At 62.0% G+C, this 46849-nt stretch carries 40 protein-coding genes; 25 read left to right on the top strand and 15 right to left on the bottom strand.

Annotation, left to right across the window (positions count from 1 at the left end; genetic code table 11):
- Positions 1-535: 535 nt before the first annotated feature.
- The 5 genes from Q6D67_RS17380 to Q6D67_RS17360 all read right to left on the bottom strand — a co-directional run bounded on the left by Q6D67_RS17380 (position 536) and on the right by Q6D67_RS17360 (position 8070).
- Positions 536-3637 (bottom strand): efflux RND transporter permease subunit, encoded by a 3102-nt coding sequence (locus Q6D67_RS17380; protein ID WP_304706941.1) that lies wholly within the window; start codon positions 3635-3637, stop codon positions 536-538.
- A gap of 15 nt (positions 3638-3652) precedes the next feature.
- Positions 3653-4636, bottom strand: a complete 984-nt coding sequence (locus Q6D67_RS17375) for an efflux RND transporter periplasmic adaptor subunit (RefSeq protein ID WP_304706940.1) — start codon at positions 4634-4636, stop codon at positions 3653-3655.
- Positions 4633-6003: a TolC family protein gene (locus tag Q6D67_RS17370; protein WP_304706939.1), complete on the bottom strand. Its 1371-nt coding sequence runs from the start codon at positions 6001-6003 to the stop codon at positions 4633-4635. Before Q6D67_RS17370 ends, Q6D67_RS17375 begins: the two co-directional genes overlap by 4 nt.
- Before the next feature lie 764 nt (positions 6004-6767).
- Entirely contained in the window at positions 6768-7205 is a 438-nt protein-coding gene (gene hpaR, locus Q6D67_RS17365; protein WP_304706938.1) for a homoprotocatechuate degradation operon regulator HpaR, read from the bottom strand.
- Complete coding sequence (locus Q6D67_RS17360) at positions 7192-8070, bottom strand: fumarylacetoacetate hydrolase family protein (protein ID WP_304706937.1); 879 nt, start codon at positions 8068-8070, stop codon at positions 7192-7194. The genes hpaR and Q6D67_RS17360 overlap by 14 nt, the downstream gene beginning before the upstream one ends.
- Positions 8071-8268: 198 nt before the next feature.
- On the opposite strand from Q6D67_RS17360, the gene hpaE reads away from it, so the two are divergent.
- From hpaE to Q6D67_RS17300, 12 genes are all read left to right on the top strand, one after another.
- Positions 8269-9786 carry a 5-carboxymethyl-2-hydroxymuconate semialdehyde dehydrogenase gene (hpaE, locus tag Q6D67_RS17355; protein WP_304706936.1) on the top strand — a complete coding sequence of 506 codons (1518 nt, stop codon included), beginning with the start codon at positions 8269-8271 and terminating at the stop codon, positions 9784-9786.
- Between the two features lie 2 nt (positions 9787-9788).
- Positions 9789-10103: a hypothetical protein gene (locus Q6D67_RS17350; protein ID WP_304706935.1), complete on the top strand. Its 315-nt coding sequence runs from the start codon at positions 9789-9791 to the stop codon at positions 10101-10103.
- Positions 10100-10930, top strand: coding sequence for a hypothetical protein (locus Q6D67_RS17345; RefSeq protein ID WP_304706934.1), 831 nt, complete (start codon positions 10100-10102; stop codon positions 10928-10930). The genes Q6D67_RS17350 and Q6D67_RS17345 overlap by 4 nt, the downstream gene beginning before the upstream one ends.
- Entirely contained in the window at positions 10930-11298 is a 369-nt protein-coding gene (locus tag Q6D67_RS17340; protein WP_304706933.1) for a 5-carboxymethyl-2-hydroxymuconate Delta-isomerase, read from the top strand. Before Q6D67_RS17345 ends, Q6D67_RS17340 begins: the two co-directional genes overlap by 1 nt.
- A 2-nt stretch (positions 11299-11300) precedes the next feature.
- On the top strand, positions 11301-12104 hold the full coding sequence (hpaH, locus tag Q6D67_RS17335; protein ID WP_304706932.1) for a 2-oxo-hept-4-ene-1,7-dioate hydratase: 804 nt from the start codon (positions 11301-11303) through the stop codon (positions 12102-12104).
- Between the two features lie 14 nt (positions 12105-12118).
- Positions 12119-12922 (top strand): aldolase/citrate lyase family protein, encoded by an 804-nt coding sequence (locus tag Q6D67_RS17330; protein ID WP_304706931.1) that lies wholly within the window; start codon positions 12119-12121, stop codon positions 12920-12922.
- Between the two features lie 93 nt (positions 12923-13015).
- A complete protein-coding gene (locus tag Q6D67_RS17325) occupies positions 13016-13201 on the top strand; it encodes an NF038104 family lipoprotein (protein WP_304706930.1) in 186 nt (61 codons plus the stop codon).
- A 62-nt stretch (positions 13202-13263) separates the two neighbouring features.
- Positions 13264-13851 carry a CorA family divalent cation transporter gene (locus Q6D67_RS17320; RefSeq protein ID WP_304706929.1) on the top strand — a complete coding sequence of 196 codons (588 nt, stop codon included), beginning with the start codon at positions 13264-13266 and terminating at the stop codon, positions 13849-13851.
- On the top strand, positions 13806-13967 hold the full coding sequence (locus tag Q6D67_RS17315) for a CorA family divalent cation transporter (RefSeq protein ID WP_304706928.1): 162 nt from the start codon (positions 13806-13808) through the stop codon (positions 13965-13967). The genes Q6D67_RS17320 and Q6D67_RS17315 overlap by 46 nt, the downstream gene beginning before the upstream one ends.
- A gap of 44 nt (positions 13968-14011) precedes the next feature.
- Positions 14012-15046: a lysylphosphatidylglycerol synthase transmembrane domain-containing protein gene (locus Q6D67_RS17310; RefSeq protein WP_304706927.1), complete on the top strand. Its 1035-nt coding sequence runs from the start codon at positions 14012-14014 to the stop codon at positions 15044-15046.
- On the top strand, positions 15039-17306 hold the full coding sequence (locus Q6D67_RS17305) for a glycosyltransferase (RefSeq protein ID WP_304706926.1): 2268 nt from the start codon (positions 15039-15041) through the stop codon (positions 17304-17306). The genes Q6D67_RS17310 and Q6D67_RS17305 overlap by 8 nt, the downstream gene beginning before the upstream one ends.
- Before the next feature lie 56 nt (positions 17307-17362).
- A complete protein-coding gene (locus Q6D67_RS17300) occupies positions 17363-18286 on the top strand; it encodes a DMT family transporter (RefSeq protein WP_304706925.1) in 924 nt (307 codons plus the stop codon).
- 110 nt (positions 18287-18396) lie between these two features.
- Here Q6D67_RS17300 and Q6D67_RS17295 read toward each other — a convergent pair whose 3' ends face one another.
- A complete protein-coding gene (locus Q6D67_RS17295) occupies positions 18397-20064 on the bottom strand; it encodes a PQQ-dependent sugar dehydrogenase (protein WP_304706924.1) in 1668 nt (555 codons plus the stop codon).
- Positions 20065-20341: 277 nt separating this feature from the next.
- On the opposite strand from Q6D67_RS17295, the gene Q6D67_RS17290 reads away from it, so the two are divergent.
- Positions 20342-23320: an AsmA family protein gene (locus tag Q6D67_RS17290; protein WP_304706923.1), complete on the top strand. Its 2979-nt coding sequence runs from the start codon at positions 20342-20344 to the stop codon at positions 23318-23320.
- Positions 23321-23363: 43 nt separating this feature from the next.
- The gene (locus Q6D67_RS17285) at positions 23364-24071 is read left to right on the top strand and encodes a phosphatase PAP2 family protein (RefSeq protein ID WP_304706922.1); all 708 of its coding nucleotides are present in this window, start codon (positions 23364-23366) and stop codon (positions 24069-24071) included.
- A 37-nt stretch (positions 24072-24108) separates the two neighbouring features.
- On the opposite strand, the gene Q6D67_RS17280 is transcribed toward Q6D67_RS17285, so the two are convergent.
- Entirely contained in the window at positions 24109-25245 is a 1137-nt protein-coding gene (locus Q6D67_RS17280) for an endonuclease/exonuclease/phosphatase family protein (RefSeq protein ID WP_304706921.1), read from the bottom strand.
- Between the two features lie 295 nt (positions 25246-25540).
- Between Q6D67_RS17280 and Q6D67_RS17275 the strand changes: the two genes are divergently transcribed.
- Positions 25541-25963, top strand: a complete 423-nt coding sequence (locus Q6D67_RS17275; protein WP_304706920.1) for a hypothetical protein — start codon at positions 25541-25543, stop codon at positions 25961-25963.
- A gap of 78 nt (positions 25964-26041) precedes the next feature.
- On the opposite strand, the gene Q6D67_RS17270 is transcribed toward Q6D67_RS17275, so the two are convergent.
- From Q6D67_RS17270 to Q6D67_RS17260, 3 genes are all read right to left on the bottom strand, one after another.
- Positions 26042-26893: a hypothetical protein gene (locus tag Q6D67_RS17270; RefSeq protein ID WP_304706919.1), complete on the bottom strand. Its 852-nt coding sequence runs from the start codon at positions 26891-26893 to the stop codon at positions 26042-26044.
- Between the two features lie 132 nt (positions 26894-27025).
- Positions 27026-27739, bottom strand: coding sequence for a DUF3108 domain-containing protein (locus Q6D67_RS17265; RefSeq protein WP_304706918.1), 714 nt, complete (start codon positions 27737-27739; stop codon positions 27026-27028).
- A gap of 79 nt (positions 27740-27818) precedes the next feature.
- A complete protein-coding gene (locus Q6D67_RS17260; RefSeq protein ID WP_304706917.1) occupies positions 27819-28976 on the bottom strand; it encodes a class I SAM-dependent RNA methyltransferase in 1158 nt (385 codons plus the stop codon).
- 119 nt (positions 28977-29095) lie between these two features.
- Between Q6D67_RS17260 and Q6D67_RS17255 the strand changes: the two genes are divergently transcribed.
- From Q6D67_RS17255 to Q6D67_RS17225, 7 genes are all read left to right on the top strand, one after another.
- On the top strand, positions 29096-29800 hold the full coding sequence (locus Q6D67_RS17255) for an AzlC family ABC transporter permease (protein WP_304706916.1): 705 nt from the start codon (positions 29096-29098) through the stop codon (positions 29798-29800).
- Positions 29797-30102 (top strand): AzlD domain-containing protein, encoded by a 306-nt coding sequence (locus Q6D67_RS17250; protein WP_304706915.1) that lies wholly within the window; start codon positions 29797-29799, stop codon positions 30100-30102. The genes Q6D67_RS17255 and Q6D67_RS17250 overlap by 4 nt, the downstream gene beginning before the upstream one ends.
- Positions 30103-30135: 33 nt before the next feature.
- Positions 30136-31641, top strand: coding sequence for a wax ester/triacylglycerol synthase family O-acyltransferase (locus Q6D67_RS17245; protein WP_304706914.1), 1506 nt, complete (start codon positions 30136-30138; stop codon positions 31639-31641).
- A 1-nt stretch (position 31642) separates the two neighbouring features.
- Entirely contained in the window at positions 31643-32656 is a 1014-nt protein-coding gene (locus tag Q6D67_RS17240) for an SDR family NAD(P)-dependent oxidoreductase (protein ID WP_304706913.1), read from the top strand.
- A 68-nt stretch (positions 32657-32724) separates the two neighbouring features.
- Positions 32725-33486: a triacylglycerol lipase gene (locus tag Q6D67_RS17235; RefSeq protein ID WP_304706912.1), complete on the top strand. Its 762-nt coding sequence runs from the start codon at positions 32725-32727 to the stop codon at positions 33484-33486.
- Positions 33487-33625: 139 nt separating this feature from the next.
- Entirely contained in the window at positions 33626-35320 is a 1695-nt protein-coding gene (locus Q6D67_RS17230) for an FAD-binding protein (protein ID WP_304706911.1), read from the top strand.
- On the top strand, positions 35317-36360 hold the full coding sequence (locus tag Q6D67_RS17225; RefSeq protein WP_304706910.1) for a Rieske 2Fe-2S domain-containing protein: 1044 nt from the start codon (positions 35317-35319) through the stop codon (positions 36358-36360). The genes Q6D67_RS17230 and Q6D67_RS17225 overlap by 4 nt, the downstream gene beginning before the upstream one ends.
- Here the strand turns inward: Q6D67_RS17225 and Q6D67_RS17220 are convergent.
- A complete protein-coding gene (locus Q6D67_RS17220; protein ID WP_304706909.1) occupies positions 36357-39263 on the bottom strand; it encodes an insulinase family protein in 2907 nt (968 codons plus the stop codon). The two genes, Q6D67_RS17225 and Q6D67_RS17220, sit on opposite strands and share 4 nt — an antisense overlap.
- Positions 39264-39514: 251 nt before the next feature.
- Here Q6D67_RS17220 and Q6D67_RS17215 point away from each other — a divergent pair, with 251 nt between their 5' ends.
- Together Q6D67_RS17215 and Q6D67_RS17210 are read left to right on the top strand one after the other, a co-directional pair.
- Positions 39515-40816 carry an alkyl sulfatase dimerization domain-containing protein gene (locus Q6D67_RS17215; RefSeq protein WP_304706908.1) on the top strand — a complete coding sequence of 434 codons (1302 nt, stop codon included), beginning with the start codon at positions 39515-39517 and terminating at the stop codon, positions 40814-40816.
- The gene (locus tag Q6D67_RS17210) at positions 40813-41628 is read left to right on the top strand and encodes an SDR family oxidoreductase (RefSeq protein ID WP_304706907.1); all 816 of its coding nucleotides are present in this window, start codon (positions 40813-40815) and stop codon (positions 41626-41628) included. Before Q6D67_RS17215 ends, Q6D67_RS17210 begins: the two co-directional genes overlap by 4 nt.
- A gap of 61 nt (positions 41629-41689) precedes the next feature.
- Here Q6D67_RS17210 and Q6D67_RS17205 read toward each other — a convergent pair whose 3' ends face one another.
- Positions 41690-42763: an MBL fold metallo-hydrolase gene (locus Q6D67_RS17205; RefSeq protein WP_304706906.1), complete on the bottom strand. Its 1074-nt coding sequence runs from the start codon at positions 42761-42763 to the stop codon at positions 41690-41692.
- A 117-nt stretch (positions 42764-42880) separates the two neighbouring features.
- Between Q6D67_RS17205 and Q6D67_RS17200 the strand changes: the two genes are divergently transcribed.
- Positions 42881-43264 carry a DUF6746 family protein gene (locus tag Q6D67_RS17200; RefSeq protein WP_304706905.1) on the top strand — a complete coding sequence of 128 codons (384 nt, stop codon included), beginning with the start codon at positions 42881-42883 and terminating at the stop codon, positions 43262-43264.
- Positions 43265-43297: 33 nt separating this feature from the next.
- On the opposite strand, the gene Q6D67_RS17195 is transcribed toward Q6D67_RS17200, so the two are convergent.
- Genes Q6D67_RS17195 through Q6D67_RS17185 form a run of 3 tightly spaced genes read right to left on the bottom strand, consistent with a single transcriptional unit; the run spans position 43298 to position 46449 of the window.
- On the bottom strand, positions 43298-45439 hold the full coding sequence (locus tag Q6D67_RS17195; protein ID WP_304706904.1) for a PQQ-binding-like beta-propeller repeat protein: 2142 nt from the start codon (positions 45437-45439) through the stop codon (positions 43298-43300).
- 8 nt (positions 45440-45447) lie between these two features.
- A complete protein-coding gene (locus Q6D67_RS17190) occupies positions 45448-45864 on the bottom strand; it encodes a PaaI family thioesterase (RefSeq protein WP_304706903.1) in 417 nt (138 codons plus the stop codon).
- Positions 45865-45903: 39 nt separating this feature from the next.
- The gene (locus Q6D67_RS17185; protein WP_304706902.1) at positions 45904-46449 is read right to left on the bottom strand and encodes a nuclear transport factor 2 family protein; all 546 of its coding nucleotides are present in this window, start codon (positions 46447-46449) and stop codon (positions 45904-45906) included.
- Positions 46450-46849 lie beyond the last annotated feature (400 nt).

Below are 46849 nucleotides of genomic sequence, written 5' to 3'. Positions count from 1 at the left end.
GGCACAACCAGAGGCCGCCTGAGGGATGAATCTGGAGACCGGAATTACACCACTTGACGGGACACTACCCGGGTATATCAGCGAACTGGCCGACGACTTACCATAGATTCTGGAATGACTACCTGGGTATCAACAAGGGTTGCGCCTTCGTGACCCGACAGTGCGATCGCGCAGGGGCCGAAACACGGCATCGGTGTCGATATCCACGGGGCGCGTTTATCCTTGGTCTCGGCGGGCACATGGACATGGTCATGACTCATTGGATCAAGCTCGTGTGGTGCGTGGTAGAAAAAGGACTATCCCCAGCTGTATAAGGGCTTTGGGCGTGGCCTGGTATTGCATCCATTTAGCTACGCCATATTCGATCACGCCGTGCTCTGGCAACCTTGGTAAAGCTTCTGGCTTTTGTTTACGCATCTTTCTTCACAATTTCCAGAAACTCCGCGAGGGATACTTCTGCCTCCTTCTTGGTCGGATAAGGCCCGATGTGGTGTTTGATATAGGCTTTGACTTCTTGCATGACAGTATCTCCGGATTAGTGGGGCTCATTTATATCGTCGGGCTTGTCGGCAAACCATTGATACAGCGCAGGTATAACCAATAGGGTAAGAATAGTGGCGGTCACCAAGCCGCCGACAACAACGGTGGCCAGTGGCCGCTGCACTTCGCTGCCGGTGCCGGTGGCGAACAGGAGCGGAAAAAGCCCCAGAGCGGTTGTGATGGCGGTCATAAATACCGCCCGCAGCCTGGCACAGGCCGCCCGCACACTCGCTTCGGCAATCGACACCCCATCCTTGACCAGTTCATTCAAATAGCTAACCAATACCAGCCCATTCTCCAGGGCGATACCAAAGAGGGCGATAAAGCCCACTGACGCAGGCACCGAGAGGCTCTGGCCGCTGAGCCACAGGGCAACGATACCGCCCACCAGCGCCAGCGGGATATTGAGCATGATCAACAGGGCGTTGCGCAGGGACCTGAAATTGACGAACAGCATCAGGAACACCAGGGCCAGGGTGATCGGCACCACGATCATCAGGCGCTTGTTGGCCTGTTGCTGGAGTTCGAACTGCCCGCCCCATTTCAGAAAATAGCCCGGCGGCAAATCCACTTGCTGCGCAATGGCGGCATCAGCCTCGGCCACGAAGGAGCCGATGTCCCGATCGCGAACATTGGTCTGGATGGTGATAAAGCGCTGATTGTTTTCACGGGTGATCTGGCGCGGTCCCACCACCTCCTTAATGGAGGCCAGTTCTTCCAGAGGTATGCGCTGCCCGGTGGCGTTCTTGATAATCAGCTGGGCGATGACATCGGCCCGATTGCGCGCGGCTTCCTCAAGGCGCAGGTAGATGTCAAAGCGGCGGATGCCCTCGAACACCTGTCCGGCCTCGCTGCCACCCACAGCGACGCTCAGGGTGCGCTGTACATCGCTGACATTGAGTCCGTAACGGGCGATTGCAGCCCGGTCCAGCGTTATGCGCAGTTGCGGTGTACCGCCGATCTGGTCACGCTGAACGTCCTGGGCACCGCGGACAGTGCGCATCACCTGTTCAATGGCTTGCGCCTTCTCCACGAGCACATCGAGGTCATCGCCAAACAACTTCGCAGCCAGTTCAGCCTTGGTGCCAGTCAGCAGTTCATCAACGGCCGCGGCAATGGGCTGGGTAAAGTTAAATTGGGCACCCGGGAAATTCGCAAACTTTTCGCTCATGGCCGCGTATAGGCCATCCAGTGTCTCTGCACTTTGCCACTCATCCTGGGGTTTAAGGGCGACGAAAATCTCCGCGTTGTTCACCGGGTCCGCGTGGGCGCCAACTTCGCCCCGGCCGATGCGCGACACCACCTGGGTGACTTCCGGAAACGCCGCAAGCAACTGGCGCTCGAATACATTGATGGTGGTCTCGGCTTTTTCCAGGGAGATGGAGGGCGCCATGGTGGCGCGGATCAGCAGATCTCCTTCATTGAAGCGCGGCACAAACTCCGAACCCAGACGTGGGGCAACGACGATGCCGATAAGCAGCACCACGGCAGCGAGAGACACCGCTATCCAACGCCGGGCAACCATGGCGTGAACCAGTGGCTGGTAGCCTTTGAGCAGGAAGCTGATGATGTCCTTGCGCGGTTTATCAGGGTCTGTCTTGGGACGTCTCATCAGCAGAGACGAGGCCACTGGCGCCACGATCAGGGCATAGAGCAGCGAACCGAGCATGGCCACCGCAACCGTATAGGCCAGCGGACGGAAAGTGGCACCTTCCACGCCCTGCAGGGTAAACAGTGGCAGAAACACGATGATGATAATACTGATCGCAAACAGAATAGGCCGCGCCACCGACTGACAGGCCCGCGCTACCACGTGCATGCGCGATTCGTCCGGCGAGGATTCGCGTAACATGCGGTCGATGTTCTCCACCACCACCACCGCGCCGTCCACCATCATGCCGATGGCAATGGCAATCCCACCCAGGGACATCAGGTTGGCGGAGATGTTGAAAAATTTCATGGCCAGAAAAGTGAAGCCGACGGAAAAAGGAATCGACAGCGCCACCACCAGGCTGGGCCTGAGGCCGCCCATAAACGCCAACAGCACCAGCGCCACCAGAACGATGCCCTGCAGCAGGGCGTTGATCACCGTGCTGACCGCTGCCTTGACCAGTGTCGCCTGGTCGTAATAGGGCTGCACCTCGATACCTGCGGGCAGGTTGTCGTTGATCGTGGCCAATTCCTGCTTGACCGCGGCAATCACCTGGGAGGTATTGCTGCCGATCAGCTTCAATACCATGCCCACAACGACTTCGCCTTCACCGTTCTTGGTGGTGAGGCCACGCCGGATTTCGCCGCCGATCTCCAGCTCAGCGAGCTGATGCAGATAAACCGGGGTGCCGTCGATGGTTTTTACCACGATGTTGCGCAGGGCCTCCAGATCCGTGGCCAGGCCCACCGAGCGCACGATGTACTCCTCATCGTTCTTGACAATGAACTGGGCGCCCGCATTGGCATTGTTGGCCTCGATGCGCTCCTTGATGGCGGGCAGAGACACGTCGTAGCGGATCAGCGCGTCGGGGTCGATACGCACCTGGAATTGCTTGACCTCACCGCCGATGGAGAGGACTTCGGTAACGCCTTTCACCGTTTGCAGGTTGAACTTGACGATCCAGTCCTGGGTTTCACGCAGCTCGGTGTTGCTGTATTGCCCGCTGGTGTCCTCCAGCACGTAGAACAGAATCTGGCCCAGCCCGGTGGTGATGGGGCCCATCACCGGCTCGCCGAAACCGTCGGGAATAGCCCCCCGCGCCACCTGTAGCCGTTCGCCCACCAATTGGCGGGCAAAGTAGATGTCAGTACCGTCCTCGAAATAGATGTTGACCACTGACAAACCGAAATTGGAGATCGAGCGCACGTGATCCAGCTGCGGCAGGCCATTCATGGCGCTCTCGACGGGGTAGGTGACGTATTTTTCCACCTCCTCAGGCGCAAGGCCTTCGGTTTCCACAAAGACCTGCACCAGCGCCGGAGAAATATCCGGGTAGGCGTCAACCGGCAGGGTGCGATAGGCAAAGTAACCGCCGGCAAGCATCGCCAGAGAAATCACGACCACCAACAGTCGGTTCTCCAGCGCAAAACGAATAAGAGTTTGCATACGGTTCTTCCGCGATTAGTGGTTGTGACCGGCTTCGAATTCGCTCTTCTGCAGCTGTGCCTTGAGCACGAATCCACCCGCGGCAACATACCGTTCGCCCGCTTCCAGCCCCGCCAGGATTTCCACGGAGTCGCGGTCTTCGCGCCCCAACCCGACTTTGCGGGGTTCCCAGCTTTCGTCATGCTGAACGAATATTGTGGGCTTGCCCTCAACATCGATGACGGCGGTTTTGGGGACCACTACCGCGGCAGGATATTCACCCAGGGTAATCCTGCCTTCAACGAACATGCCCGGTTTCCAGTTGTTGTCTGTATTGGCGAGGAAAACCCGCGCCAAGCCTGTGCGCGTACCTTCGTCCACCAGGGGAGCGACATAATCGAGACGGGCCCCCACCGGCGCAGGACCGTGGCTGGTGCTAATCCGCACGGGCTGTCCCGTTTTTGCCAGTGGCACCTGTTTGGGGTAGAGGGCGATATCCACCCACAGCGTGGACAGATCAGCAACAACGAAGGCAGTATCATCGGCCGCCAGATGTTCACCCAGGGTGACGTGGCGTTTGATGACGACACCGTCGATCAGGGATTTCAGCTCAAAGCGGGACAGTGTTTCCGAGCTTTCTGCGGTGGCGAGAATATCTCCAGCTTTTACCCGGTCCCCGGTTTTTGCCTGTACCTTGACGATTTTGGCCGAAAAGCGCGGCGTGATATGCGCCACGGCTTCCTCGTTCAGTTTCACTTCGCCTGGGAGTGATACCTGCTGGAGAATCACCCCAGCCTCGGCGGTGGCGATTTCACCACCAAAATCCCTTAAGAGACCGGCATTAAAGGTCAGTTCAGGCTCTTCAGTCTCTTCATGACTGGCTTGATCCGTGGTTTCTCCGGCATGGTCGCCTGCTCCGTCGGCGTGATCCTCCGCGGCGGCTGTCGCGATAGTGGCGCCGTAAGGTGACCATGCGACGATCAACAATCCACTAACTACATGGCGCAATAGCTTGTTCATTCTGATTCATCCTGTTGCAAAAAAGACGCGTGGTCAGCGGCGCCACCGAGCATGGGTAGGCGCAGTTCAGACCGGAGAGGATTGGCCGCATTCGGGGGATACAGTGATTCGCGTTCTCCCGTCAGCGGCTGGCCAGTCAAGGTCTCCAGGGTGATAAGGGTTTGGTGAAAGTCGGTGGCGGCCGTGACGGCCTCGGTTTCGAAGGACAGCAATTGGCGCCGGGCTTCTACCAGTTCCAGGTAGGAAAAGCGCCCATCGCCGTAGCCATCCTGAACCAGAGCCAGTGCCTGTTGCGCCTCGGGCAAAATCTGCTCTCGCAACACGGTCACCCGTTCCCGGGCCTGTTCCAGCTGGGCGAAGGCATTGCGCAGTTCAGTGAAGACTTTTACCCGTGTGGCCTTCTCCTCCAGGTCAAGTTTTGCAAGGTCTTGCCTTGCGGCGGTGATGTCGCCCTGATTGCGATCGAAGACGCCAAGGGGCATGGAGAACTGCACCACCAGGCCTGTATCCCCGGTTTCCTCAAACCTTCGAATACCGGCGCCTACCTCGATATCCTGCCGGCCCCGGGCGATGGCCAGGTCCAGCTCGGCTTGGCGCAACCTTGACAGCGTCATGAACCGTTGCAGCTGAGGGGCCTGTTCCAGTTGGAGCTGGATACTGCTGAAGTCAGGAACCGGGGCCAGGGCGAAGAGTTCGGCCTCCACGCCGCTGAAATCCGCCTCGGCCTGCCCCCACAAGCTCGCCAGGCGACGCTTGGCGTTAGCCAGGCCCACCTTGAGAGTACTCACCGCCAGTTTCGCTTGCATCAGGTCCGTGCGGGCACGGCTGAGCTCGGCCCGGCTGGCGCTACCGGCGTCAAACCGCTTCTGGGCGACAGCTTCCGCGGTGGTGGTGAAGTCGACGACTTGCTGGGCGAAGGCCAGCAGGCTCTGGGTTTGCACCACCTCCAGGTACCGGCTTGCCGCCGTGGAGAACACGTCCAGGCGGGCAAGTTCATAGTCGCGCTCAATGGATTGGCGACGCCATTGGCCGACATCCTGACGCAGCGGGCGTTTACCGCCCATTTCAATGACCTGGCTGAGTGCCAGGGTGGTTTCCATGGCGTCGATCCCGGAAAGCTCGCCGCTGCCGGCGAGATTCTCTACCTCGAGTGAAACCCGCGGGTTGGGCCGAAACCCCGCCTGCAGTGCCCGCGCCTCGGCCGCGCGGACATCGTAGGGATAGTGGGCCAGTTCAGGATTGTCACTGAGCACTCGGGCAAGCGCCTCGGGTAACGTCAATGTTGTGTAGTCGCGGTCCGCGGCAAAGATCAGCCCGGAAAAGCCAATGAGCACGCTGCCTATCAATAAGCGCGCTGTCCGGTGCATCAGGTTTGAGCCTGAATCCGGTCGATAACGGAATAGCATGAGCATGAATCACCTCACGAGAAGATTTTTGAAAAATCCTGGTGCCGGTCGGGGGACCGGAAAACGTGAGGTTATGCTTTAGGAGGGCGGAGAATACCAGCGATGGGTGGTGAGGGGTGGTCTGCCGTAGAGAACCGTGAAGCCTGATTGGGAGACCAGGCAGGCAAGGTGGGCATCTGCATCGACAGCAGCAAATGCGAGCCATGGCAATGGCAGGAATGGCAGTGGCTGGGGGGTGTGTTGTGCTCTGAGCCCGAAGATGGATCTACCGTGTAATTCGAATCATCCCCTGGAGCAATATCTGCCAGCTCCTGACTTTCGTGGTCTGAATGGACAGGCAATACGTCGGCAGCGATGGATAGTGATTGCACTACCATCAACACCGCAAACAGTATTAAGGTCCAGATTCTTGGCATGTGGCTAGCAGGTGACTCTCAGGGACTCGCTCCGGGAGCATAGCACAACTAAAGGCTCGATGATGTAAGGCCTGTTTCTTCGTGGGAATAGGAAACAGTTACCGGTGTGAAACGATTGTACCGTTGTCACAGTTGAGGCATCAATGGGCAGGCTGGCCGTCCAGCAGTACGCTTTGATCCAATCGGTCGAGGCTAATATTGGCGTGCGCAAGCGCGTCTTCGCCAAACTGCAGATCGGCAGCCTCAACGAGTTGTTCGCCCTGTGCCTGGGCTGCGCGCTAGCTGGTACGGTGATCTGGAGCCGGATGGTCAAGCCGCAGCGTCATCCTCCAGCTTTTCCACCAACTCGTCCAGCAACTCGTACAACAGCTCCAGTTTGCCGTAGCCGAATTTCTCGGTGATATGGCGGTAGCGCTCCTCGGACTGCGGAGCGATCTTCTCGAACAGCGCTATCCCCGCCGGCGTAAGAGAAACCAGGCTGCGGCGGAGATCAGCCTGCTCGGCGACTCGGACAATCAGATCCCGTCTTTCCAGGTTTTGCAGGATACGCGACAGACTGGGCATCAGCAGGGCACAGCGTTTGGCGATTTCGGTGGCGTCCAGTGCCCCGGACTCCACCAGCGCGCGCAGCACGCGCCACTGCTGGGCTGACAGGCCATGTTCGCGCAAATGTGGCGTGAACTTTCTCATCACCGCTTCCCGGGCCTTGAGCAGGGCCATCGGCAGGGAGCGATCAAACTGTCTCATGGGGTGCCTGTACTGTCGGGTCGTCGATCACGCCATTGTGCAACAAACCGATGCCGGGTGACTCCACTTCGACTTCATCGCCCGGTGCGAGGTACCTGGGCGGGTCGCAACGGGCGCCTGCACCCAGTGGGGTGCCTGTGGAGATGAGGTCGCCGGGCTTGAGGATAAAAAAGCGCGACAGGTAGCTGAGCAGAAAGTGAAACGGAAACATCAGGTTGGCGGTGGTGTCGTGCTGGCGCTGCTCGCCATTGACCCGCGTGTTCAGGATCAAGTCCTCGTAGCCCGCGAACCCGTCGGCCGTTACCATCCATGGGCCGATACTGCCGGAGTGTACGAAATTCTTGCCCTGAGTCACATTGAACTTGGCGTGCCGCACCCAGTCGCGGATGGTGCCCTCGTTCATCAGCGTCAGGCCGGCAATGTATCCGGTCGCTTCGTCTTCGGGGATGCGGTGACCGGTTTTGCCCACCACAATCACGATTTCGCCTTCGTAGTCCAGCTGCGCGGACTCCGGCGGACGCCACAGGGGCTGGCCGTGGCCGGTGAAAGAGTCCGGCGCGCGCAGGAACAGGCTGGGCCACTCCGGATCGGCGCTGTTGTCCCGATACTCGGCATTGCGATTGGCGTAGTTCACGCCGATACAGGCGATTTTCTCCGGCGTGCGCACCGGTGGCAGGTAGACAATCTCGTCCAGGCTGGCATCGGGGTCCAGCGCCGCGGCCGCGTCCATCATCCGGGCGAGTTGCCCTGTGCGGAGCGTCTGGTGCAGGTCGCCACCGAAGCGCGCCCCAAGGTCAATGACACCGCCGTCCGCGACCACTCCCCAGGTCTCAGCACCAGCGAGGCTGTAGGTCAGGAATCGCATAGTAACACCCCAAAAATATTTAACCAGTTAATGATATTCTACCAGCATCTTCCGGCGAAGTTGGCGTTATAGCGACAATTACGCCTACTATATTCAGGAAAAGAAACCTCGGTCGGCGTTTATTTGTCTCAAGATATTTAACATGTTACATTAAATGCGTTCGGTACCACGATTATTACCCAGCCAGCGAGGCCCCTCATGGCCGACTTTGAAGGCAATAAATCCGCCGCCTCCGGCTACCTGCGGCGCTTTCTCGACCAGGTGACCGGACACTACCTCAGCGGGGAAATGCGGGTACCACCTGGGGCGGAGACTTTCAGCAATGTTGCGCCCAGTGACAACAGCTCTCTGGGCCAGGTGGTCGCCGGCACCGCCGCTGACGTCAACGCTGCGTGTGAGGCTGCCCGGGACGCCTTTCCCGCCTGGCGCGACATGCCGGGCAACGAGCGCAAGAAGCTGCTGCACCACTTCGCCGACCTGGTCGTAGAGCGCGCGGAAGAGATCGCCCTGGTGGAGAGCATGGACTGCGGCCAACCGATTCGCTTCATGCAGCAGGCGGCCCAGCGCGGTGCTGCCAATTTCCGCTTTTTCGCCGACAAGGCGCCGGAAGCGCGCAACGGCCTGGCCCTGCACCAGGAGCAGCACACCAACTACACCATCCGCAGCCCCCTGGGTCCGGTCGCTGTCATCACCCCGTGGAACACACCGTTCATGCTGGCCACCTGGAAAATTGCCCCGGCACTGGCCGCGGGCTGTACCGTGGTGCATAAACCCGCCGAGCTGAGCCCCCTGTCTGCCATGCTGCTGGCGGAAATCAGCCATGCGGCCGGTATTCCCGCCGGGGTGTGGAATACCGTCAACGGCTTTGGGGAAGTCGCAGGCAAGGCCCTGACCGAACATCCCGCGATCAAGGCCGTGGCCCTGGTCGGCGAATCCGCCACCGGCAGCCATATCATGCGCCAGGGGGCAGATACGCTGAAGCGCGTCCACTTCGAACTGGGCGGCAAGAACCCGGTGATCGTATTTGACGATGCCCACTTCGAGCGCGCCCTGGACGCTGTCGTATTCATGATCTACAGCCTCAACGGTCAACGCTGTACCTCAAGCAGTCGCCTGCTGGTCCAGAGCGGCATCCGTGACCGCTTCCTCGCCGCCCTGGAACAACGGGTCAAGGCCCTGCGGGTGGGGCACCCGCTGGACCCGGCCACGGAAGTCGGCCCGCTGGTGCACAGCGGCCACTTCGAAAAAGTAATGAGTTACATGGACATCGCCCGTCGGGACGGCGCTACCGTGGCAGTGGGTGGTACCCGGCGGCAAGACCTGGGCCCGGGCAACTTTGTCAGCCCCACCCTGTTCACCCAGGCCGACAACAGCATGCGCGTCGCCCGCGAGGAGATCTTCGGCCCGGTGCTCACCGCCATCAGCTTCGCCACCGAGGAAGAGGCGCTGCACATGGCCAATGACACCGAGTACGGCCTCAGCGCCTACATCTGGACCGGCGATACCGGCCGCGCCCTGCGCATGGCCAATCAGGTCGAGGCGGGGATGATCTGGGTCAACTCCGAAAACAACCGCAACTTGCCCTCGCCCTTCGGCGGCGCGAAGATGAGCGGAATCGGCCGCGACGGCGGCGACTACAGCTTTGATTTCTATATGGAAACCAAGAACGTCTGCATCGCCCACGACACCCACAAAGTACCCGTACTGGGGCGCTGACCATGAGCCTGTACTATGTGCAAAAACTGCTCTACCAGCTGAACCGCGAGCCGGATCTGCAGCAACAGTACCTGGAGGACCCCGATAGCGTGCTCAGGCATTACCGGCTGGACGAAGAAGAACTGGCGACCTTGAAGAAGCCGGATATCGGCATGCTGTACATCATGGGCGTGAATGGCCAGCTACTGATGCACTACGCGGCCCTGTGCGGTTATGCCTGGCCAGACTATATCCAGGCCATGCGGACGGCCCTGGAGCAGCACGGCAATGTGCGCGCGGGGCTGTATGCAACCACCGACGGCAAGGGGGCAATATGAGCCTGGTATTCGCCGGCGTGTGTTCCCACGCCCCGGGCATTACCGGCCGCAAGGTGATGGCCCGGGCCGATGACGTCGAGACCCTGTACACGGCCATGAACAACATGCGCCTGGCCCTGGAGGCCTCACGCCCCGACGCGCTGATCATAATCACTGCGGAACACTTCGCCAATTTTTTCATGGACAACATGCCTGCCTTCTGCGTGGGCATGGCGCAGGACTACCAGGGCCCCATCGAAGACCCGCAGTGGTTGGGCATAGAGCGCCAGAACATTCCGGGCAACCCGGACCTGTCGCGGCGCCTCATCGAGCACACCATGCAGGAGGTCGACCTGGCCTACGCCGAGGAATGGAAGTGCGACCACGGCATCATGGTGCCGCTGCATTTCCTCACCCCGCGCTACGATCTGCCCATCATTCCAGTGAACATCAACTGCCAGGGACCACCGCTCACGCCGTTGCACCGGGCCTGGACCCTTGGCGAGGCCCTGCGCAAGGCCTGCGACGCGGTGCCCGAGCGCATTGCCATTGTCGGCACCGGGGGCATCTCCCACTGGCCGGCTACGCCGGACTCCGGCAAGATCAACGCGCCCTGGGATCGCGATTTCCTGGACCGCTGGAGCAATAATGACCGCGAGCGCCTGCTGGATTACAGCGACGAACGCACCTACCTTGAGGCCGGGCAGGGTGGTTTCGAGATTCGCACCTATATCGCGGTCTCAGGCGCCACCGCCGGCACCCCGGCCACCGTGCACTATTATCGCCCGATCCCCATCTTTGCGGTGGGCTGCACCGTGGGGATTGTGGACTTGCCTGAGGCGGCCTGATGGCACATTTTATTTACGAGTACTCCGCCAACCTGCCGGCGGAGCAGCTGGATCTGGCGGGGCTCATGCAAACGATGCACCGGGTGGCCGCCGACACTGGTGTATTTCCGCTGGCCGGTATACGCAGCCGCGCGGTGCGGTGCGAGGAGTTTCGCGTGGGCGACGGCAACCCCGACAATGGCTTTGTCAACCTCAGCGTAAAAGTCGGCCACGGTCGTGACCTGGACACCCGCACGGCCGTGGGGGAGCAGCTGTTTGACACCCTGATGCAGCACCTGCAGCCCCTGTTCGACAGCCGGCCTCTCGCGGTGTCCTTCGAGATGCGCGAACTGGACCCACATGTCAAATTCAACCGGAAGAACATCTGATCATGCTCACTGAGCAGCAGATTGCCGACGCCGCCGAGCAGCTGCATGAAGCAGAGCGCCAGCGCGTGCAAATCCCGGCCCTGACCCTGACCTACCCCGACATGGACCTGGGCGACGCCTATCGCGTGCAGAAGCATTGGGTGGACCAGAAAATCAGCGCAGGCCACAAAGTCATTGGCTACAAGATTGGCCTGACCTCACGCGCCATGCAGATGGCGGTCAATATCGACACCCCCGACTACGGGGTGCTGCTGGATCACATGCTCTACTCCAATGGCGGCACCATAAGCGCGGGGGATTTCACCGACCCGCGCATCGAGGTGGAATTCGCCTTTGTGCTCCGGCAACCTCTGTTCGGCGAAGACGTCACTGTGGAACAGGTGATGGCGGCCACCGACTATGTGGTGCCCGCCCTGGAACTGATCGCGGCCCGCAGCTACCGCACCGACCCGAAGACCGGCTACACCCGCAAGGTGTTCGACACCATTGCCGACAACGCGGCCAACGCCGGCATTATTCTCGGCGACTCCCATATCGACCCGCAGAACGTCGACCTGCCATGGGCCGGTGCCGCGCTTTACCTGAACGGCGAGATCGAGGAAACCGGCCTGGCGGCGGGCGTGATGGGTCACCCGGCCGAAGGCGTCCGCTGGGTGTGCAAGCGCTTTGCCCCCTGGGGCGTAGGCCTGGAAGCCGGCCAGGTTATCCTGTCCGGATCTTTCACTCGTCCGGTGGTGGTGCGTGCCGGGGACCACATCCGGGCCGATTACGGCCCCTTCGGTGCAATCAACGTCAATTTCAAATAGAAACTGGATACAGCATGGAACTGCCCGCCAACAGATTAAAACGCGCCCTGGCCACAGGCCGGCCCCAGTACGGTCTGTGGCTGGGCCTGCCGGACAACAGCGTGGCGGAAATCGCGGCCGGCGCCGGCTTCGACTGGTTGCTGATCGACCACGAACACGCGCCGTTCGAACTGCGCGACATCATGAACCATTTACAGGCTATGGCGGCGTACCCAGTGGCGCCCCTGGTGCGGCCGGTAGAGGGTAGCCCGGCGCTGCTGAAGAAGCTGTTGGACATCGGCGTGCAGAGCTTTCTGATCCCGATGGTGGACGACGCCGCCCAGGCCAGGGCCTTGGTGGCGGCGCTACGCTATCCTCCCGCGGGGAAGCGGGGGTTGGGTACTTCCATGGCCCGGGCAGCGGATTGGAATCGCGTGCCAGACTATCTGCAGAAGGCAAATGCGGAAATCTGTCTGATAGTGCAGGTGGAAACGGCAGAGGCCATGGACAACCTGGATGAAATTCTGGCAGTGGAGGGGGTGGACGGTGTATTCATCGGCCCCTCGGACCTGTCTGCATCCATGGGTCATATCGGTAACGCCGGCCACCCGGACGTCGTGGCCAGTATTTCCGCCGCGCTGTCACGCATCAAGGCGGCGGGCAAATACGCCGGCCTGCTGTGCCTGGACCCCACATTGGTGGACAACTATATCGCCCAGGGCGCGGACTTTATCGGCATCGGCGTGGACACCATGATACTGGTCCAGGGCCTGCAAAAATTGCTGCAACGCGGGCAGGGCGAATCGGAAACCAGTCCGGCGCCACAGCCTGGCTATTGACCGGCACAAGCGGGGTAGAACCCCACTCACAGAGTCCTTCACTGCCCGGGTCTGGTAGACTTCCCATCCCCGAGCTGCTGCTGTGTCTCTACCATGCCTGTACGTATACTACTGATCCTGGCTATACCGTTCGTAGTTTCCGGCTGCGCCGTCGTTACGGTGGCGGATGCCGCGGTTACGGTGGTAGCGACTGGAGTGAAGGTGGTGGCGAAGACTACTGGCGCAGTAGTGGATGCAGCTATTCCCGATAACGAGGATGACGATGGAAACGAAGGGTGAGCGGCTATTCAGTGCCCGTCAAAAAGCATGGATAAATTGCTGAGAACAATAGAGGTGAACTGATGCTGAGGCTGTTTCGAATCAACGCCGGACTGATCCAGGAGATCGAATGCCCAACGGATCAGATTTTCACCTGCCTGCCCGAGGCCGATTGGATCGATGCCCACAAACCCGATGAGCAGGAGCGTTCCATGCTGGCGCAAATGCTGCACACCGACCTGCCAGAATCCGATGAAATGGAGGAGATTGAGGCATCGGCCCGGTGTTTCGTGGATCAGGCTGGCATCCATGTCCACAACCTGTTTTTGACCCAGGCCGACGGGCGACACAATACGGTCTCGGTGGCCTGCATCCTGCAAAAGGAGCGGCTGATTACCATTCGCGACGACGATGTCGCCGACTTCCGCCTGCTTCGGCTGCGAGCCCGGCGGGGCCAGGTGGCAGCACGCTCACCTCAGAATCTGCTGGTGACCCTGTTCGAGCAGAAAATGGAAAACCAAGCCGACACCCTGGAGGACCTGCACCGGCAGCTGGAGGGTGTCAGTTACCTTGTTCTGGCAATATTGAGCAGGACAAGATCATCAAGATATTTTCGATTGCGGCTGTGGTTTTCCTGCCACCAACCCTGGTGGCGAGCATGTACGGCATGAACTTCGAGCACATGCCTGAGCTGGCGTGGCTGCTGGGCTACCCCTGGGCTATCGGCCTGATGATACTCGCGGGAATCGCTCCCTACTGGTACTTCAAGCGCAAAGGCTGGCTCTAGTCCATGCCGCCGAATTTATGAAGCCATCGGACCTGGCATCCCGTATGACACTCCCCGTCAATCCCTTCAAGATCATCGGGTTCGCTGTGCTGTTCGTCCTGCTCAGCGCCCTGGTGCCAGTGACGATCGTGAAGGAGCTCAATGGACAGTTCGATCTCCTGTGGCGGGAGCTGTTCACTCCGCGATTCATTGTGTCGGCCCTGGCATTGTTGACCGTGTACTACGTGAGTGACGGTCTCAGGTTATGGTTTACATTACGATCGCTAGGTCAACACCAGCCACTGCGCACGATGCTGCCCCTGGTGTTCATCAATCTGCTGTTTTCCAATATAACGCCCATGGCCACCGGTGGTGGCGTGGTGCAGGTGTGGTACCTCCACCGTCGCGGTATTCATATCGGAGCCGCCACGGCCGCCACTACCGTGCGTACTTTGCTCTCCAGCCTGATGATATTCCTGCCGGCGCCGGTGTTATTGTTCAGCATTGACCGGCTGGTGGATAGCCCCCTGGCAAGCCAATGGGGTGGCTGGCTGGGCCTCTTTGCCGTGCTCTACGTCGCCTTTTTCCTGTTGCTGCTATGGCGCTTGCGCTGGTTCATCCACGCCGCCACCGCGGTGCTGGCGCTGGCCCATCGCCTGCATCTGATCGGGGAGTCGCGCCAGCGTCGCTGGCGGTTCCGGCTGCGTCGGGAAATGATCCGCTTCGGCTACAGCTTCCAGGCCTTTTTCAAAGGCAATCTCGCTGACCTGGTCCTGGCGCTGGTATCGACGGCGATATTCCTGACTTCCCTGTTCTCATTCCCGGCGCTGCTGCTGTGGGGAATGGGCTCCCCGGTGGACTATCCGCTGATCCTGGCATTAATGCTGGTGAATACATTCATCATGTACTTTGCCCCCACGCCAGGCGCCGCCGGGATTGCCGAGGGCGTTTTCGCGGTGATTTTTACTTCGCTGTTGGAGTCCGGTGATCTACTGCTTCTGGTGCTCGGCTGGCGCTTTTTAACCGTTCACCTGGGGATGCTGATCGGCGTGCCGGTTTCGATCTATGCGTTTGCCCGGAGGAAGGACTCCCATGGGTAGAGAAATGCTTCGCTGGCTCTACTGGCTCAGCCTGACGTTGGCGGCAGCGTTGGTGGTCTACAAGATCTATCTCAACTTTTTTGAACAGGACTTCGCTGCGGAACATGCCGCCCAGGTCGAAGATATTGAAGCTGCACTCAATGGGCGCACAAACTTCCGTTTTGCCGTTGTCGGCAATATCAGCAACTCGGTGGGTATTTTCGAACGCAAGATCATCCCTCTGCTAAACAGGGGAGACTACGACTTTGTGGTGTCCGCCGGGAATGCCCTCTCCACCGGGGGTGAAGACAAATACCGCGCCATTTATCGCACACTGACGCGTCTGAATATGCCCTACCTGCTGACATTCGGCCCTCAGGAAGAAAGCCGGCTGGGTGGCTTTCGTTTTTACGACCACTTCGGCCCCTTGCATTTCAGCTTTGGCGCGGGCAACAATCGCCTGGTCTTTCTCGACAGTACGGGCACCACGGATTTCGGCTGGCAGTACCGCTGGCTGGAGGAGGAACTGGCCGCAGCGGACGAAACGAACCTTTTCGTGTTCAGTGCCCATCCACTCTATCCTGTGAAACGGTCGGGGCTGTTCGGCCTGAGTGACGACAACCTGTTCGCCGGAGACGAGCGCGAGCGCTTTGCAAAGTTGATCGAGCATTTCGAGGTGGACACCGTATTTTCGGCCAATTTCCCGGTATTCGATCTTGAGACCCACGACGAAACTCGATATGTCGTCACCGGCGGCGCCGGCGGACTGGTGATCAATAACGAGCGCAGCCACTATCATTACGTTTCGGTGAGCGTCGAGGGCGACCAGGTTGCGGTCGAGGAACGGCGATTACAGATCGGACAGCACCCGATCTGGCGGAACCTGGAAAGTTTCTGGTTTTTTGTCCACTCTCTTTTCTATGTCGGGTACCTCAATTTCATCCTGCTGGTCAGTATCTTTGTCGCCGTCGCGATCTGGCTCAAAACACGGATATTTACGGAACGGGATTACTACCCCGACTTCGATACGGACCCCGACACCATGCTCGATATGCCGTTGCGCATCGCGATGTTTACCAATAACTATCTGCCCTTTATTGGTGGAGTGCCCATTTCCATAGACCGACTGCGCCAGGGGTTGGTGCAGTTGGGGCATACAGTACTGATTGTCGCCCCCCGCTACCCGAACACGGACGCTGACGACCCTTTTATTTTGCGGGTGCGCGCACTACTGCCCCTGGGCAGACACCGCGAATTTCGCCTGGCCAATGTGTTTTCACCCCGCTTGTATCGCCAGGTCTTCCGCTTTCGTCCGGATATTATTCACGTGCACCATCCGTTCTGGCTGGGCAGCGCCGGCGTGTTTTTGGCCCGGCGCCTGGGTATCCCCGTGGTCTATACCTATCACACCCGCCTGGAACACTATGCCCATTATGTTCCCCTGCCTGGCCCCCTGTTTCGCAACCTGGTATCTCATGCAGTGGTTCGGCGATTTGCCAATCGCTGTGATGCTGTCATCGTGCCGACGGAGAGTGCTGAAGAATATCTGCGCACGATTGGCGTCAGGCGGCGAATACTGGTGCAACCCACCGGCATCGATGTCGAAAAATTTCGTGCTGTTCCCGAGGAAAGACTCCGCCAACTGCAGGCAGAGCATGCACCGCGGGGTGAGCGGATACTGATCAGCATTTCCCGCCTGAGTGGGGAGAAAAATATCGACTTCCTGCTCAATGCCATTCGAACATTAAAAATCGGCTGTGCAGAGCCCTTTCGATTGCTGATTATCGGTGATGGGCCGGAGCGACAGCGGATCGACGCACGAATCCGTGAGCTGGGGCTGGCAGACTCCGTTTCTCTGCTGGGCGCCGTTGCGCCGGAGCAGATTCCTGTCTACTGCCGATTGGGCGACATTTTTCTGTTCGCCTCCCGCTCTGAAACCCAGGGCATGGTAATCCTGGAGGCCATGGCGGCCGGAATGCCTGTAGTCGCAGTGCGATCAAGCGGCATCGATGATATCGTCGACAATGGATTCAACGGCTTCAAGACACCGGCGGACACGGCACAGTGGAGCGCCCGGATTGAGCAATTGCTTCTTGATCCGGCGCTGCACAAAAAGCTGTCTGCGAACGCAGAATCTTTCGCGGACAATTTCAGCATCAGTCGCTTCAGTGAAAGCGTGCAGCGGTTTTATGCTGGCATTCTTGTCGATCAGAAGACCGCCATTCTCCCTGGCACAGTAAATACTGATGACGATAAAGGAGAACATGGCGATGGGAAATAAAATTTACCGCACCGATACTTTACCTGGAAGTAGTATAAGTTGAGGGGGTTACGCACGTGAAGACCTGGATATTGCTTGCTCTAATCACCTTGTCGGAAGCGACTATTGGTGTTTTTGTCAAGCTGACCGATGGCCGCATCCCGGTCCAAACGCTCACCTTTTACGCATTTGCCATTGCAACAGTATTTCTGATGCTGGCCCTGCCGCGGGTGACAAAGCAGCCTCTTGAGCTGCCACGTGGAAACTGGAAGGACACGTTTTTCATCGGCGCACTGATCGCCGCCCAAAGTGGTTTTTTTAACTACGCCATGACCCTGGTTCCCATAGCGAACGCGGTTATCTTCTGGAGCGTTGCGCCTTTCTTCACCTTTATACTGTCCTGGCTTTTTTTGGGGGAGAAAGCGAAGAAAAGCTATATCCTGATTTTTGCGATAGCCTTGGTCGGCATCGTAGTTGCCAAACCGTTGCAAGAGGGCTACATGCTCGGCAACATGGTGGCGCTGGGCGTGGGTGCGATCTACGCGGCCATGATCACTTACATCCGCCATGAGGGCAAAACCGAAACCGGCAACGATATCGCCTGGTCTCTGCTGTTCGCCGCCCTCATCATGTTTCCGTCCCTACTATTTGTCGGGCCCGGGGATATCACCGGCATGATTCGGTATGAGGGCCTGGGGCTGTCTTTACCCGTCATGCTATGGGCCGTAGGGTTGGGCCTGATCTCCATGGGGTTTGCCTATTTGGGTATCTCCATCGTCCTCAAATCGATTAATGCCAACGTGTATTCGCTGGTCGATATCATCGTCTCGCCCGCTGTGGCAACTCTGTGGGGCTTTCTGATCTTCAACGAAGTTCCAGCATCCAGTATGTTGTACGGTGGCGCACTATTACTCGGGGCCGGCTTCTGGTTGACGAGGGACATGTCCCGGGACGACCCCAGCCGTCCGGTCCATGTCTGTAACCCGCAATCTGCTCACTGAAAGGAAGAGGGTCGCCAACACCATGTTTGCCGGAATGGCCAGCGCAGTCGGGGCCCGGCCAGCCGGTACAGCTATTCCTGAAACGGTTGGCGCATCGGCGCTACTGGCTGTTATTGCAGCGAGGCCTGGTCGGCGTTCGCGGCCTCAATGCGCAGCAGTTGGCCGGGTGTGTGGTCGGTCAGCAGGTACAGTTCGCCGTCATCGCCAATGTCGATGTCGCGAATGCGCTTGCCAAGTTCGTGGAACAGGCGCGTTTCGTTGACCATTCGGCCGTCTTCCAGATCCAGGCGGAACACGCCCTTCCCGGCAAGGCTGCTGACGAGCAGATCGCCGTTGAATTCCGGAAACGCATCACCGCGGTAGATCAGGATGCCGGATGGCGCGATTGACGGCGTCCAGTGATTGACAGGAGTTTGCACCCCTTCGAGTTCATTGTGCGGTGAAATGCTCGTGCCGGGGTAGTTGACGCCCTCGGTCGCCATCGGCCAGCCGTAATTCCTGCCGGGCTCGATGAGGTTGATCTCGTCGCCGCCGTAAGGTCCGTGCTCGCTTTCATAAAGGCGCCCGGTCTGGTGGTCATAGTACAGGCCCTGGGGGTTGCGGTGGCCGTAGCTGTAGATTTCAGGGCGCTTGCCCTGCTGGTGGATAAACGGGTTGTCGTCGGGCACGGAGCCGTCCATGTTCAGCCTCACGAGCTTGCCCATGTGGTTCCCGAGATCCTGCGCGTACTCGCGATAGTCGAAGCCGTCGCCGATGGACACGACCAGTGTGTCGTCGGGCAGAAAAACGATTCGGGAACCGAACTGCACGCCGGTATCCTTCAGTGGTTCGGCCTGGAAGATACGCCGGAATTTTTCCAGCCGGTTGCCGCGAAGCTCGCCGCGGCCGACGCAGGTGTTGTTGGCGCGCTTCGTGCCGCAGGCATAGCTCAGGAACACGCTCCGATCACGTTCGAAATGCGGTGACAGCGCGATATCCAGCAGGCCGGCCTGCACGCCGGCGAGCACCCGGGGCACGCCGGCCAGCGGTTGCTTGAGTAACGCACCGCCGGCATCCATGATGCGCACGCGCCCCGTGCGTTCGGTAATCAGCCGCCGACCGTCCGGCAGGCGAACCATTCCCCACGGGTGATCGAGTCCGTCGGCGACGGTTGTGATGCGATAGCTCTCAACGGAATAGTCATCAATGTCGAGCGGACGCTCCGGACGCATGAATAGATGCAGGCTGAACGCGGCGATCAGCATCACGACCGGAAACGCGAGGTGGGTCCAGGTAAAGCCCTTCACCGACCTGAACTCTGGCTTGCCGCTGGTTCTGGCGAAAACCCAGGCACCGATGAAAGCGGTGGAGAGCATCGCTATAAGGCCGACCACGCCGCGCGTCGCCGAGATCACTGTCGGAATCGGCGACAGCGTGTTGGCGGTGAAGAACGCCACCGCGAGTCCCGCGGCGCCTGCCATACCGAGCAACATCGAGCGACCACCTGGCCACCTCCGCGCCAGCCACAAACCCGCGGGAAACGCGACAAGGAACGCAGCCCCGACGAGCAGCGCATAGAACGGTGCAAACGACAGCAGATCCCTGGAGATCGTCCGCAACCAGTCGTCCCATGTAGCGTACGATCCCATGTCCAGCAGGCTGAGAAGGTTCAGTGTCGACTGCACCAGCGAGCCGAGCACGGATGTGACGAGCACCGCGAACAGCCAGGGCAGCAGATTGCGCGCGAGCACTCTCCATGAATTCTTGAATGTGGCAAAATTAAGAATGTTGGCGGCCAAGCGGAGTCTCCCGGTCGGTTTTGCCCGGGACAGAGACGGCATGGCTCCTCAACTGGGCTGGTGAGATCTAATCTATCATTGCACTGCCCTTACTTTTGTGCGTAAACGAACAGATTCTCCAGCTCCATCCGCGTACTTTGAAAAGTCATCCTGAGTTCTATCGCTTCCGATGAGTTCACTCTCAGTACCGGAGTCCGGCTGACAGGCTAATGATGCATGCACCATTGCATCTGTCTCCCACAGCGATCTTTTGGAGAGCTCTATTGCAGGGATTCGTGTGGCGATTCTGAAAATTGTACTTGCCGCTGTCGCGGGTGTAATCGCCGTCACTCTCGGCCTCGCGGCCGTCGCCCTGGTGGTGGTCGTTCTGGCGGTCGAATCTACCTGGTTCAGCGGCCAGTTACAGACCCGTCTGGAGGAGAAGTGGAATCGGGAAATCGACTGGTCCGGCGGCATCGAGGTGGACTGGTCTTTGGCCCCGACGGTAACCCTGGAGCAACCCACTATTGAGAATGCACTCTGGGCCGAAAAACCCCACATCGCCCAAGCCAGGTCGATCTCGGCACGCATTGATCTCCCCCAGTTGCTGCAACGCAAGCTGGTGGTGGAAAAGCTTGTCCTGGAGAAGCCCCAAGTACATCTGCGCCGATCGCCGGACAAGGGGACCAACTGGCAGGCATGGATTTCCGACGATGAAGAACCGTCACTCTTCCAAACCCGGTTTGAAGAGATCGAAATCAACGACGGCAAGCTGACCTATGCGGACACCGCGGAAAACACCAATATTGCCACGGAGGTCGACACCGGCAGGGGTCAAAGACTGCGCCTCGACGGAGAAGGCTCTCTCAAGGGCAAGCGGCTGGCCTTCGGATTCACCGGCGATCCGCCGCGAGAGATGACGGAAGAGCTTGTTGCAAACCGGTCACAGACGGAGACTTATGATCTTCAGGGCAAGCTGGACTGGGGCGAACACCAGCTGACACTTAACGGGCATAGTGGCAGCCTGAGTACTCTTCAATCCCTGGAGTTCCAGTTCTCCCTGAAAGGCCCGGATGCGAGCACACTTTCCCGGTTTTTCGGCTACGAAACCCGCGACGCGGCCTACCGGATCGAAGGCACTCTTCGCCGGCGCGATACCAACTGGCAGCTGGAAAACATCGACGGTCAGCTCGCCGATAGCGGGTTTGAGGGAAGTCTGAGCTGGCTGGACAAAAGCGAGAAGCCTCCCACCCTCATCCTGACCCTTGACATGGAAACCCTCAACCTGGACAAAACCCTGCCCATGCTGGTGCCTTCCAGCCAGGGCGATGAGGCAGCGGAGAAGGACAGGAAAGACGCAAGGGAAGAGGGCAAACGCTGGAACAGCCTGATCAAGGAGCTGACGGCGAAACTGCGGGACTTCAATTTCGATCTCGACCTGCAGGCGCAGCGGGTGACGCTCGCGGGCAGAGAGCTCGACAATGCCATCCTTCGCGCAACCCTGGCCTCCGGGCAACTCGACATCGAAAATTTCTCCGCCGAGCTGGGGGAGGGGAGCTTCACCGTCACCGGCACTGCGGACGGGTCCCGGCCGCTGCCCCGTGCCAACCTCGCTGTCGCGCTCCAGGCTCTGGATATGGGGCGGGCCCTGCCGGCGTTCGAGGCTGCCGGGCTCGGATATCTCGAGGGCAGGCTCGCCACCCGTTTGGAAAACAATGCCCTCCTGCTGGAGGAGAGCAGTCTGCGTTACTGGCACGAGGAGAAAAAGACCGATATCGAAGTAGATTTCGCCGGTCGGCGCACCCGGAGCGGCGCCGCCGGGGTCCGGCTCGACGCCAGCGGTACCCTGCGCGACCACCTCTTTAATCTTGAGGTCAGTGGCGGCCCCCTGCTGGATCTCGACGATCCACGCAAGCCCTATCCCCTCTCTGTGAATTCCACTTTCGGCGAGACCGAAATCCGCGCCAGCGGCACTGTGACACAGCCCCTGATAGTCAAGGCGGTCGACCTCCAGCTACATGTCGAGGGGCCTGATCCAGCGCAGCTGTGGTATATCTCTCCCTTGCCACTGCCCCACCTGCCCCCCTACGAGATCGACGCCAGCTTCGAGCGCGACGGGGCGCTCTGGCACCTCCGGGACATCGACGGCACCGTGGGCAATAGCGACCTTGCGGGCAAGGTGCGCTGGCGAGCACCTCCCGGCGAGCGGCCGGAGGTATGGGCGGACCTCACCTCCAGCATGCTGGACCTGGACGACCTTTTGCCGGTGGTTGGCCTCGCCCCCGCCACCGGCAGTGGCGAAGTGACCTCTCCCGCCCTGGAGGCGCTGGCCCGGCAACAGGCGGCCAGTGAAGAGGTACTGCCGGAGGCGGAACTCATGCGCAAGCGGCTCAAGGCGGTGAATGCCCATCTCGATTTCAATGCCCTGGAAATGCGGGCGAAGAAAGTCCCCTTCGAGGAAGTGGTCGTGAAACTGGACCTGGAGGACGGCGTACTCCAGGTGTATCCCCTCGCTCTTCGCTTTGCCGAGGGGAAAATCACCCTGAACGGGGACATCAACGCCAACCCCGATCCCGCTCAGGGCAGCGCAAAACTCGAAATTGCCCATGTCGATCTCCACGAATTCGCCCGGCATTTCGATGTCGCAGACGATACCAGGGGCATTCTGGGGGGCGACGGCCAGGCCACCTTTGCAGGCAACTCCGTGCAGCAGGCCCTGGCGAGTCTCGACGGCAGCCTGGACGTGCTGATGAGTGGGGGCCAGATTGATGCGCTGCTGGTGGAAGCGGTGGGATTGGACCTGGGCGAAGTGCTATTCAGCCTGGGGCAAGAAAAGCCCGATCCAGTAGAGATTCTATGCCTTTACTCCAAAATCTGGGCCAGCGACGGCCAGGCGAATATCAAGGCACTCACCATGGCCACCTCCGACAGCAATATCGTTGGCGAAGGCAATGTCAATTTTGCCAGCGAAACCTATGAACTGGTACTGGAGGCGCGCCCCAAGGATTTCAGCGTTCTCTCCAGCAGCAGTCCGGTGAGAGTATACGGCGATTTTGACAGCTACAATCTGGACGTGGTGAGCGCTGAACTGGTGGCGCGGGGCGCACTGACACTGCTGGCCGCGGTGATCTTTCCACCCGCAGCGCTGCTTCCTCTGGTCGAGCCGGGTACCGCCAGCGGCCAGGCCGGTTGTCAGCAATTGGTTTCATCCAGTGAAGGGGATGCGCCGGCGTCGTTGGATACGGCCGGAAGCGAAAAAGTGGAGCAAGCTCATTAGACAGTTTTTTTACCGGGAACATATGGGACGCCGAGGCCTTTCCATGCTGGCTCGGTTCGCGCGCTACGAGTTTGCAGCGCTGCTGAGCTTACTGGTGCTCTTCGCCGGGGTTTGGGCGTTCGTCGAGCTGGCCGATGAAGTGGCTGAAGGTGACACCACGAGTATTGATGAGACCCTGCTGCTCTCGCTGCGCAACCCTGCCGATCACACCGATCCGCTCGGTCCGGCCTGGCTGGAGGAGCTGGGGCGGGACTTTACCGCGCTCGGCGGTGTAGGCGTGCTGGTGCTGGTCTCGCTGGGTGCCCTGGGCTACCTGCTACTCGCCCGACGCTATCGCGCGGCGCTCTTTGCCTCGGTCGCGGTGCCCGGCGGTATACTGCTCAGCACGCTGATGAAGGTTGGCTTTGATCGTCCCCGGCCCGACCTTGTTCCGCATGACTCCATCGTCTACACCGCGAGCTTTCCCAGCGGCCACGCGATGATGTCTGCCGTGACCTACCTCACTCTTGCCGCTCTGCTCATCCGCGTACAACCCGCGCTGAGGCTGAAGGCTTACATTCTGTTGCTGGCGATACTGCTCACGCTGCTGGTGGGCATGAGCCGTGTCTACCTCGGGGTCCATTGGCCGACGGATGTCCTTGCCGGCTGGACGGCCGGGGCCGCCTGGGCGGCGTTGTGCTGGCTCGCGATGCGCTGGATGCAGCGGCGCGGGCAGGTGGAAACAGAGGAGAGCTGGACAGGCACCGAATAGCATGACTGTCAGCCTGACCCTGTCGTTGGCGTCGACCCTATTGGCTCGAGCTAACGCCGTGCTCGGCGGCGTCTTCCGCACCTTCCTCGATCATTTTCCCGGCCTGCTCCTCTTCCTCCGCAGAGGCTTCCGGCTTCTTGTCGTCTTTTCTTGCGACGGCCAGTGTGGCGGTGACGGCGAAATGGTCGGAGCCGGGTACCTTCACCCGGTCGAGGTCGATCAGATGAAAACCGTCAGAGACGAACAGGTGGTCGATCGGGTATCGCAACAGTGGCCGGTCTGCGGGGTATGAGCTCAACAGCCGCCTGCCGCGGCGAGGATCCTTCAGGTCGCTCAAGTCAGCGAACAGCCGGGTGGTGTCGGACCAGGCGACGTCATTGAAATCCCCGGTGACGATCCAGCGGTTGTCCGGGTCCTTCTGGACGTGGCTGGCAATGAGCATCAGCTCTGCGTCGCGGACCCGGCTGTCCCGACGATCGGTCGTCTCGTCGTCGCCGGCGATCTGGCCCGCCAGCCCCGGCGGGACGGGGTGAGTGCCGATGAACCGTACCGGGCCGATATCCGGCACATCCAGGGTAGCGAAGATCGATGGGCGACGCTCGGAGACCAGATGCTTGATCTCCCGCTCCAGCAGAGGGAAGCGCGACCAGAGCACGATGCCCAGGCCCTCGCTGCGCACCTCCCCGACCCGATACGCATACTGCTGATTCAGGGGCTTCAGCCTCTCAGCCCAGGCTCGGTCCACCTCGATCAACAGCAGAAGGTCCGGATCCTCACGTTGGACCATCGCCAGTAACTCGGCATAGTGGTCGTTGGTGTAGGTGACATTCGCTGTCAGTAGTTTCAGGGCCTTCCGGTCCCCGTCGGGTTGAACCTCGGCGGTCGGCACCTCGGTCGACCAGAGCGGCGTGAACGGCAGGATGTGCGACAGCTGCCATGCCCCCGTCGCGAGGATAACCGCGAGCCACGCTGCATGTTCTTTACGCGGTCGATCCCAATATGCGTGCACCGCCAACAGCCCCAGCGGCAGGGCCAGCGCCCAGGTCAACTGAAGCCGCGGGAACTCCCACAGCTGGATCCACCACTGACCGACGGGTATCATCGGCAGCACGCTCACCACCGCCAGCAGCAGCGTCAGCATTCGGGTGGTCCAGAGAAACAGCTTTGCAGCCATGGCACCTCACCCAGTACACGGCAGCAGCGAACGAAGCAGCCCCGGGCGTACTTGATTCGCTGCCACACCTCTCGGTAGTCTCCAATGACCAAGTGTAGCAGCTGATCCATCGGGTGCGGTGTTGCCATACCCCATCGCTCACCGCTGATCACCTGAGTGCCGATTCATCGCGCCAGGCACGCTTGCCTGACCATCCCGTTAGCCACACCTTGCTTTATCCCCACCACGGTCTATTTTTTAAAAACTGCCACATTTCGTGGCAGCCTTATTCCGCCAACCGTGGAGGTGGCAAGCAATGAAGAAAATCATACTGTTGCTCCTGTTGACCCCGATGCTCGCATTTGCCGAAGCGCCCTTTAAACAGGGCACTTACTGGGAGGTGACGTCGGTCGAAGTGCATCCGGGCAAATTCGATGCCTATATCGAGAACCTGAACGATCTGTGGCGAAAGCAAATGGACAAGCTGATCAAGGAAAAGAAGGTGGTTGGCTACAAGCTGCTTAGCAATGTTCACGCAAGAGAGGGTGAGCCCAATCTCTGGCTTATGGTCGAGTGGAAGTCAGCCGGTGACATGCTCGATCAGCCCGATGAATACTGGGACAAGCTGATGAGTGATATGGTCGGTTCCCGCGAGGACTCTGCCAAGCGCAACATCGAGCGCGGGGAGTTGCGGGACATTATGGGCAGCACCCTGGTACGTGAGGTCAGCTTTCGCTAGCTTGCATGCCCGTCAGTGCGCGCCCGGCGTACCTGGCGGGTATCACCATAGCAGCCCTCTCGAAAAACGCCGCGGGGGTTAGTCCCAGTCGCGGGTGAAAACCGCCTCCAGCCGCAACAGAACCGCCGCAGACCCCTCTCGCCTGTCCTCGAACTCGTCCCGGCGCCAGAAGTAGCTCGGTTGCAGTTCGGCAAACAGCCATTTCCGAAAGATATTCTGGCGGTAACGCATGCCGAAACCGTAGGACCGGGTGTAGTGGCCGGGTTCGGTAGCACCGGCGACCGCCAGGTAGTAACCGAGCACACGATCGTTGCTCAGGCGCCGGTTCAGGCTCAGGCCGGTGTTCCAGCTCAGGCCGGGTTCTTCCTCGAACCAGCGCAAGCGGTTGGTCCACTGCAGGACTTTGTCCTCGCCGAGGATGGTATCCAGGTCGCCCCGGGTTTCGCTGGCAAAGCCGTCATCGGTCCGGTACAGGGCCTCCTGGCTTAAGCGTCCTATGATCGCGTCCGAGAGTGGTTTCTCGTAGCGGTAGCGCGCTGAGATTTTCGGATGGAGGGTGGAGCGCAGCCCGATCTTGAAATCAACCCGGTCGTGCTTGCGTTCGCGCGCGGTGAGCTGCAGGGCGATGTCATCCGGCGCATTCTGACGATCAATCAGCAGGTCATCGCTCCCGGTGCGCTCGTCATCGTCCGAGAACAGCAGGCTGACGCGCTTGTTCAGATTGGGCAGGTGCACCTTGCCGCGCAGGCTGATACCGCTGTCCCAGCCGTCCATCTCGTCCCATTCTGGCTCTACCCGCAAACGCAGGGTGGAGTAGGGCGCCTCTTCGTCCACACGGTTGACGCCGAAAAAACTGTCCATCCAGGCAGCGAGGTTGTCAGCTTGCTCACTGACGTAATCGTGGCTGTCATCCAGCCATGGTCTATCCAACTCTGCCGTGTCCTCTTCGGCGCTTGCCCCCGGAAGGGAGATGGAAGCGCTGGCCGCAAGCAGTAGCAAACCCGCGGCCCGTGAGTACCTCACAGCGATTGCCTTCTGGCATTGTTGCCCGACCGCAAGGGCCTAACTGTTTTCCTTTGTGAAACGAAACGACTGTAGGGTGAGCTCATAGCTGCTGCCATCTTCTATTTGCCGTAACAGAACCGGCTGGTAATTGAGCTCTGGCGCCAACCAGAGAATTGTTTCACGGTCACTGTCATCCCGGACTCGTTCCAGCTTGACGACGCGTAGTGTGCCCAGGGCAGTCTCCATGTCCTCGTCACCCAGGCGCTGATAGCGATAATCGCGGATGCCGCCGCGAATGATAACGCTGTAGCTCAGTTCTTCCACACCCCCCTGCAGGTCCCGGGCAAGCTCCAGCTGGTGACTGAGCGGGCCGAGTTGGCCGGCTTCGAACTCCATTTCCGTTTGCTCACCCTTGCGCGAGGAGCGGATGGTCATGCCCGCGTGATCCACGGCCATCGATTCTTTGCGTGTGTTGCGCATTATCGAGCGGTCGTGACGATAGCCATCGGGCATGATGGCACCCTGTTGATCCAGATGGAACTGCTCTTGTTCGGTGATTTTGCCGAGGAAGTTGCTCGCTTCTACGCGCAACTCGTAGCCGCCGCTGGTCCGACGCAGGCTGTGTTCAGCCTTGATCGGAAAGCCACTGTAGCGAGCGCTGTATTCCGCCTCGTAGGTCGTGATGCCAGGCGCGCGTTCTGCGTCTCCTGCAGCAAAGGCCAACAGCGATGTGCACAGGGCAAGCATGAGCAAGATTTTAGGTGCTGTCATGGGCGAAGTACCTGTCAAATATCCAGTGAAGAATGTCCTTATAACTGGCAATTGGACCCGCCCAGCGCGGGGGAATTCACTATTGGCTTGCTGCTGGTCGCTGCAGCCAGCACAGCAGCTCCACGTGCGGTGTATGCGGGAACAGGTCCAGGGGCTGTATTTCGGCGGTTCGAAAACCAGCGCCAATGAAGATGTCGATATCCCGGGCAAAGGTGGCCGGGTCACAGGAAATGTAGAACACGTCCCGCAAGCGGTGCTTTTTCGTCAGCAACAGCCCCGCAAGCTTGAACCCGTCCCGGGGTGGGTCCAGTACCAGTATGCTGGCATCCCGCGCCTGCTCCTGCAGTCGTGAGCAGTCGGCTTCGGCGAACAGGTTATAGCGCTGTGCCTCCACGCCGGGCAGCTGGCGGGCGGCCAGCGCCTGGACGCTGTCTTCCACGCCCTCTACCGCCAGAATACGCGCGAAGCCAGCGGCCACCAGCATTTCGGTGAAATTGCCGGAACCGGAAAACAGCTCCAGCGCGGTGCGGCTTGGGTCCAACTGGTCCACGCGGGCTCCCAGCCACTCGCGCATGCGCAGGTTCTGCGCTGCGTTGCCCTGGCGGAAGGGGCGACGCTGGTTCGGTACCACCTCCGCGGCGCTGACCTCCTCGTCGACATCCAGCGTGGTCCAGTCCTGCTTGCGGCCGGGGCGGAACAGGTTGTTGGGCAGTGATTGCAGCAGTGCCTGCAGGGTTCCCCGATTGGGCTGCGTCAGGATCGGGCAGTCGGCGATGGGCGCAAGCTGCCTGGAGCCCGCTGCGACATAGCCCAGCTTCCTGCCGTCGGTCTTGAATTGCGCCCGGTTGCGGTAACCGAAAATAGCGGGCGAACCCCAGATCGGCGCGATTTCCGTCGTCAGCTGCAGGCGCGCCAGAGCCCGCTGCACGCGCTGCTCCTTGGCTTCGAGCTGGGCTGCGTAGTTGACGAATTGCCAGGGGCAGCCACCGCAGTCGCCGGGGCCGGTACCGTGGTGAACGCAGGGTGGCGTCACACGGGCAGGGGAGGGCTCGAGCAGCTCCAGCAGCCGGGCAAAACCGAAACGCTGCTTGAAACCAGTGACCGCAAAGCGGGCCGTTTCGCCGGGCCAGACACCGGCGACAAAGAACACCTGGCCGCCCGGGTGTTCGACGATACCGCTACCGTCGGTGCCGAGATCGCGGACGGTGGCGGTGAACTGTTCGTGAAGCTCGGGCATGGTGTCTGCTCTGGAAACCGGGGTGGAATGATACCATCGTGGCCCTGGGTGGGCGATGCAGGCCCCCTCCAGCTGGTATCATCTGGCCTTGAAACCCACTGACGGGAGTTTGCCTGGTCATGTCGCACTACATCGCGCCGGAGCTGTCTCCGGCGGCTTTCAAGCAGGGCTTCTGGCGCCTGTTGCCGATTTCCCTGTTTGTGGCTGTGTTTGGCGCGGCGTTCGGTCTGGCCGCGGTCCAGACCGGCCTTCCGGGCCACGAAATCGTGCTCATGAGCGCCACCGTGTTTGCCGGCACCGCGCAGTTCGCCGCCCTGGAGCTATGGGGCGCGGAGGTCCCGGTGCTACCGCTGTTGGCGACCACTTTCGCCATCAACGCCCGCATGCTGTTGATGGGTGCCACCCTCTACCCGTGGATGTCCCTGCTACCGCCGGGGCGTCGCTACGGCAGCCTGGTCATTCTCTCGGATGCCAACTGGGCGATGAACCTGAACGACCTGCAGAGTGGCAGGAATACCCTCGGCGCGCTGGTGGGTGGCGGTTTTGCCCTGTGGTTGACCTGGCTGACGGGCACCATCATCGGCATGGTCTTCGGCAGTGCCATCACTGATCCGAAAGCGCTGGGTGTGGACATGGTCATGGGTTGTTTCATGCTCAGCATGGTTCTGGCCGGGCGCCGGACATCGCGCACGGTCATGGCCTGGGTGGTCGGTGGCGCTGCCGCCTATGCGGCCTGGCTCTGGCTGCCGGAGAACAGCCATGTGGTGGTGGGTGCCCTCGCCGGTGGTCTGGTGGGTGCACTCTGGCTGGAGGACAAGGCGTGATTGCCATCGAGGATGGAGGCGCCCTGCTGCTGATTGCGCTGATGGCACTGGTGACCCTGCTGGCCCGCTTTGGCGGTGTGCTGTTGATGTCCTTTATCCCCATGGGCCGCCGGGTGGAGGGCTTCATCAATGCCATGGCAGGATCGGTGCTGGTCGCCGTGCTGGTGCCGGTTGCGGTCAAGGCCGATGGCGCAGGGCAGCTTGCGCTGCTGGCCACTGCCGTTTTGATGCTCCTGTTCCGGCGGCCGATGCCGGCGATCGCGGCGGGCATACTGGTCGCCGCCCTGGTGCGTGCGGTATAAAGCCCGGACAGGGTGCGAGCGGAGGAGTCGACCATGCAGCAGTTATCGGGACAGGATGCCATGTTTGTGCATGCGGAGCTCGAAGGTATGCCCCAGCATATCGGTGGCGTCAGTATTTACGACCAGAGTACCGCCCCCGGGGGCAAGGTACGGTTCAAGGACATCCTCGCCCTGCTGCAGTCGCGAGTACATCTGTCGCCAATCTTTCGCCGCAAGCTGGTCAACGTGCCGCTGGGCCTGGGCCAGCCCTACTGGGTGGATGACCCCCACTTCGACCTGGAATACCACGTGCGCCACATCGCCCTGCCCAAACCGGGAGACTGGCGCCAGCTTTGCATCCTTGCCGCGCGTATCCATTCCCGCCCCCTGGCACGCGACAAACCCCTGTGGGAAATGTACATCATCGAGGGGTTGGACAATGTGCACGGCCTGCCGAAACACTGTTTCGGGATGTTGCTGAAGGTCCACCACGCGGCAATGGATGGTGCCACCGGCTCCCGCTTCATGAGCCTGATGCTGGACCCCTCGCCGGTGCCGGCGCCAGTGGAGCCGGCGCCGCCCTGGGTACCGGAAGTACCCTCACCGGTCAGTATGCTGGGCAAGGCTTGTCTGGACGCCTGGAAGATGCCGCTGCAGGCCCTGGGACTGGTGCGGCAGGCGGTGCCAATGGCCGGGCGCCTGTATCGGGGCTATCGTGAACATGCCTTTGAACCGCGCAAAAGCCCGCCGCGGACCCGCTTCCAGGGCCACATTTCCGCCAACCGTGTAGTCGATGCCGTGCGCTTCGACTTCGAGGTGGTGCGCGCGATCAAGCAGTTGCATCCGGGCGCGACCATCAACGACGTCATGCTGACCATTGTTGCCGGTGGGCTGCGCCGCTTCCTGCTGGACAAGAAGGAGTTACCGGCCGCCAGCCTGGTGGCGGGTTGCCCTGTCGATGTGCGCTCGCCCGAGGAGCAGATGGCCGGCGGCAACATGGTGGGTTTCATGGGGGTCTCCCTGTGCACCCAGATCGAGGACCCTGTGGAGCGCCTGCGCACAGTGCATAACCACAGCCTGCAGGCCAAAGCCTATGCTGCGGCGCTGGGGCCGCGACTGGCGCTGGAATTGACCGACCTGGTCCCCGGCAATGTGCTCGCCCTGGGGCTGCGTCTGGCCGCCGCCACCGGGCTGACAGAGTCCTCCGTGACCTTCAACACCATCGTCACCAATGTCCCGGGTCCGCCAATCCAGCAGTATTTCTGTGGTGCGCGGCTGGTGGATGCGCTCAGCCTGGGGCCGCTGCTGCCCAATATCGGCCTGTTCCACGTGGTCTATAGCGCGGTGCAGAACAAACAGGGCAGCATGACCCTGTCCTTCACCGCCTGCCGCGAGATGCTGCCGGATCCCGCCCGCTATGCCGAGTGTCTGCAGGCCAGTTTCGATGAAATGGCGGCGCTGGTGGCTGTCAAGGCGCCGACTTCGCGCAAGCCCCCACGGAAAACCCCGCGGAAAACAGCGCGGAAAACTCCGCGGAAAGCCCCGAAGAGCGCGGGCTGAGATGCGCGTCATGATCACCGGTGCCACCGGCTTCGTCGGCTACCACACCGCCCAGGCCCTGCTGGACGCCGGCCACGAAGTCAGCCTGCTGGTGCGCAGTGTGGACAAGATGCTGGCGCTGTTCGGCCAGGACCGGGTGCAGTATGTCACCCGCGGCGACATCACCGACGCCGACCAGGTCGCCCGGGCACTGCAAGGCTGCGATGCGGTCGTCCACTCCGCTGCCCTGGTGTCGACCGCGGCTGCGGATGCCGAGCGGGTCTACCAGACCAACGTGGAGGGCACCCGGCTGGTGGTGGGCGGCGCCATCGAACGCGGTATCGGCCGGGTAATCCACGTCTCCAGCGTCACCGCACTGTACGATCCCGCCGCCGGCAGTCTCGATGAGAATTCGCCCCCCGGGCGGGCGAGCAATGCCTATGGGCGCTCCAAGGTGGATTGCGAGCGCTATGTGCGCGGGCTGCAGGACCGCGGTGGGGCGGTGTTCATTACCTACCCCGCCCAGGTCATCGGCCCCGATGATCCGGGCCTGACCGAACCGCACGTTGGCCTGCAGATGCTGCTGCAGGGCCTGGTGCCCTGCACCTCGTCCGGCACCCAGTACGTGGATGTGCGTGACATCGCCCTGGTCCATCGCAGGCTGCTGGAAGAGGTGGTGCCCGGCAATCGCTACGTCCTCGGGGGGCACTATCTGGACTGGCGCGGGGTCGCCCGTGCGCTGGAGGCGGTGACTGGCCGCCACCTGCTCAAAGTGCCCCTGCCGGGCATCGCGGCGCGCATCAGCGGTCACCTCTACGACCGTTTCGGCTCCTTGCTGCCCCTGGATTTACCCTTCGGTTCCGAGGCGATGGAGTATGCCACCCGCTGGGTACCACTGGACAACAGCCGGGTGGAAACCGAACTGGACTTCAGCTTCCGTCCACTGGAAGACAGCCTGCGCGATACCATTGCCTGGCTGCAGCGGCGGGGCCTGGTCAGCCGCCGACAGGCGGGACGCGCGTTGCGACCACGCTAGCCGGGCGAGGGGATGATCCACCGTCCCATTAGCGCGTATACTTGGGACTAGTGCAGTGGAGCAGCGTCATGTCAGCAGCGATCTCACAGCTACCACCCCGGCCCCCCCTGCTTCGCCACAGTGTCACCGAACTCGGCCGCGCCTTTCTGGAAATGGGTGGCTCGGCGCTGTTGCAGCCCTTGTCGCGGCTATTGCCGCGAGGCGATGGCCACAGCGTGGTGGTCCTGCCGAGTTTTATGGCTTCGGACTCTTCCACCGCCGGATTGCGCCGCTTTCTCACTGAGCGCGGCTACTGTGCCCTGCCCTGGGGTCTTGGCCGTCACGGTGCCGGGGACCGGGCCCGCAGCCTGGAAGCGTCCCTGGCTGCGCGTACGGAAACCGAGGAGCGGGTTGCTGCCCTGGTCGAGGCGGAATACCTGCGCAGCGGCCGCAAGGTGACCCTCATCGGCTGGAGTCTCGGCGGCCTGGTCGCGGCTGCGCTGGCCCATCGGTACCCGCAATGGCTGCGCCAGGTCATTACCCTGGGTACCCCCTACGGCGATCCCCGTGGTACCGCCCTGTATCGGGTGATGAGTGGGCGCAGTGCCAGCCCCGTGGATGAAAAAGCGATCAAACGCTGGGTCCGTCACGCCTATCGCGGCACCTTGCAGGTGCCAGTGCTGGCGCTCTACAGCAAGACCGATGGCATTGTTGGCAGCGACATCGCCCTGTGCCAGGGGGACGCGCGCTGGGTACGCAATGTTGCCATCCCCGCCAGCCACATCGGTTTCCCGTTCAACCCCCTGGTGCGGGCCGCCATTGCCAGGGAGTTGGCCGCAAGCCCGGAGTGACAACCGAACTGCGCCACTGACCCCCACCGTACAGGCATTCATACCAGCCCCGGGTTTACCGCCGCGCGGGTTTCAGTGCCGCCGCCAGCCCCCGTATCCTCTGAGGTTCTTCGAACAACGATGATGCACGGGGTGGCGGTTGCGGTACGATCACGAGGTAGACTGGCTGGTGGCCGGCAGCGGTGCGGCCGGCATGACCGGCGCGGTGGTGGCCCACCAGTTGGGTGGCAGCGCCTTGGTAGTGGAGAAAGAATCCCGCTACGGTGGCACCACCTGCAAGTCTGGCGGCGTAGCCTGGATTCCGGGTAATCATCGGCAACCAGCCCTGGGCGTCGCCGACAGCACGGAGGAGGGCTGGCGCTACCTGCACGGCCTGATCGGTGACACTGTCAGCGAACCCCGACTGCGCGCCTATGCAAGCCGCGCGGCGGAGATGCTCGCGTTCATGATGGATCACAGCCATGTGCAATTCACGCCCTTGCCGACCTACATGGATTACTACCCGCAGGTCGAGGGCTACAAGTCCGGCGGTCGCTCCATGGATCCCGGCGCCTTTTCCCTGCGCGCCCTGGGCGCGGAAGCGGACCGTATCCGCGATGATTATTTCTCGCTGCTGAGCTTCAATATCACCGTCCCCGAAGGCCGCAGGCTCGGTGCCATGGATCTGGGCGCCTACTGGCTGGGTTTCCGCCTGCTGGCACGCTACTGGCTGGACCTGCCGGCACGGCTCAAGGGCAAGACAGACCAGCGTGTGACCCTGGGGCCGGCCCTGGTGGCGCGGCTGCGCCGCTCGCTGCTGGACCGGGACATTCCCCTGTGGCTGGATGCGCCCATGCGCGAGCTGCTGCTGGAGGAGGGCAGGGTCTGCGGTGCCCTGGTGGAGCACAAGGGGCAGCCGTTGCGGGTCAGGGCGCGGCGCGGGGTGCTGCTGGCTACCGGTGGCTTCGCCCACAATGCGCTGCTGCGACAACAGTTCCAGCAGGCACCGATCGGGTCCGAGTGGACGGCGGCGGCCCCCGGCGCGAGCGGCGACGGGATTGTCATGGGGCGCGCCCTCGGTGCCGCGCTCGATTTCATGGGCAGTGCCTGGTGGTCGCCCACCTACCGCATGCCGGATGGGCGCGTGCTGGCCCTGATCGCCGGCAAGGCCTACCCGGGCTCGATCATGGTCAACCGCGCCGGCCTGCGTTTTACCAACGAGGCCCAGCCCTACGAAGATCTGGTCAAGGACCAGTACGCCAGCGAGCAACGCGGCGAAGGGGCGATACCCTGCTACCTGCTGTTCGATGCCGGCTACCGCCAGCGCTACCCCGTGGGGCACATCAAGCCCGGCAAGATGACCCGGGATGAGAACCTGCCGGCAGAGATGTTCAGCTCCGGCCTGTTAACCAAGGCAGACAGTCTGGAGGCGCTTGCGGCTCAACTGGGGATCGATGCGCAGGGCCTGGCCGCGACGGTGGAGCGTTTTAACGTCAATGCCCGCCTGGGGCGGGACCCTGACTTCGGCCGTGGTGACAGCGAGCACGACCGCTATTACGCGGACCCGAAGGTGCAGCCCAATCCCTGCCTGGGTCCGCTGGAAACCGCGCCCTACTATGCCTTGCGCTGCGAGGCCGGTGATCTCGACACCAAGGGTGGTCTGCGCTGTGATGAACACGGCCGGGTGCTGGATGAAGCCGGTGCCGTCATTCCCGGCCTGTATGCCGCCGGCAACACCAGTGCCGCAGTGATGGGGGACACCTATCCCGGCGCCGGCGCTACCATCGGTTCCGCCATGACCTTTGCCTACATTGCCTCGCGCCACGCGTTCGCCGAAGAGGGAGACTCCGCATGAGTGACTACAAGTACGCCTTCCTGGAGCCCGGCCGCTTTGCCCGCGGCTGGCATATCGTGGCCTTTTCCCGCGAGCTGGCGGTGGGACAGGTGCAGCGCCTGCACTACTTCAATCGTGACCTGGTGCTGTTTCGCGGCGAATCGGGCACGGCTGCAGTCGTCGATGCCCACTGTCCGCACCTGGGTGCCCACCTTGCCAGTGACGGCGGGCGCTTGAGCGGCGACACTATTGCCTGCCCCTTCCACGGCTGGACCTTCGCCGCTGACGGCGAGTGCGTGGCCATACCCTATGCCAGCAAGATTCCCGAGCGGGCGCGCCATGCCCTGCGTGGCTGGCCGCTGCGGGAGGCCAGTGGCTTTATCGCCCTCTGGTACGATCCCTTGAATGAACCGCCGGAGGACTACCTGCCGGACATTCCGGACTGGGGCAGCGGAGAGGGCGGCTGGGGCGACTGGCATTTTCACCGTTCCCGCATTCGCGCCCAGCCCTGCGATGTGATTGAGAACATTGTCGACATCGCGCATTTTCCCCATGTCCATGGTGGCGTGGTGAAAGCCTTCGAGAACCGCTTCGGTGAGCGCACGGTGACCCAGCTCTCCACCGTGCAGCGCTCAGCCGATGCGCGCATGGTGGTGCCACCGGATCTGCCTTTTGACATGGAGGCCCTGAGCCTGCAGGCAATCGAGCAGCCGGCCGACGCCTGGGGTGACGCCACTTATCACGGCCCGGCAATCATGTATTACTACACCGAGTCGCGCAGCAAGGAGTTGAGCTACAAGAGCTGGTGGGTGAACTATCACACTCCGGTGAATGACACCGAAATGGACCTGTGCAGCGCTATCATCGTCAGTGGCCTGGACGGGCAGCCGCTGCCGGAGGAGTTCGTGCAGCAATACGCGCTCGGCGCCCACGCGGCCTTCGGTTCCGATGTTGAAATCTGGAAGGACAAGATCTACCAGGCCGACCCCATCCTCTGTGACGGCGACGGCCCCATCAACAAGCTGCGGCGCTGGTATGAACAGTTCTACCTGCCGCGCTAGTCTGACGCGTCACGCTTCTGCAGCGCCATCCGGGCGTGGAATTCAGCCAACCCGGTAATCGGTTCCACCCCGGGAATGACCGCGAAGGGCGCATCGGCAAACCGGGTGCCGCGCAACTGCAGCAACAGGCTGCTGCGATCCTCGGCCAGGACGCTGTCCCGGTAAAAATTCTGGATATCGGCCAGTGCGGTGTCTTCAACCGCGGCAATCAGCCTGGCGCGAGAATCAAAGTCGTAGCGCTCCCGGTCCCAGTCCTGCAGGAAGGGTGCCGCCTCCTCGGCAAGGTTTTGCGGGGGCTGTCTGAGCTCGTTCAATACGCCGTCCCGGAGCGGGGTGAATTCCTGCAGATCGAGCTTGCTGAGGCTGTCGGCGTACTCCGCGGTGAAACGCTGCAAACGGGCAAACATGTCCGCTGCATTTTTGACCGGGGTTTGAATGTACAGCCCGACAAAGCCGAAATCACCCAGTGCGTTGCCCAGGCCGCCAGCTGCGTAGCCAAGCTGTTCTTCGGTGCGCAGCTGAACGAAAGCGCGATCCCCAAGATGCGCCCCCAGCACCCTGGCAGCGGCAATGCCGGCAAAGCCCGCTTCCGGGGCGAGGTAGAGGTGCAGCATGCCGAGGTCCTCCACCGCCGTGTCCTCCGCCAGCACAACCGATTGTCCGCGGGTGGGCGCATACAGGTCACTGCGCGTGTAAGCCCTGGCGCTGCGCTCGGGGAACTGTGAGCTCAGGGTCTCGACGAGGGCTTTGGCGTGGTCAGCGTCGTAGTTCCCAAACAGGTAGCCGCGAATATGGTTGTGCGCCAGGGTATCGCTGATGAAAGCCTGGAGCTGCTCAAGCGTAACTGCGGCAGCGGCGTCGCGCAGGGTACTGTCATCGTAGCGTCCGCTGTAGGCAACCCGTCGCAGCGCGCTGAACAGCTGCTCAATGGCGATGCTGCGGCGGTCGTTGTCCAACTGGCGCAGGAAACGATCCCGCGCCTGTTCCAGGTCCTGGGCGCCGGGTTTGAACTGCAGGCCGGCCAGGGCCTGTTGCAGGAATGGCAGTTGCTTGTCGGTAAAGCCCGTCACCGACAGACGGATGCCGTCGTCCACGCTGACTTTGGCGTTCATGCCGGCAATCGCGGCCTCGGTAAACCAGGCCTTTTGTCTTTGCTGGTAGAGGTCCGCCCACAGCGCCAGCAGCACGCTGCCGGTGGCGCTTTCCTGCCGCGCCGGGGTGTTGAAATAGAGCTGGGTATAGCCCCTGGGCTGCTCTGCAAAATGCTCGCTGCCCTGGAGCCAGAGCTCGATACCATCGCTGTCCACAACGCGGGTAGGCTCAGTGGCCGCGGCGTGCAGTGCAAACTTCTCCGGCAACAGCGTGTTCAGGGCCGGCAGAGCCAGGCCGGCCTGCTCTGCGGCGGCTCGCTGCTCGTCCGCTGACGGCAGCTCCAGCGGCCGGATCTGGTAGCGGCCGGTGAAAAACTCCAGCTCCACCTCGGTGGGTTCCTGCTGGGAGATATACCAGACCCGCAGGGCTGCGGGCGTCAGTTGCCCCAGCACAGCGTCCACCGCCGCCTTGTCGAACCCTTCGAAGCGGTAGTTGGCATCCACCGCGTGCAGCACCGGGTAATGCTGCATGGCCTCGGCGAGGTTGGCGACATAGTCAAAGCCGCGCTCGCGCTGCAGAAACTCGAAGGCGTTGTCCAGGGAGGTCTTGAACTCGCGCGCATAGCGGTCGGAAACGCCCGCCGCCCGCAGCTGTTCGATATAACCGAGAATCAGCGTCACCATGGTTTCCCGGTGTGCCATGCCCTCGCTGGTCACCTCGACCCCGATACTGAAGGCGCCGTAATTGCCATACAGATCGGGCTGTACGGTCACTGTGAAATCGCTGGCCCAGCCGCGTTCCTTGAAGGTGGCGGCCGGTGTGCCCGGCATTTCGGAACCCAGGATATAGGCCAGGTACTGGTTGGGCTTGCTGCGGAACTGGTCGCGGTTGTTGCTGATCAGGAACTCGAGGCTGAGCTGGCGCAAGTCTTCCTGGGGCCGGTAGTGAACGCGCTGACCGCCGATGCCCGCGAGATCCAGGCCTGCGTCCACTTCGGGCTTGGTGATTTCCTTGTTTTCGACGGCGCCAAAATAGGTGCGCGCCATGATGCGCATTTCCGCCAGCGGCATGGGGCTCAGCATGACCAGCTTCATGATATTGGCTGAATAGTAACGCTGGTAGAAATCGACCGTGGCGTCATGCAGGCTGGAACCGGGTTTGTCCGCGAGCGTGTCCAGGTTGCCGACCAGAAAACGGTTGGCCGGGTGCTCACCCAGCATCGCCCGGTCCAGCTCGAAGATCCCGTCAAAGTCGCGCGCACGGCGCATGGACCACTCGGCATGGACGGCATTCTTTTCCTTCTCGATGTAATCCGGATCCAGCAGCGGGTTGCGGAATACGGCGGAAAACCGGTGCAGCGCCTCGGTATAGTGCGCATTGGGGATTTCGAACATGTAGTTGGTCAGATCCAGCCAGGTATAGGCGTTGTGGGTGCCGCCATGCTGGCTGATAAAGCTCATAAAGCCGTCGGGCTCCGGGTAGTCCTCCGAGGCCAGCAGCAGCATGTGCTCCAGATAGTGCGCCATCCCCTGGTACTCCATGGGATCCTGCAGCATGCCTACCCCGACGCTCACGGCCGCGGAGGAGGTCTGCGCGCCCGGATCGGAGACCAGGAGTACCTCAAGCTGGTTGCCCATGGTGAAGCTGCCGTATTCGCGGCTGTCGGAGGGACTGGTGATAACCTTTTCCTCCGCGACCGGCTGCACTATCTCCGGCATTGCCGGGGGCTCGCCGCGCTGGCAGCCGGCCAGCAACAGGACGCAGAGGGCCAATAAAGAGTACAGATGGCGGGAGACGCAGAGAGGACGCATGGAGTGGCTCCTGGGGTGACAGGCGGCGGATGATGGCCGCAGACCGGGGCCGCTGGGGAACACAGCGGGCGGGCCTAACGTGACAACCATAAATGACAGTACTGTGAGTGCGCAAGTGAGGACGCCAACGCTTCTCAAGGGCTCCTGTGCCACATGGACGTAGCCCCTTGTGACCACGGCAGCGTCGACGCACAATGCATCACCAATCAGGTCCGTAAACAGAAATCATTTTCGATACCAGGGGGCGGCAGATGCCAGCACGTGAACCACTCTACAAGTCCCGACCCGTGGAGCCCAACGCGGCACGATTCGGCGCTCGACGGATCAACGATTTCATCCTGCTCTGCGAGGCCTTTTCCAACAGCTACCTGTTGCAGACACCCGAGGGCAATATCCAGATCAACGCCGGTATGGGCTTCGAGGCGCCCGTGATCCAGCGCAGCTATGACGCCTTCACCGACCATCCCACACGCTACCTGATCCTGACCCAGGGCCATGTGGACCATGTGGGAGGCACGGCCTGGCTGCGGCAGCGGCACCCGGGCCTGACGGTGATCGCCCAGGCGGGCAATGTCGGGCACCAGGCCTATGACGGGCGCCTGCACGCTTTTCGCGGCAGCCGCTCGGCGTTCGCCTTTGCCGACAAATTCCAGGAGGTTTTTGCCTATTATGCGGCGCAGGGTTACACCGACTTTCCGCAGCAGGATCGGCCACTGCCGGATCTGCTGGTGGAGGACAGGCACAGCTTCGTCCTGGGCGGCCTGGAAGTCGAGTTGATCGCGGTCCCCGGCGCCGAGACCAATGACTCCCTGATTGTGTGGCTGCCACAGCACCGCATCTGTTTCACCGGCAACCTGTTCGGCTGTCCCTTTGGCCATTTTCCCAACCTGGTCACCATTCGCGGCGACCGCTATCGCGACGCACTGGTCTGCGCGGCGGCGGTGGAAACCGTCAGGGCGCTGGAGCCGGTGACCATTCTCTACGGCCACCACAGCCCCGTCGACGGTGCGGAACTGATTCAGCGGGAGCTGACGGTGCTGCGGGATGCGATTCTGTACGTACACGACGCCACCGTTGCCGGAATGAATGCGGGCAAGGATGTACACAGCCTGATGGCGGAGATCGAATTGCCGCCGGAGCTGGAGGTGGGGCAGGGCTACGGCAAGGTGTCCTGGGGCGTGCGTGCCATCTGGGAAAACTATGCCGGCTGGTTTCATCACCGTTCCACCACCGAGTTGTACCCCGTGCCTGCGAGCGCGGTGTACAGCGACCTGGTGGAGCTGGCGGGTGGCGCCAGCGCCATCGCCGGGCGCGCGGAGCAGAAACTCGCCGCGGGCGCAACCCTGGAGGCGCTGCACCTGCTGGATATCGGCTTGCATGCAGAGCCGGATTGCGCAGAGCTGCAAGCGCTGGCGCTCGCCGCCCACGAAACCCTGTTGGCCGCCAGCGACAACTTCTGGCTCAGCGCCTGGCTGCGACACCAGATCCAGCGCCTGCAGGTACCGATGCCCGCGGATTCTGGCACCGACTATCGGGAGCAATCCACCTCATGACCGAACAACAACCGCCCATGACGGACGCTGACTTTGCGACCCGGTATGGGCCGGCGGCGCTGGTGACCGGCGCCTCATCCGGCATCGGCCGCGCCTTTGCGGTCGAGCTGGCCGCCCGGGGCCTGGACCTGCTGCTGGTGGCGCGCCGGGCAGACCGGCTGCGGACCCTGGCGGCCGAGCTTGAGCAAGCTCACGGCGTGGCCGTGAGGGTGTGTGCTGCCGACCTCGCCGAGCCCGCTGCGGTGGAGCAGATCATGGCCGCCGCTACGGGGCTGGAGATCGGCCTGCTGGTCAGCAACGCGGGATTTGGCCTCAAGGGTGCGCACCAGGACATTGACCCCGCGCGGATGGCGGCGATGTTGCAGGTCAACTGTGCCGCGCCACTGCAGCTGAGCCATCGATTAATGCCGGGACTGCTGCGGCGTGGGCAGGGCGGCATCATCATCACCAGCTCGGTCGAGGGCCTGATGGGGATTCCGTACTCGGCGGCCTATGCCGCCAGCAAAGCCTTTACCAATAGCCTGGGGGAATCCCTGTGGGGGGAGTTATCGAGTGCGGGGGTGGACGTGCTGGCACTGTGCCCCGGCAGTACCGATACCGAGGCCCACGCCCTGCAGGGCATTGACAGCAGCACCCTCGAGGGCATGATGTCGCCGCGGGATGTGGTTTTGGAAGCGCTGGCCAATCTGCGCAACGGTCCGGTGTACGTCGCTGGTGAGCAGAACCGGGCAATGTTCGACGCACTCACCGGCATGCCCCGTCGGGAGGCGTTGCTGCAAATGGCCGACAATATTCGCGCTGCCCAAAAATAAAGGACCTGACCCTTTATTTTCATAAAGTAAATAAAGGGTCAGGTCCTTTATTTTGTGAACTTTAGAGCCGGTGGCGACCGACCTTTATCGCATCGCTGTTGGCGGGCAGTGACACTGTGGTGCCATCCCGCGCCAGGGTGTGCGCGCTGAAGATGTCGGCGACACCCTGCAGCCACGCGGCCTCGGCGCCGGGTATCGGGGGCAGTGCCGGTACGATGTGGTAGAACAGCAGGTGTCCGGCTCCGGCGTCGCGGGCGACTTCTGCCGCCTCCACCGGGCTGGCGTGGTAGTCGAGTATGTCCAGGGCAATCTGCGCCATGCCGCTGTTGCCGGTGGTCTCGGCGGCACTGTTGATGATCATGACCAGTTCCGGCGACAGCGCTTCATGCACCAGCAGGTCCACGTTCTGCGCCTGTTGGGCTACGGCTTCGGATTTGATGGTGTCGCCCGACACGACCAGGCTGCGGCCGCGGTAATCGACCCGGTAGCCCAGCGCCGGGCTTGCCGGATCGTGGTCCACTCTGAAGGCAGTGACCTTGAGGTCCCCCCCCAGATTGATTGCGCGCAGTTTGCCGCCGCCGCCCGGACCCAGGCTGTGCGCTCGCATGCCCGCACCGCGCAGGGGCACCACAGCTTCGCCGTGGTGCGCTGTGCGATAGCGGACATCCAGCGCGTAGGCCCGATTGAAGCCGTCGACCACCTGCTCCACGCCCGTGGGGCCGTAAACCGGCAATGGGTCCTGATGGCTGCCCTGGACCCAGCGCAGGGTCGCGAGCTCACCGAGGCCATCGATATGGTCGGAGTGGAAGTGGGTGAGGAACACGGCCTCAATCGCACCGACCGGGTAGCGCATACGCACCAGGTTGCGCACACCGTTGCTGCCCGCATCGATTACCAACAGTCGCTCGCCGGCGCTGATTGCCAGGCAGGGCCCTGATCTGACCGCATCGGGCATGGGACCGCCGGCACCGCAAACTGCCACGTGCAGCCCATCTTCCAGAGTTGCCAGCGTGTTGGCCGACATCATGGCGGGCGCAAGATGCGCGATCACCCGCTCCGCGAGGGGGCCGCGCTGGGTGTAGAGGGCGGCTGCCGCCAGCGCCAGGATACCGAGAGCAAGTATTGTTTTTTTCACCGGTTAGTCTCTGTGGTTGCACAACCCACATTGTCGCACTGTGGCGCCGCTTATGGCAGGATGCGAGCAACAAGTGAACTTGCGTGCAACGCGCGCCTCCAGTCCCAAGGACTTCTCATGAAAATACCTTTTGCCCTGACCCTGGCCGCCCTGGCCCTGACGGCCGCGCCGGTTATCGCCGACGACCGCCCTGAACACTATAAAGGTGAACCGTCGGCGACCCTGGAAGAGGCCTTCGCCAACCTGGCCGAGTACAACACCCGGCTGCGCGCAATTCTGGACAAGGGCGAGGTGCAGGGCGACGATTTCAACGAGGTTCACCGCCTGACCTACACCCTGGAAAACGCCCTTGGGCGTATTGAGGACGAATTGGAAGAGCTGGAGGATGACCTGGAGGAGATCCACCAGGCTTCGGAAAAGGGCGACAGCGAACGCATCGGCAACTACGGGCCGCGCTATTTTGAGCGCGCGGACCAGTTACTCAACGCTGCGGGGAACTGAGTTTCGGGGTCGCGCTCCCGGCGCCCCCTCCGCTCAGGGCGCGGGGCTTGCGGGCAGGGCGAAGGCCAGGTACTGATCCCCGGTGGGGGTGCCCAGTTTGCCGCCGCTGGCGGTGATGACGATGTACTGGCGACCGTCGATCGCATAGGTGGCCGGGGTGGCGTAGCCGCCCGCGGGCAATTGGTACTCCCATAACAGCTTGCCGTCTGTCTTGTCGAAGATCCGCAGTTTTTCATCGGAGCTGGCCGCGATAATCAGCAGTCCGCCCGCGGTGACCACGGGGCCGCCAAAATTGCGGGTGCCGGTGGGCGCAATCCCGCGCTCGGTCAGCGCCGCATATTCCCCCAGCGGTACCTGCCAGCGTATCTTGCCGGAAACAAAGTCGATGGCGGTCAGGGTGCCCCACGGCGGCTTGATGGCCGGGTAGTACTCGGCGTCGACAAAGTCACGATAGCCGGCAAACACGTGCACGGTTTCGGTGGTTGCATCCGCGGCTTCGCCACCCCTTGCGGCAGGCAGTTCTCCAGCGCTGTAGGCAAACAGGTAGTCCACCACCGCCTCCCGCTCGTGGCGCGAGAGGTGGCTGAAAGGCATCATGCGGCCTTTGCCGGTGGTGGTGATGTCGAAGGCGTCACGCTTGCTGATGCGCTTCTCCACTCCGGTGAGTGGCGGTGCGTAGGGGTAGAACCCCTCCAGATTCACGCCATGGCAGCCGCTGCACTGTTGCCGGAAGACAAATTCGCCCACGCCCATGCGGGATCCCCGGCCTACTTCCACCGCCTCCATGCGCAGGATGTTGGGCGCGTTGGTGGCGTTGATATAGTACAGGTTGGTGGCCGGATCGAAGGCGCCGCCACCCCAGTTGGCACCGCCATAGAACCCCGGCAGCAGAATGCTTTTGCGCAAGCCGGCGGGGCGCAGCCAGGCCAGTTCGTGCGCTTCCTCCCAGACCTTGCGCGCCGCGGCATTGGCTTCAGCGGAGAGGTTGGTCAGGTCGTCCGCGGTCATCTGCTGGCGGGCGAAAGGTTCCGGTAGCGTCACCCGGGGCTGGGTCGGGTAGCTGTAGACGCCTGGAATGTCCGAGCCCGGCACCGGCACTTCCGCGATCGGGAATACCGGCTCGCCACTGTCGCGGTCGAACAGGTAGACCACGCCCTCCTTGGAGGCCTGGGCCACCAGGTCGCGGGACTTTTCGCCTGCGGTGACGGTGACCAGCGCCGGTGCCGAGCTGAGATCCCGGTCCCAGAGGTCGTGGTGCACCGTCTGGAAATGCCAGCGACGCTCGCCGCTGCGGGCATCCAGGGCCAGCAGGGTGTTGCCGAACAGGTTGGCGCCCGGGCGCCCGGAGCCGTCGAAATCCGGTGCCGGGGAGCCGGTAGGGATGAAGACCAGCCCCCGCGCCTCATCCACGCTCATGCCGGCCCAGGCGTTGGCACCACCGGCGGTTTCGCGCGCGTCCTCGGGCCAGGTGTCGGCACCGAACTGGCCGGGCCGGGGAATGGTGTGGAAAGTCCACGCCAGCTTGCCGCTGCGCACAGCATAGGCGCGGATATCACCGGGGGCGGAGCCTGCGGTCTCGGTGACCGCCGAGCCCATGATGATGAGGTCCTCGAAAATAACGCCGGGGGAGGGCGCGTTGATACTGACCAGTTCCGGGTCCCGGCCCAGGCCCTCGCGCAGGTCGACGCGGCCGTCACGGCCAAAGCTGGTGACGAGCTTGCCGCTGCGCGCGTCCAGGGCCAGCAGGAAGTGGCCGGTGCTGAACAGGATGCGGGCGTCATCGCCGTCGGCCCAGTGAGTCACCCCGCGCATATTGGACAGGCCCGCATGCTCCAGCGGCGGACTGAAGGTCCACAGCTCTGCACCGCCGGCCGCATCCACCGCAAACACGTTGTGCAACGGGTTGCGCCCGTACAGCACGCCATCGACCACGATCGGATTGACCTGCAGCTCCGAGCTGGGGGGCAGGGCCCGACCGTCGGCACTGGCGTAGCGCCAGGCCAGTTCCAGCTCCGCGATGTTGCCGCGGTGAATCTGGTCCAGGGCGGAATAGTGGCTGTTGCCCTGGTCGCCGCCGTAGGTTTGCCAGCCGCTGTAGTCCTGCGCCTGCAGCGCCTGGGCGCCCAGCCCTGTGAGCAGAGTCAGCAGGGCGATACGAACACGGTAGGCTGGCATGGAATTCCCTATCTGCGGCGCACGAGTTTGGCCGTGGAGGAGGCGGTCGCCGCGACCAGTCCTTCGGCATTGATCAAGGTGCCTTCCAGAAAGGCAATGCTGCGGCCGCTCTTGATCACCTTGCCGCGCGCGGTGAGGCGACCGGCCAGGGTAGGTTCGAGGAAGCTCACCTTGAGTTCCAGGGTCGGCAGGGCGACCACGTCGGTTTCCTGCAGGAACAGGGCGTGGGACATGGCGGCGTCCAGCATCACCGTCACGTTGCCGCCCTGGACGATGTTGACCGAGTGGCAAAACTGCTCGCTGACCTCGAATTCCAGCTCCGCAGTGCCGGCCTCGCTGTCAAAGTCCAGCAGGCGGGTATTGAGAATCTGCAGGCAGGGTGGCAGGTGTTCGTTGGCGGCGGCGAGCCGTTCTTGCTTGGTCACGGGTATCCCTTGTCAGTATGGGCCGCGCGGGGCGGCGAATCAGCGCTTGCCCCACTGCAGCAGGTCGAAAATGGAGTAGGACGGGTCCGACGGGCCGGGCTTGCCGATGTGGGCGCCCTTGATGATCGGGTTGTCCAGGTTGACGATCGACGGCTGGTGCAGGTTGGCCCAGTCGGCATCCACTGCGCGATAGCTGAACTTCCAGACACCGTTGCGTTTCTCGTAGCGGTCAAAATAACGGCCGCCGATCAGCAGGTCAAATGGACCTTCGTCGGTGCGGATCTTGTGGAAGGCGATGATGTAGACCTCGCCCTCGGCGCGGTCACCGTCGAGCTTGATGTTCACGGTAGTGACGTTGTGGTGCAGGATCTCCATGTTGGCCTGGATATCCGGCAGGGTGTCGATGAACTCCATCGCCAGGCCCTTGAAGAAAGAGCCGTGGTCGTCGATAGCGTCCTCGTGGTAGAGCGAGCGGAACTTCTCGTTGTCGTGGCGATCGGCCGCGTTGCAGTAGGCGTTGATCAGTTCCATGATCGCCTGCTTGTCGAGCAGGGCCTGCAGCTGTTGTTCGAGGTTCGGGTCCATGGGCTGGGCCTCCGGCGGGATGAAACGGGCTTCAGTTAAAACAATGGCGCCCGGAGGCGCCACCGACTTTCCGGGCAGTGAGGAAATCGCGCGCGGAGTGCGCTCCTACCCCCCCTTGAGGTGGGAGCCCGCTCTGCGGGCGATCGCGCGGGGACCGCGCTCCTACCCCCCCGTGAGGTGGGAGCCCGCTCTGCGGGCGAACGCGCGGGGACCGCGCTCCTACCCCCCCGTGAGGTGGGAGCCCGCTCTGCGGGCGATCGCCCGGGGACCGCGCTCCTACCCCCCCTTGAGGTGGGAGCCCGCTCTGCGGGCGATCGCGCGGGGACCGCGCTCCTACCCCCCCTTGAGGTGGGGGCCTGCTCTGCGGGCGATCGCGCGGGGACCGCGCTCCTACCCCCCC

This window comes from Haliea sp. E1-2-M8 (assembly GCF_030649675.1).
Taxonomy (GTDB): domain Bacteria; phylum Pseudomonadota; class Gammaproteobacteria; order Pseudomonadales; family Halieaceae; genus Haliea.
The sequence above is the reverse complement of the archived record's forward strand: the minus strand, read 5'-3'. Positions and strand labels throughout refer to the sequence as shown.

Coding starts and splice junctions, on each gene's coding strand:
- Q6D67_RS17380 (WP_304706941.1), bottom strand. CDS start 3,637: ATGCAAACTCTTATTCGTTTTGCGCTGGAGAACCGACTGTTGGTGGTC.
- Q6D67_RS17375 (WP_304706940.1), bottom strand. CDS start 4,636: ATGAACAAGCTATTGCGCCATGTAGTTAGTGGATTGTTGATCGTCGCA.
- Q6D67_RS17370 (WP_304706939.1), bottom strand. CDS start 6,003: ATGCACCGGACAGCGCGCTTATTGATAGGCAGCGTGCTCATTGGCTTT.
- hpaR (WP_304706938.1), bottom strand. CDS start 7,205: ATGAGACAGTTTGATCGCTCCCTGCCGATGGCCCTGCTCAAGGCCCGG.
- Q6D67_RS17360 (WP_304706937.1), bottom strand. CDS start 8,070: ATGCGATTCCTGACCTACAGCCTCGCTGGTGCTGAGACCTGGGGAGTG.
- hpaE (WP_304706936.1), top strand. CDS start 8,269: ATGGCCGACTTTGAAGGCAATAAATCCGCCGCCTCCGGCTACCTGCGG.
- Q6D67_RS17350 (WP_304706935.1), top strand. CDS start 9,789: ATGAGCCTGTACTATGTGCAAAAACTGCTCTACCAGCTGAACCGCGAG.
- Q6D67_RS17345 (WP_304706934.1), top strand. CDS start 10,100: ATGAGCCTGGTATTCGCCGGCGTGTGTTCCCACGCCCCGGGCATTACC.
- Q6D67_RS17340 (WP_304706933.1), top strand. CDS start 10,930: ATGGCACATTTTATTTACGAGTACTCCGCCAACCTGCCGGCGGAGCAG.
- hpaH (WP_304706932.1), top strand. CDS start 11,301: ATGCTCACTGAGCAGCAGATTGCCGACGCCGCCGAGCAGCTGCATGAA.
- Q6D67_RS17330 (WP_304706931.1), top strand. CDS start 12,119: ATGGAACTGCCCGCCAACAGATTAAAACGCGCCCTGGCCACAGGCCGG.
- Q6D67_RS17325 (WP_304706930.1), top strand. CDS start 13,016: ATGCCTGTACGTATACTACTGATCCTGGCTATACCGTTCGTAGTTTCC.
- Q6D67_RS17320 (WP_304706929.1), top strand. CDS start 13,264: ATGCTGAGGCTGTTTCGAATCAACGCCGGACTGATCCAGGAGATCGAA.
- Q6D67_RS17310 (WP_304706927.1), top strand. CDS start 14,012: ATGACACTCCCCGTCAATCCCTTCAAGATCATCGGGTTCGCTGTGCTG.
- Q6D67_RS17305 (WP_304706926.1), top strand. CDS start 15,039: ATGGGTAGAGAAATGCTTCGCTGGCTCTACTGGCTCAGCCTGACGTTG.
- Q6D67_RS17285 (WP_304706922.1), top strand. CDS start 23,364: ATGCTGGCTCGGTTCGCGCGCTACGAGTTTGCAGCGCTGCTGAGCTTA.
- Q6D67_RS17280 (WP_304706921.1), bottom strand. CDS start 25,245: ATGGCTGCAAAGCTGTTTCTCTGGACCACCCGAATGCTGACGCTGCTG.
- Q6D67_RS17275 (WP_304706920.1), top strand. CDS start 25,541: ATGAAGAAAATCATACTGTTGCTCCTGTTGACCCCGATGCTCGCATTT.
- Q6D67_RS17265 (WP_304706918.1), bottom strand. CDS start 27,739: ATGACAGCACCTAAAATCTTGCTCATGCTTGCCCTGTGCACATCGCTG.
- Q6D67_RS17260 (WP_304706917.1), bottom strand. CDS start 28,976: ATGCCCGAGCTTCACGAACAGTTCACCGCCACCGTCCGCGATCTCGGC.
- Q6D67_RS17255 (WP_304706916.1), top strand. CDS start 29,096: ATGTCGCACTACATCGCGCCGGAGCTGTCTCCGGCGGCTTTCAAGCAG.
- Q6D67_RS17245 (WP_304706914.1), top strand. CDS start 30,136: ATGCAGCAGTTATCGGGACAGGATGCCATGTTTGTGCATGCGGAGCTC.
- Q6D67_RS17240 (WP_304706913.1), top strand. CDS start 31,643: ATGCGCGTCATGATCACCGGTGCCACCGGCTTCGTCGGCTACCACACC.
- Q6D67_RS17235 (WP_304706912.1), top strand. CDS start 32,725: ATGTCAGCAGCGATCTCACAGCTACCACCCCGGCCCCCCCTGCTTCGC.
- Q6D67_RS17225 (WP_304706910.1), top strand. CDS start 35,317: ATGAGTGACTACAAGTACGCCTTCCTGGAGCCCGGCCGCTTTGCCCGC.
- Q6D67_RS17220 (WP_304706909.1), bottom strand. CDS start 39,263: ATGCGTCCTCTCTGCGTCTCCCGCCATCTGTACTCTTTATTGGCCCTC.
- Q6D67_RS17215 (WP_304706908.1), top strand. CDS start 39,515: ATGCCAGCACGTGAACCACTCTACAAGTCCCGACCCGTGGAGCCCAAC.
- Q6D67_RS17210 (WP_304706907.1), top strand. CDS start 40,813: ATGACCGAACAACAACCGCCCATGACGGACGCTGACTTTGCGACCCGG.
- Q6D67_RS17200 (WP_304706905.1), top strand. CDS start 42,881: ATGAAAATACCTTTTGCCCTGACCCTGGCCGCCCTGGCCCTGACGGCC.
- Q6D67_RS17195 (WP_304706904.1), bottom strand. CDS start 45,439: ATGCCAGCCTACCGTGTTCGTATCGCCCTGCTGACTCTGCTCACAGGG.
- Q6D67_RS17185 (WP_304706902.1), bottom strand. CDS start 46,449: ATGGACCCGAACCTCGAACAACAGCTGCAGGCCCTGCTCGACAAGCAG.